Source organism: Actinokineospora spheciospongiae, from assembly GCF_003182415.1.
GTDB classification, from domain to species: Bacteria; Actinomycetota; Actinomycetes; order Mycobacteriales; family Pseudonocardiaceae; genus Actinokineospora; species Actinokineospora spheciospongiae.
Genome location: NZ_QHCP01000009.1, coordinates 1 through 55,110, shown reverse-complemented (window position 1 = coordinate 55,110; position 55,110 = coordinate 1). Strand labels below are relative to the sequence as shown.

At 72.5% G+C, this 55,110-nt stretch carries 60 protein-coding genes, 2 tRNA genes and 2 pseudogenes; 33 read left to right on the top strand and 31 right to left on the bottom strand.

The features are described from left to right. The first annotated feature begins 5 nt into the window (after positions 1-5). On the top strand, positions 6-383 hold the full coding sequence (locus DFQ13_RS22520) for a hypothetical protein (protein WP_110081251.1): 378 nt from the start codon (positions 6-8) through the stop codon (positions 381-383). Here DFQ13_RS22520 and DFQ13_RS22515 read toward each other — a convergent pair. Beyond that, a complete protein-coding gene (locus DFQ13_RS22515; RefSeq protein WP_035288706.1) occupies positions 380-1,468 on the bottom strand; it encodes an NAD(P)/FAD-dependent oxidoreductase in 1,089 nt (362 codons plus the stop codon). The two genes, DFQ13_RS22520 and DFQ13_RS22515, sit on opposite strands and share 4 nt — an antisense overlap. A gap of 10 nt (positions 1,469-1,478) precedes the next feature. Then, positions 1,479-1,751: a DinB family protein gene (locus tag DFQ13_RS35210; protein WP_146241332.1), complete on the bottom strand. Its 273-nt coding sequence runs from the start codon at positions 1,749-1,751 to the stop codon at positions 1,479-1,481. Positions 1,752-1,840: 89 nt separating this feature from the next. Between DFQ13_RS35210 and DFQ13_RS35205 the strand changes: the two genes are divergently transcribed. The 3 genes from DFQ13_RS35205 (at position 1,841) to DFQ13_RS22495 (ending at position 3,044) form a co-directional block, all read left to right on the top strand. Then, entirely contained in the window at positions 1,841-2,146 is a 306-nt protein-coding gene (locus DFQ13_RS35205) for a helix-turn-helix domain-containing protein (RefSeq protein WP_233438531.1), read from the top strand. Further along, a complete protein-coding gene (locus DFQ13_RS35200) occupies positions 2,143-2,571 on the top strand; it encodes a GNAT family N-acetyltransferase (protein WP_110081249.1) in 429 nt (142 codons plus the stop codon). The genes DFQ13_RS35205 and DFQ13_RS35200 overlap by 4 nt, the downstream gene beginning before the upstream one ends. Before the next feature lie 68 nt (positions 2,572-2,639). Continuing rightward, entirely contained in the window at positions 2,640-3,044 is a 405-nt protein-coding gene (locus DFQ13_RS22495) for an OsmC family protein (RefSeq protein ID WP_035288708.1), read from the top strand. A gap of 3 nt (positions 3,045-3,047) precedes the next feature. On the opposite strand, the gene DFQ13_RS22490 is transcribed toward DFQ13_RS22495, so the two are convergent. After that, on the bottom strand, positions 3,048-3,878 hold the full coding sequence (locus DFQ13_RS22490) for a 1-aminocyclopropane-1-carboxylate deaminase/D-cysteine desulfhydrase (protein WP_233438530.1): 831 nt from the start codon (positions 3,876-3,878) through the stop codon (positions 3,048-3,050). Between the two features lie 55 nt (positions 3,879-3,933). Here DFQ13_RS22490 and DFQ13_RS22485 point away from each other — a divergent pair, with 55 nt between their 5' ends. The 5 genes from DFQ13_RS22485 (at position 3,934) to DFQ13_RS22465 (ending at position 8,463) form a co-directional block, all read left to right on the top strand. Next, positions 3,934-4,524, top strand: a complete 591-nt coding sequence (locus tag DFQ13_RS22485; RefSeq protein WP_110081247.1) for a DinB family protein — start codon at positions 3,934-3,936, stop codon at positions 4,522-4,524. Positions 4,525-4,561: 37 nt separating this feature from the next. Next, positions 4,562-5,101: an NUDIX domain-containing protein gene (locus DFQ13_RS22480; RefSeq protein ID WP_110081246.1), complete on the top strand. Its 540-nt coding sequence runs from the start codon at positions 4,562-4,564 to the stop codon at positions 5,099-5,101. Continuing rightward, positions 5,098-6,126: a CobW family GTP-binding protein gene (locus tag DFQ13_RS22475; protein ID WP_110081245.1), complete on the top strand. Its 1,029-nt coding sequence runs from the start codon at positions 5,098-5,100 to the stop codon at positions 6,124-6,126. The genes DFQ13_RS22480 and DFQ13_RS22475 overlap by 4 nt, the downstream gene beginning before the upstream one ends. Positions 6,127-6,625: 499 nt before the next feature. Beyond that, entirely contained in the window at positions 6,626-7,900 is a 1,275-nt protein-coding gene (locus DFQ13_RS22470; protein WP_233438529.1) for an MFS transporter, read from the top strand. Beyond that, on the top strand, positions 7,897-8,463 hold the full coding sequence (locus tag DFQ13_RS22465; RefSeq protein WP_146241331.1) for a hypothetical protein: 567 nt from the start codon (positions 7,897-7,899) through the stop codon (positions 8,461-8,463). Before DFQ13_RS22470 ends, DFQ13_RS22465 begins: the two co-directional genes overlap by 4 nt. 128 nt (positions 8,464-8,591) lie before the next feature. Here DFQ13_RS22465 and DFQ13_RS22460 read toward each other — a convergent pair whose 3' ends face one another. From DFQ13_RS22460 to DFQ13_RS22440, 5 genes are read right to left on the bottom strand one after another with little or no spacing between them, the layout of a single operon-like run. Further along, complete coding sequence (locus DFQ13_RS22460; protein ID WP_110081243.1) at positions 8,592-9,209, bottom strand: UbiX family flavin prenyltransferase; 618 nt, start codon at positions 9,207-9,209, stop codon at positions 8,592-8,594. Next, positions 9,206-9,520, bottom strand: coding sequence for a chorismate mutase (locus DFQ13_RS22455; protein ID WP_110081242.1), 315 nt, complete (start codon positions 9,518-9,520; stop codon positions 9,206-9,208). The genes DFQ13_RS22460 and DFQ13_RS22455 overlap by 4 nt, the downstream gene beginning before the upstream one ends. 1 nt (position 9,521) lies before the next feature. Beyond that, a complete protein-coding gene (locus DFQ13_RS22450; RefSeq protein WP_110081241.1) occupies positions 9,522-10,130 on the bottom strand; it encodes an anthranilate synthase component II in 609 nt (202 codons plus the stop codon). Continuing rightward, positions 10,111-11,619: an anthranilate synthase component I family protein gene (locus DFQ13_RS22445; RefSeq protein WP_110081240.1), complete on the bottom strand. Its 1,509-nt coding sequence runs from the start codon at positions 11,617-11,619 to the stop codon at positions 10,111-10,113. The genes DFQ13_RS22450 and DFQ13_RS22445 overlap by 20 nt, the downstream gene beginning before the upstream one ends. Continuing rightward, positions 11,616-12,335 (bottom strand): flavodoxin family protein, encoded by a 720-nt coding sequence (locus DFQ13_RS22440; protein ID WP_110081239.1) that lies wholly within the window; start codon positions 12,333-12,335, stop codon positions 11,616-11,618. The genes DFQ13_RS22445 and DFQ13_RS22440 overlap by 4 nt, the downstream gene beginning before the upstream one ends. Positions 12,336-12,773: 438 nt before the next feature. Between DFQ13_RS22440 and DFQ13_RS22435 the strand changes: the two genes are divergently transcribed. The 6 genes from DFQ13_RS22435 to DFQ13_RS22410 are packed head-to-tail and all read left to right on the top strand — an operon-like array spanning position 12,774 to position 19,153. Further along, positions 12,774-13,538, top strand: coding sequence for a B3/B4 domain-containing protein (locus DFQ13_RS22435; RefSeq protein ID WP_110081238.1), 765 nt, complete (start codon positions 12,774-12,776; stop codon positions 13,536-13,538). Then, entirely contained in the window at positions 13,535-14,773 is a 1,239-nt protein-coding gene (locus DFQ13_RS22430) for an ATP-grasp domain-containing protein (RefSeq protein WP_110081237.1), read from the top strand. Before DFQ13_RS22435 ends, DFQ13_RS22430 begins: the two co-directional genes overlap by 4 nt. Then, positions 14,773-15,996, top strand: coding sequence for an MFS transporter (locus tag DFQ13_RS22425; protein WP_110081236.1), 1,224 nt, complete (start codon positions 14,773-14,775; stop codon positions 15,994-15,996). Before DFQ13_RS22430 ends, DFQ13_RS22425 begins: the two co-directional genes overlap by 1 nt. A 43-nt stretch (positions 15,997-16,039) precedes the next feature. Next, a complete protein-coding gene (locus DFQ13_RS22420; RefSeq protein WP_110081235.1) occupies positions 16,040-17,356 on the top strand; it encodes a TrpB-like pyridoxal phosphate-dependent enzyme in 1,317 nt (438 codons plus the stop codon). Between the two features lie 16 nt (positions 17,357-17,372). Continuing rightward, on the top strand, positions 17,373-17,726 hold the full coding sequence (locus DFQ13_RS22415; protein WP_181400111.1) for an AraC family ligand binding domain-containing protein: 354 nt from the start codon (positions 17,373-17,375) through the stop codon (positions 17,724-17,726). Next, positions 17,723-19,153 carry a UbiD family decarboxylase gene (locus DFQ13_RS22410; RefSeq protein ID WP_110081234.1) on the top strand — a complete coding sequence of 477 codons (1,431 nt, stop codon included), beginning with the start codon at positions 17,723-17,725 and terminating at the stop codon, positions 19,151-19,153. The genes DFQ13_RS22415 and DFQ13_RS22410 overlap by 4 nt, the downstream gene beginning before the upstream one ends. A 30-nt stretch (positions 19,154-19,183) precedes the next feature. Here DFQ13_RS22410 and pdxR read toward each other — a convergent pair whose 3' ends face one another. The 9 genes from pdxR to DFQ13_RS22365 all read right to left on the bottom strand — a co-directional run bounded on the left by pdxR (position 19,184) and on the right by DFQ13_RS22365 (position 29,005). Next, entirely contained in the window at positions 19,184-20,665 is a 1,482-nt protein-coding gene (gene pdxR, locus DFQ13_RS22405) for a MocR-like pyridoxine biosynthesis transcription factor PdxR (RefSeq protein WP_219994595.1), read from the bottom strand. Between the two features lie 183 nt (positions 20,666-20,848). After that, entirely contained in the window at positions 20,849-21,931 is a 1,083-nt protein-coding gene (locus tag DFQ13_RS22400) for an MSMEG_0565 family glycosyltransferase (RefSeq protein WP_110081232.1), read from the bottom strand. Next, on the bottom strand, positions 21,913-22,761 hold the full coding sequence (locus tag DFQ13_RS22395) for a carbon-nitrogen hydrolase family protein (RefSeq protein ID WP_035288730.1): 849 nt from the start codon (positions 22,759-22,761) through the stop codon (positions 21,913-21,915). Before DFQ13_RS22395 ends, DFQ13_RS22400 begins: the two co-directional genes overlap by 19 nt. Before the next feature lie 9 nt (positions 22,762-22,770). Beyond that, a complete protein-coding gene (locus tag DFQ13_RS22390; RefSeq protein WP_110081231.1) occupies positions 22,771-23,616 on the bottom strand; it encodes a carbon-nitrogen hydrolase family protein in 846 nt (281 codons plus the stop codon). Beyond that, positions 23,613-24,995 carry an MSMEG_0567/sll0787 family protein gene (locus DFQ13_RS22385; protein ID WP_110081230.1) on the bottom strand — a complete coding sequence of 461 codons (1,383 nt, stop codon included), beginning with the start codon at positions 24,993-24,995 and terminating at the stop codon, positions 23,613-23,615. Before DFQ13_RS22385 ends, DFQ13_RS22390 begins: the two co-directional genes overlap by 4 nt. Positions 24,996-25,011: 16 nt before the next feature. Beyond that, complete coding sequence (locus tag DFQ13_RS22380; protein WP_110081229.1) at positions 25,012-26,076, bottom strand: MSMEG_0568 family radical SAM protein; 1,065 nt, start codon at positions 26,074-26,076, stop codon at positions 25,012-25,014. A gap of 68 nt (positions 26,077-26,144) precedes the next feature. Next, positions 26,145-26,657, bottom strand: coding sequence for an MSMEG_0572/Sll0783 family nitrogen starvation response protein (locus DFQ13_RS22375; RefSeq protein ID WP_110081228.1), 513 nt, complete (start codon positions 26,655-26,657; stop codon positions 26,145-26,147). Positions 26,658-26,702: 45 nt separating this feature from the next. After that, positions 26,703-27,530, bottom strand: coding sequence for an amidohydrolase family protein (locus DFQ13_RS22370; protein ID WP_110081227.1), 828 nt, complete (start codon positions 27,528-27,530; stop codon positions 26,703-26,705). A 104-nt stretch (positions 27,531-27,634) separates the two neighbouring features. Then, a complete protein-coding gene (locus DFQ13_RS22365; RefSeq protein WP_181400110.1) occupies positions 27,635-29,005 on the bottom strand; it encodes an MSMEG_0569 family flavin-dependent oxidoreductase in 1,371 nt (456 codons plus the stop codon). Between the two features lie 449 nt (positions 29,006-29,454). Between DFQ13_RS22365 and DFQ13_RS22360 the strand changes: the two genes are divergently transcribed. From DFQ13_RS22360 to DFQ13_RS22310, 11 genes are all read left to right on the top strand, one after another. Beyond that, positions 29,455-30,711 (top strand): CDP-glycerol glycerophosphotransferase family protein, encoded by a 1,257-nt coding sequence (locus tag DFQ13_RS22360; RefSeq protein ID WP_110081226.1) that lies wholly within the window; start codon positions 29,455-29,457, stop codon positions 30,709-30,711. Further along, complete coding sequence (locus DFQ13_RS22355) at positions 30,708-31,433, top strand: phosphocholine cytidylyltransferase family protein (RefSeq protein WP_200873498.1); 726 nt, start codon at positions 30,708-30,710, stop codon at positions 31,431-31,433. The genes DFQ13_RS22360 and DFQ13_RS22355 overlap by 4 nt, the downstream gene beginning before the upstream one ends. A gap of 33 nt (positions 31,434-31,466) precedes the next feature. Beyond that, positions 31,467-32,243 carry a glycerophosphodiester phosphodiesterase gene (locus DFQ13_RS22350; protein WP_035288742.1) on the top strand — a complete coding sequence of 259 codons (777 nt, stop codon included), beginning with the start codon at positions 31,467-31,469 and terminating at the stop codon, positions 32,241-32,243. A 101-nt stretch (positions 32,244-32,344) separates the two neighbouring features. Beyond that, positions 32,345-33,067 (top strand): Crp/Fnr family transcriptional regulator, encoded by a 723-nt coding sequence (locus tag DFQ13_RS22345; protein ID WP_110081225.1) that lies wholly within the window; start codon positions 32,345-32,347, stop codon positions 33,065-33,067. Then, positions 33,051-33,767 (top strand): hypothetical protein, encoded by a 717-nt coding sequence (locus DFQ13_RS22340; protein ID WP_146241330.1) that lies wholly within the window; start codon positions 33,051-33,053, stop codon positions 33,765-33,767. The genes DFQ13_RS22345 and DFQ13_RS22340 overlap by 17 nt, the downstream gene beginning before the upstream one ends. A gap of 48 nt (positions 33,768-33,815) precedes the next feature. After that, positions 33,816-34,700 (top strand): hypothetical protein, encoded by an 885-nt coding sequence (locus tag DFQ13_RS22335; RefSeq protein ID WP_110081378.1) that lies wholly within the window; start codon positions 33,816-33,818, stop codon positions 34,698-34,700. Positions 34,701-34,733: 33 nt separating this feature from the next. Further along, positions 34,734-35,312, top strand: coding sequence for a TetR/AcrR family transcriptional regulator (locus tag DFQ13_RS22330; protein ID WP_110081223.1), 579 nt, complete (start codon positions 34,734-34,736; stop codon positions 35,310-35,312). A gap of 50 nt (positions 35,313-35,362) precedes the next feature. Then, a complete protein-coding gene (locus DFQ13_RS22325) occupies positions 35,363-36,133 on the top strand; it encodes an SDR family oxidoreductase (RefSeq protein ID WP_110081222.1) in 771 nt (256 codons plus the stop codon). Between the two features lie 41 nt (positions 36,134-36,174). Then, positions 36,175-36,735, top strand: a complete 561-nt coding sequence (locus DFQ13_RS22320) for a GrpB family protein (RefSeq protein ID WP_110081221.1) — start codon at positions 36,175-36,177, stop codon at positions 36,733-36,735. A gap of 100 nt (positions 36,736-36,835) precedes the next feature. Further along, complete coding sequence (locus DFQ13_RS22315; protein ID WP_110081220.1) at positions 36,836-38,305, top strand: AlkA N-terminal domain-containing protein; 1,470 nt, start codon at positions 36,836-36,838, stop codon at positions 38,303-38,305. An 11-nt stretch (positions 38,306-38,316) separates the two neighbouring features. Continuing rightward, on the top strand, positions 38,317-38,832 hold the full coding sequence (locus DFQ13_RS22310; protein WP_110081219.1) for a methylated-DNA--[protein]-cysteine S-methyltransferase: 516 nt from the start codon (positions 38,317-38,319) through the stop codon (positions 38,830-38,832). A gap of 67 nt (positions 38,833-38,899) precedes the next feature. Here DFQ13_RS22310 and DFQ13_RS22305 read toward each other — a convergent pair whose 3' ends face one another. The 4 genes from DFQ13_RS22305 to DFQ13_RS22290 all read right to left on the bottom strand — a co-directional run bounded on the left by DFQ13_RS22305 (position 38,900) and on the right by DFQ13_RS22290 (position 41,482). Further along, positions 38,900-39,841 carry an RCC1 domain-containing protein gene (locus DFQ13_RS22305; RefSeq protein ID WP_146241329.1) on the bottom strand — a complete coding sequence of 314 codons (942 nt, stop codon included), beginning with the start codon at positions 39,839-39,841 and terminating at the stop codon, positions 38,900-38,902. 167 nt (positions 39,842-40,008) lie between these two features. Continuing rightward, positions 40,009-40,082: transfer RNA gene (locus DFQ13_RS22300), tRNA-Ile, on the bottom strand. 47 nt (positions 40,083-40,129) lie between these two features. Further along, complete coding sequence (locus tag DFQ13_RS22295; RefSeq protein WP_110081217.1) at positions 40,130-41,110, bottom strand: glycoside hydrolase family 25 protein; 981 nt, start codon at positions 41,108-41,110, stop codon at positions 40,130-40,132. Positions 41,111-41,406: 296 nt separating this feature from the next. Beyond that, positions 41,407-41,482: transfer RNA gene (locus tag DFQ13_RS22290), tRNA-Asn, on the bottom strand. 154 nt (positions 41,483-41,636) lie between these two features. On the opposite strand from DFQ13_RS22290, the gene DFQ13_RS22285 reads away from it, so the two are divergent. Continuing rightward, a complete protein-coding gene (locus DFQ13_RS22285; RefSeq protein WP_035288789.1) occupies positions 41,637-41,822 on the top strand; it encodes a hypothetical protein in 186 nt (61 codons plus the stop codon). 33 nt (positions 41,823-41,855) lie between these two features. Here DFQ13_RS22285 and DFQ13_RS22280 read toward each other — a convergent pair whose 3' ends face one another. Genes DFQ13_RS22280 through dnaG form a run of 3 tightly spaced genes read right to left on the bottom strand, consistent with a single transcriptional unit; the run spans position 41,856 to position 45,093 of the window. After that, positions 41,856-42,620, bottom strand: a complete 765-nt coding sequence (locus tag DFQ13_RS22280; protein ID WP_110081215.1) for a trans-aconitate 2-methyltransferase — start codon at positions 42,618-42,620, stop codon at positions 41,856-41,858. 35 nt (positions 42,621-42,655) lie between these two features. After that, a complete protein-coding gene (locus DFQ13_RS22275) occupies positions 42,656-43,192 on the bottom strand; it encodes a hypothetical protein (RefSeq protein ID WP_110081377.1) in 537 nt (178 codons plus the stop codon). Further along, positions 43,192-45,093, bottom strand: a complete 1,902-nt coding sequence (gene dnaG, locus DFQ13_RS22270) for a DNA primase (protein ID WP_035288792.1) — start codon at positions 45,091-45,093, stop codon at positions 43,192-43,194. Before dnaG ends, DFQ13_RS22275 begins: the two co-directional genes overlap by 1 nt. Positions 45,094-45,310: 217 nt before the next feature. On the opposite strand from dnaG, the pseudogene sigJ reads away from it, so the two are divergent. Beyond that, positions 45,311-46,272: pseudogene (gene sigJ / locus DFQ13_RS22265) on the top strand (RNA polymerase sigma factor SigJ). On the opposite strand, the gene DFQ13_RS22260 reads toward sigJ, so the two are convergent. The 4 genes from DFQ13_RS22260 to DFQ13_RS22245 form a co-directional block, all read right to left on the bottom strand. After that, complete coding sequence (locus tag DFQ13_RS22260) at positions 46,235-46,801, bottom strand: carboxymuconolactone decarboxylase family protein (RefSeq protein ID WP_035288796.1); 567 nt, start codon at positions 46,799-46,801, stop codon at positions 46,235-46,237. The pseudogene sigJ and the gene DFQ13_RS22260 sit on opposite strands and share 38 nt — an antisense overlap. Before the next feature lie 103 nt (positions 46,802-46,904). Then, positions 46,905-47,972: a serpin family protein gene (locus DFQ13_RS22255; protein WP_110081214.1), complete on the bottom strand. Its 1,068-nt coding sequence runs from the start codon at positions 47,970-47,972 to the stop codon at positions 46,905-46,907. 18 nt (positions 47,973-47,990) lie between these two features. Continuing rightward, positions 47,991-49,265, bottom strand: coding sequence for a deoxyguanosinetriphosphate triphosphohydrolase (locus DFQ13_RS22250; protein WP_035288800.1), 1,275 nt, complete (start codon positions 49,263-49,265; stop codon positions 47,991-47,993). A 25-nt stretch (positions 49,266-49,290) separates the two neighbouring features. Further along, positions 49,291-49,875, bottom strand: coding sequence for a YdcF family protein (locus DFQ13_RS22245; protein ID WP_052021918.1), 585 nt, complete (start codon positions 49,873-49,875; stop codon positions 49,291-49,293). Between the two features lie 242 nt (positions 49,876-50,117). Here DFQ13_RS22245 and DFQ13_RS22240 point away from each other — a divergent pair, with 242 nt between their 5' ends. After that, positions 50,118-51,056 carry a hypothetical protein gene (locus tag DFQ13_RS22240; protein ID WP_052021914.1) on the top strand — a complete coding sequence of 313 codons (939 nt, stop codon included), beginning with the start codon at positions 50,118-50,120 and terminating at the stop codon, positions 51,054-51,056. Positions 51,057-51,165: 109 nt separating this feature from the next. On the opposite strand, the gene DFQ13_RS22235 is transcribed toward DFQ13_RS22240, so the two are convergent. Beyond that, positions 51,166-52,551: a glycine--tRNA ligase gene (locus DFQ13_RS22235; RefSeq protein ID WP_035288804.1), complete on the bottom strand. Its 1,386-nt coding sequence runs from the start codon at positions 52,549-52,551 to the stop codon at positions 51,166-51,168. A 90-nt stretch (positions 52,552-52,641) separates the two neighbouring features. Next, the gene (locus DFQ13_RS22230) at positions 52,642-52,896 is read right to left on the bottom strand and encodes a hypothetical protein (RefSeq protein WP_110081213.1); all 255 of its coding nucleotides are present in this window, start codon (positions 52,894-52,896) and stop codon (positions 52,642-52,644) included. A gap of 95 nt (positions 52,897-52,991) precedes the next feature. Between DFQ13_RS22230 and DFQ13_RS22225 the strand changes: the two genes are divergently transcribed. The 3 genes from DFQ13_RS22225 (at position 52,992) to DFQ13_RS22215 (ending at position 54,292) form a co-directional block, all read left to right on the top strand. Next, positions 52,992-53,366, top strand: a complete 375-nt coding sequence (locus tag DFQ13_RS22225) for an antibiotic biosynthesis monooxygenase family protein (RefSeq protein ID WP_110081212.1) — start codon at positions 52,992-52,994, stop codon at positions 53,364-53,366. Positions 53,367-53,489: 123 nt separating this feature from the next. Beyond that, a complete protein-coding gene (locus DFQ13_RS22220) occupies positions 53,490-53,885 on the top strand; it encodes an ArsR/SmtB family transcription factor (protein WP_110081211.1) in 396 nt (131 codons plus the stop codon). Further along, on the top strand, positions 53,882-54,292 hold the full coding sequence (locus DFQ13_RS22215; RefSeq protein WP_035288810.1) for a Fur family transcriptional regulator: 411 nt from the start codon (positions 53,882-53,884) through the stop codon (positions 54,290-54,292). Before DFQ13_RS22220 ends, DFQ13_RS22215 begins: the two co-directional genes overlap by 4 nt. A gap of 98 nt (positions 54,293-54,390) precedes the next feature. On the opposite strand, the pseudogene DFQ13_RS22210 reads toward DFQ13_RS22215, so the two are convergent. Then, positions 54,391-54,882 (bottom strand): annotated as a pseudogene (locus DFQ13_RS22210) (TIGR03943 family putative permease subunit); the annotation flags it as partial. An 18-nt stretch (positions 54,883-54,900) separates the two neighbouring features. Between DFQ13_RS22210 and DFQ13_RS34035 the strand changes: the two are divergent. Then, a partial coding sequence (locus DFQ13_RS34035; RefSeq protein WP_181400128.1) for a hypothetical protein occupies positions 54,901-55,110 on the top strand: 210 nt, incomplete at its 3' end.

Below are 55,110 nucleotides of genomic sequence, written 5' to 3'. Positions count from 1 at the left end.
TCCCCATGCCGGGTCGGTCAAGTCGCACACTGCTCCCCGTCGTCCTGGCGCTCGGCTTCGCGGTGGTGCTGCCGGACGCCGCGCAGGCGACGACCTGCTCCCCCCGCGCGGGCGTCACCCAGGCGGGCGGTGTGCTGACCGCCAAGGCGATCAGCCTGTGCCGGGTGTCGCCGCTGCCGCCCGGCGAGCCCACCCCGGTCGAGGTCGTGGACGATTCCGGTGCGCTGCAACGGATCGACCCGAACACGGGCACCTGGTACACCGTCACCACGGGCACCGGCTACTTCACCCACACCTGCCTGGGCACGGCGACGAACACCTACCGCGTGGTCAACACCTCCGGTGGGCTGACGTCGGGTTCGCTCACCGCCGCCTGCGGCTAAGCCGTGTTGTCCGGGTTGATCGCAGCCCCGGACCGCAACCGGGCCGGGGAGAGCGGCGCCGGGTCCACGGTGACCGGCCCGCCGGTGATGACGGCGACGGCGACCTCGGCCAGCGCGGGCGCCATCTGGATGCCGTAACCGCCCTGCCCGGCGACGAAAGCGAACCCCGGGTGACCGGGCAGCTCCCCCACCACCGGTTCCCGGTCGGCGGCGAAGGTGCGCAACCCCGCCCAACTGTGGCGCACCGAGCGCAACCCGAGCGTCGTGGCGGTGTTGACCCGGTCGAGGGCCAGGGCGACGTCCACGTCGACCGGCCGGGCGTCGACCGGCGCCGACGGGGTCTCGTCCGCCGGGGACAGCAGGATTCCCGTGCCCTCCGGGCGGAAGTAGAAGTCGTCGGTGACCTCGGCGACCAGCGGCCACGCCGGGTCGACCGCGGCCGCGGCGGCGACCGCGACGGTGCGGCGCAGCGGGCGCAGACCCAGCGCGGGCACACCCGCGAGCACCGCCAACTCGTCCGCCCACGCGCCCGCCGCGTTCACCACCACACCCGCCCGCACGGTGTCCCCGCCGAGACCGACCGCCCACCCCGAGCCGTCGCGGCCCAGCGCGGTGACCCGCGCCCCGGTGCGGACCTCGCCGCCGCCCGCGCGCAGTTCGCGGACGTAGGACTGGTGCAGCCCCATGGCGTCGACGTCCATGGTGCCCGAGTCCACCGCCGCGGCCACCACGGCTCCCGGCCGCAGCACCGGGCACAGCGCCAGCGCCTCCGCCGCCGACACCGCGGGCGCGGGGGGCATCGCCGCGGCGCCGTCCTCGGTGGTGGCCAGCCACAGCGTCGGGCGCGGGCGCAGCAGCGGCGCGTCGACCGAGCGGGCGGTGAAACCGGCGCGGCTGGCGGTGGTCAGCGCGCGCACCACCGGGCCGCCGTAGCTGGGCAGGTAGATCGCGGCCGAGCGGCCGGTGGTGTGCCGCGCCAGTTCCGGTTCGGCCTCCACCAGCAGGACCGACCCGTGCCCGGTCAACCCGGCCGCCACCGACACCCCGGCGATCCCGCCGCCCACCACCACGAAGTCCCACGCCACGCGACCGAGCCTAGGCCGACCGCCAGGACGGGTCGCGGCCGGTGAGGGCCAGTGCCCGGCGCAGGGCCGGGGCGTCGGCGGGCACCTCGACCTCGGCGCCGAACGCGCCGTACTGCCGCCCCACCTCCGCCATGCCCTCGACGCGCTCCAGCGCCGCCGCGACCCGGTCGGCGGGCAGCGGCGCCGACATCGTGGTGGTCTCGCCCTCCAGCGCGCCCGGCTCCCGCCAGGCGGCGACGGTCAGGTGCTCGCGGTGGAAGTCCGGCCACCGCCCGGTGCCCACGTGGTCGCGCTCCACCTCGTCGTCGGGGCGGCAGGTCAGCCGCCGGAAATTCGCGGGTATTGGACGAACGCGACAGCTACCGTGGCCGGGTGTCCTACACGCGCGGGGTGCTCGGCAGGCGCACGGCGGCGACCCGGTTCGACCTGCTGGCCGCCGAGTTCGGCACCACCGCGCGCACGGTGCAGCGGCTGTTCCGCGAGTACGTCGGCGTCGGCCCGAAGTGGGTGATCCGCAGGCACCGGGCGCACGAGGCGGCGGTGCGCGCCGAGGACGGCGACTGGTCCGCCCTCGCCGCCGAACTCGGCTACAGCGACCAGGCGCACCTGATCCGCGAGTTCACCACCGCGGTGGGCACCCCGCCCGCCCGCCACGCCCGCCAGGAGGCAACCCCGTGAGCGAGTACGACCTCGACACCGACCCGACCCGCCTCGACCGCGCGGCCGTCTACGGGTTCCTGTCCACCGAGGCCTACTGGGCCCGCTGGCGCACCCGAGCCCACGTCGACGCCCAGATCGACGGCGCCTGGCGGGTCGTCGGCGCCTACGAGCGGGTGACCGGGGCGCAGGTCGGCTTCGCCCGCGCGATCTCCGACGGGGTGTCGCTGGCCTACCTCGCCGACGTGTTCGTGCTGCCCTCCGCCCGCGGCCGCAGCCTGGGCAAGGCGCTGGTCCGCACGATGGTCGAGGAGGGCCCGGGCGCGCACTTCCGCTGGCTGCTGCACACCGCCGACGCGCACTCGCTCTACGCCGGGTTCGGCTTCGCCGCCCCGGACGCCACGGCGGTGGAGCGCCCGCACGCGGCCCGGCCCGAACCCGCGTAAGATCGTCGGAATCTCCAGGCGCAGGGCGCATCCCCGCGGTCGGAGCCCTCGACGAGGAGGAGGCCGGGATGGCGGCGGTGCGGGTCCGGCGGATCGGGACACACGCGTTCACCGCGTCGAACGAGCGCGGCGGGCACGTGCGCCTCGGGCGGGTCGGCGAACCGGGGGCGTTCACCCCGGTGGAACTGCTGCTCGCGGCGGCGGCGGGCTGCGTGGGGATCACCGCCGAGGACCTGGTGGTGCGGCGCACGACGCCGGACGCGGTCGTCGACGTGGTCGCCGAGGACGTGCGGCCGGTGGGGGCGCACGCGCTCGACGGGGTGGACATCGGGCTCGACCTGGACCTGTCCGGGCTCGACGAGCGGGCGCGGGCGCAACTCGTCGCCGTGGTGCGGCGGGCGGTGGAGGCGGTCTGCACGGTCACCCGGACGCTGAAGGAGTCGACCGACGTGGGGCTGACCATCCGGGGGTGACGGCTACCCGGTGATGACGGCGACCACCGTCGTCCCGGGGGCGAACTCACCCGAGGCCGCCCGCGCGTAGACGCCGCAGAGCATCTTCGCCACGTAGAGCCGTTCCACCGCGACGCCGTGCCGCGCGGTGAACCCGTCGGCGAAGGCGTGCAGCCGCGGCGGTGTCCTCGCGTAGCCGCCGAAGTGGAACCGCGTGTCGACCGTCCAGTTGCGACGGTGACCGGTCAGCTCGGCCACGGCGTCGGCGAGGAAGTTCCCGCGCAGCACGGCGAACCCCACGGCCCGCTGGCCCGCGCGCAGCCCCCGGGCCAACCCGGCGAGCGTCGCGCCGGTGCCGCAGGGGCAGCAGACGACGTCGAAGTCGCCCAGTTCCGCCACGACCTCCTGGCAGCCGCGCACCGCCAGTTCGTTGCTGCCGCCCTCGGGCAGCAGGTGGTGCGGGCCGAACCGGTCGCGCAGGGCGGCGAGGACGTCCGGGTCGGTCTTGCGGCGGTAGGTGGCGCGGTCGAGGTAGGTCAGGGTCATCCCCCGCTCGACGGCGAAGGCCAGGGAATCGTTGAGCGGCAGGTGTTCCTCGCCCCGGATCACCCCGACGGTGGCGAACCCGTGCTCGCGGCCCGCCGCCGCGACCGCGCGGATGTGGTTGGAGTAGGCGCCGCCGAAGGTCACCACCCGCCCGGCCGCCCGCGCCGGTGCCAGGTTGTGCGCGAGCTTGCGCCACTTGTTGCCGGGGATCTCCGGGTGGATCAGGTCGTCCCGCTTGAGCAGCAGCCGCACCCCGCGAAGGCGCTCGTCGACCACCTCGGTCAGCGGCGAGGGCAACCGGGGCAGCACCCGGCGATCGTAGGTCAGCCACCCGGCGGGCGGTCGGCTGGTGCAGGCTTACCCCGTGATCGACGACTACGCGAAAGCGCACCTGCACGGCGAACTGCGCGAGGTGCGCGAATCGGTGCTCTCCAAGCTCGACGGGCTCCGCGAGTACGACGTCCGCCGCCCGCTGACCCCCACCGGGACCAACCTGCTCGGCCTGGTCAAGCACCTGTCGACCTGGGAGGCCAGGTACTTCGGCCAGGTCTTCGGGCGCCCGTTCCCCGAGCCCCTGCCCGCCTGGGACGACAAGACCCGGCGCGGCACCGACATGTGGGCGACCGAGCACGAGACCCGCGCCGAGGTCGTCGACCGCTACCGGCGCGTGTGGGAGCACTCCGACGCGACGATCAACGGCCTCCCCGTCGACGCCCCCGGTCACGTGCCGTGGTGGCCGCGCCCCGGGGTGCGGCTGTTCGACGTCCTGGTCCACGTGGTCGTCGAGACCACCCGGCACGCGGGCCACGCCGACATCCTGCGTGAACACCTCGACGGCGCGGTGGAGATGGACGCGGAGAGCATGATCCGGCGAGGGCAGGACGCGGCTTTCTGGGCGAACCGGCACGCGGAGGTCGAGCGGGTCGCCAGGGCAGCCGACCCGACCGGCACCTGACCACCGGGACCGCGACCGGTCGGGCAGGATCTGCGCCATGCCGAAGAACTCCCACTGCTCCACCTGCGGCGCGGCCTACCCGGCGGGCGCGGGCTGGCCCCGGCACTGCCCGGCCTGCGGGGACACCGCGTACCGCAACCCGCTGCCGGTGGCGGTGGTCCTGCTGCCGGTCACCTCGACCGGGGGCGACGGCCTGCTGGTGGTCCGCCGCGACGTCGAACCGCGCCGGGGCGAACTCGCGCTGCCCGGCGGGTACGTCGACTTCGGCGAGGCATGGCGGGACGCGGCGGCCCGCGAGCTGCGCGAGGAGACCGGCGTCGCCATCGACCCCGCCTCGGTCGACCTGTTCGGCGCCGAGAGCGCCCCGGACGGGACGCTGCTGATGTTTGGCCTGGGCCCGACCACCGCCGAGACCGACCTCCCCGCCCCCGCCGCCACCGCCGAGACCACCGGCTGGGAGCTGCTGCGCGGCCCGGCCGAATTGGCGTTCTCGCTGCACACGGCGGCTGTGGCGCGCCACTTCGCCCGGTCGAGCACAGCGGGACCCGGTGGTGGGCCACTAGGGTCGTCGGGGTGACGATTCCGGTACTGGTGGTGGCGGGCTTCCTCGGCTCGGGCAAAACCACCCTGCTCAACCACCTGCTGCGCACCACCGGCCAGGTCCGCGTCGGCGTCATCGTCAACGACTTCGGCAAGGTCAACGTGGACGCGCTCACCGTCGCCGCCCAGGTCGACTCGGTGGTGGGACTGGGCAACGGCTGCCTGTGCTGCGTGACCGACGTGTCCGAGCTGGACGCCATGCTGGACCGCCTGACCACCCCCGGCGAGGACGGCGGCGACCCCCCGGTCGACGTGGTGGTGATCGAGGCCAGCGGCCTGGCCGAACCCCCGGCGATGGTGCGCCTGGTCGTCGCCAGCGAAAACCCGGCCATCACCTACGGCGGCCTGGTCGAGGTCGTCGACGCCGCCGAGTTCGACGACACCCGCACCCGCCACCCGCAGCTCGACAAACACCTGCGCTACGCCGACCTGGTCCTGCTCAACAAGGTCGACCGGGTCACCACCGCCGAGCGCGAACGCCTGCTCACCCTGGTGCGGGACCTGGCGGACGGGGTGCCGGTGGTCCCGACCGAGCACAGCCGAGTCGACCCCGCCCTGCTGTTCGACCCGGTCGACCGCCCGGAACCCCGCTGGAAGCAACTGTCGTTCGAAGACCTCGTCGCCGCCGACACCCCGCACACCGAGCACGTGCACGCCGGCTACGAGAGCATCGAACTGGTCGAGGACCGCCCGGTGAACCCGCTGCGCTTCATGACGTTCCTGACCGACCGCCCGGCAGGCCTGTACCGGGTGAAGGGCCACGTCCACTTCGGCGTCCCCGGCCACACCCAGCGCTTCACCCTCCACACCGTCGGCCCCCACCTCCGCCTGACCCGCGACGAATGGCCGCACGGAACCACACCGGGCACGACACTGGTGCTGATCGGCGCGGGCCTCGACCGGGAGGCGATCCACACGGCCTTCACCGAGACGGTGGAACCGAACCCGGAGACGGTGGACCCGTTGGACATGGCATCGGTGACCAGGTACCTCCGCGATTAGCCGTCGAGGAAGGCTGGCGCAGACGGGCGGTTCGGTGCTGCCCATGCGGTCTGACCACCCGGGCCAGTCCCCGCGATGATCCTGCAAGATCCACAGGACACCGTCGTCGGACTGGCCGTCGGCGCCTGCGCAGATCTGGCACAACAGCGGCTGAGGTGCCGCTTCCTACTCGTCAGCCTGCCAGGGGTTAAAAACTCGTCAGGAGACGGATCGAGCGCGGGCGCCAGCCGATTTCTTCCTCGATTTCGCGGGCTGCGGTGAGGGGCCGTCGGGTAGTTCGACGTGGGCAATTGCCACATGGAGGCGGCGGGTGTCGTCCACCAAGCGCTCGTCGTGGATGGTCCAGCGGGACGGCTCGTCGCTCACGGGGCGAAATTACCTCAGTTCCCGCGCCGGATCAGTTCCACGCCGCCATGACGGGAGGCTCGTCGGCACGGCGTCGGTGACAAGGGGTCTCCGGACCGGCTAACGTCCGGTGGATCGTTCACGGAGGTGCGGTGTGACCCAGACGGCCCGGCACAGGCTCCCGATCCGCCAACTCGTCGCCGCCAGCGCGGGGAACACGCTGGAGTGGTTCGACTGGACCATCTTCGCCACGTTCAGCGTGTACTTCGCCACCGAGGTCTTCCCGGCGGGCAACTCCACGGCGGCGCAGGTGAACACGTTCGCCACCTATGCGCTGGCGTTCTTCTTCCGCCCGCTCGGCGGGGTGCTGCTGGGCCGCTTCGCCGACACCCGGGGTCGCAAGCCCGCGATGTTGTTGACCATCGTGTTGATGGCGGTGGGGTCGGTGCTCATCGCCGTGCTGCCGACGTTCGAGCAGGTCGGGTGGTTCTCCCCGGCGCTGCTGCTGCTCGCCCGGATCGCCCAGGGGATCTCGTTGGGTGGGGAGGTGTCGAACGCGTCGGCGTACCTGGGGGAGATCGCGCCGCCGGAGCGGCGGGGGCGGTATTCCTCGTTCTTCTACATCTCCACCGGGGCGGCGGTCCTCAGCGCGACCGTGCTCGGGTTCGTCCTGGCCCGCACCCTGGACAAGGCCGACATGACCTCCTACGGCTGGCGGCTGCCGTTCCTGCTGGGCGGGGTGTTCGGGTTGATCGCCCTGTGGCTGCGCCGGACGATCCCGGAGACCGAGCTGTTTCGGTCCCGCCGCGACAGCGCCCAGCGGGTGCGCAACCCGCTGTGGCGCACCCTGCGCGACCACCCGAGGGCCGTGGGCCAGTTGATCGGGTTCAGCATGCTCTCGACGCTCTGCTACTACACGTTCTTCAGCGCCCTGACCCCGTTCGCGGTGACCACCCGCGGCGCCGACCCGGCCGACGTGTTCCTGGCGCTGTCCATCGGGACGGCGGTGTTCATCGCGTTGCAGTACCCGATGGGCGCCGCGGCGGACCGCTTCGGCCGCAAGCCGCAGCTATTGGTCTGGGCGGCGCTGATCGCGGTCCTGATCGTCCCGCTGTCCCTCCTGGTCACCCCGAACCTCGGTGGGCTGATCGTGGCTTTCACCGTCGGGCTGGCCATCTACACGGCGATGACCTCGGTGGCGCCCGCCCTGATGAGCGAGCTGTTCCCCACCGAGTTGCGCGCCCTGGGCATCGGCGCCTGGTACAACCTCACCGTCGCGGTCTTCGGTGGCACGGCACCGCTGCTGATCAGCGCCCTGGCGGGTGCGGGGTTGCAGAACGTCTTCTTCTACTACGTGGCGGGCGCGGCGGTCATCGCGTTCTTCGTGATCCGCACCCTCCCGGAGACCAAGGGCAGTGAGCTGGCATGAGGCGGCAATCGTGGCGCACAGCGGGGGTGGCCGTGCTGCTGCTGACCGGCGCGGGAGCGGCCCGGTCGAGCGGCGCCGAGGCGGTGCCCGCGCTCTCGTCCGCCGAGGTGGCCACCCGGGTCTGCGACTACCTGCGGGCCAGGGCCGACGTGGTCACCGGGGTAGCCCCGGACACCGCGGCGGCGCGGCTCACGGGTTCGATGACCGAGGAATTCGCCGCGCGGACCGCGACCGCGCTCACCGCGCTGGACGCGGCCGACGAGCGGTACCGGTCCCACCCCCACACCGGGCACGACGCGGCGGACCTGGACATCACCGTCGAGCGGATCACGGTCAGCGGCATGTCCGCGCACGCCGTGGTGGCTGAGCGGACCACGCTGCACTTCACCGCCGTGGGCGAGCAGAACCCGGGCGCGCCGGAGGCCGAGGGCTACTCCCTCACCCACGACTTCGACCTGACCGTGGTCGACGGCCGCTGGCTCCTGGCCGACTCCCACCCGCGGCTGGCGCCCTCCGGCGGCCCCCCGCCGCTCACGCAGATGGACCACAGAGGCGGGCGCTGAGCAACGGCACCCGGTTCCGGGGGGTGCCCAGGCCGGGACCACCGCGGCGGTCCCGCTTCTCGCACGGCGGAGTCGGGCAGATCGGGAGCCCGGTGCGGGGTCGACTCGGACCGACCCCGCACCGGGTGTCAGAGCGCCTGGTCGTCGACCATCAGGGTCAACGGGCGGGGTTCGCCGCCGCGCCTGCCGTTCCAGCGCGGCGCGTCCTCGGGGCTCAACCCCAGGAGGTCGAGGCAGCGGACCACGGTGTGGTCCACGATCTCCGCCACCGTCGTCGGCCGGTGGTAGAACGCGGGCACGGGGGGCATGATGATGCCGCCCATGCCGGTGACCTCACCCATCAGGCGCAGGTGTCCCCCGTGGAGCGGGGTTTCGCGGACGGCCAGGACCACGGGGCGCCGCTCCTTCAACTGGACGTCGGCGGCGCGGATCACCAGGTTGTCGTCGGTGCTGTTGGCGACCCCGGAGAGGGTGCGGATGCTGCACGGGAGGACGAGCATCCCCCGCGTCCGGAAGGACCCGCTGGCGATCGGGGCACCGACGTCCGCCTCGCTGTGGCAGACCGACGCCAGGCCCTTGACCTCCGCCGCGGTCCGGTCCGTCTCGACGGCGATCGTGGCCCGCGCGTGCTTGGTCACCACCAGGTGGGTTTCGACGTCCATCTCGCGCAGGCGCTCCAGGGCGCGGATTCCGTAGGCGACGCCCGAGGCGCCCGTGATCGCGACGACCAGCGGCAGGGAACTCATCGCGACGCTCCTCCGCCCGTCGACCGGGTGGGCAGAATCCGCAGTTGCAGGTCGGTCAACGCCGTGATGAGCGCCCGGTAGGTCGACTCCACGACGTCCGGGTCCGTGCCGTGCTCCTCCGCGAGTCCCCGAACGCGCCGCACCACCTGCTCGACGCGGTCGGGCGAGCGCACAGCCGCCTCGTCGCGCTTGACCTGGACCACCCGCCGCACGACCGCTGTGCGCCGGGCGAGCAGGGCGACGATCCGGCGGTCGAGTTCGTCGATCTCCCCCCGCAGCGCCTGCAACGCATCGGGGTCGGAAATCTGCATGTCACACCTCACTGGTCATCAACTCTTTGCTGGGCACGTGCGTGGTGATGAAGTTGAGCAGCAGGTCGGCGCCGAAGTCGGTGCCGATGCTCTCGGGGTGGAACTGGACGGACTCGATGGGCCTGCTGCGGTGCCGCAGACCCATCACGTGGCCGTCGTCCGCGGCGCGCGCGGTGACGACCAGGTCGTCGGGGATGCTGTTCTCCTCGACCACCAGCGAGTGGTAGCGGGCGACCCGCACGGGTGTCGGGATGTCGCGGAAGCAACCCGTCCCGTCGTGGAGGACTTCGCTGGTCTTGCCGTGCCGCGGCGTGGCGCGTTCGATCCGGCCGCCGGAGGCCATGCCGATCGCCTGGTGCCCCAGGCAGATGCCGAGGACGGGGACCGCCGGGTCCATGGCTCCCAACAGGTGGACGTAGCCGCTGTCGGCCGGGTGGCCCGGGCCGGGACCCAGGACGACGAAGTCGGGCCGGGCCGGAGCGGACACCGCCAGGGAGGCCGGGTCGACGCGGTCGTTGCGGACGACCCCGACCTCCAGGCCCAGGTCTCGCAGGTACTGGTCGATGATGTACGTGAAACTGTCGTAGGCGTCAACGAGCAATGCGCGCATTGTCGAACTCCTCTCCGCTGATCGCCCAGTTGACGGCCGCGAGCTTGTGGAACGTTTCCTCCCACTCCCGCTGGGGATCGGAGTCCGCGACCACCCCCGCCGACGCGCGGTAGGTGTAGGTCCTGTCGTGGTGCATCGCTCCGCGGATGCACAGGGCCAGCTTGACGTCGCCGGAGAACCCGATGAGGCCGATCGCACCCGCGTAGATGCCGCGCCTGCGGGTCTCCAACTCCTCGATGATCTGCATCGCCCTGATCTTGGGGGCGCCGGTCATGGTGCCCGCGGGGAAAGCGGCACCGAGCGCGTCGAACTCGTCCTCCCCCGGGCGCAGCACCCCCTCCACCGTCGAGACCAAGTGGTTGACGTGCGAGTACTCCTCGACCGACATCAGGTCCACGGTGCGCAGGCTGCGCTCCTCGGCGATCCGGCCGATGTCGTTGCGGCACAGGTCGACCAGCATCAGGTGTTCGGCGACCTCCTTCGCGCTCGACCGCATCCCGTCGATCCGGAGGCGGTTGAGTTCCGGGTCGGCGCTGCGGGCGGACGTCCCCGCGATGGGCTTCATCGTCACCCGGCGGTCCTCGATGGACATCATGAGCTCCGGGCTGGCCCCGATCGCGGTCCGGCTGCCGAACGGGGCGATGTAGGCGTAGGGCGAGGGGTTGCGCTCGCGCAGCCGCTGGTACACCACCCATGGCGGGGTCCGCGTCTCGGCCCTGAGTTCCTGGCCGAGTTGGAGTTGGTAGACCTCGCCCGCCCGGATGTACTCCAGAGCACGCTCGGCGGCGAGCAGGTAATCACGCCTGCCGGTGCTGCCGGTGACGCCGACGACCGGGCTCAGTGGTTCGCCCGCGGTGGCGCGCACGGGTCCGACCAGGGCGTTTTCGACCTGGTCCCAGTCGACCCCGGGTGCGGAACCGGTCTCGTGCCGGGAGATGGTGGCCTCGCCGACGAGCAGGTCGTACTGGATGACCACCTCGTAGATCGACAGGTCGAGGTCGGGGGTGTCGTCGTGGGACGGGATCGTCCGGGACAGGCGCTCGACAGCACCGCCGATGTCGTAGCCGAGGTAGCCGAACAACCCGAGGCGCAGGCCACCGCTGTCGCCCGAGCCGTGGTTCACGCGGTCGCGGATGCTGCGCAGCAGGGCCCACACCTGGGCGGTGGCAACCAGGCGGGTGCGCCTCTCGGCGGTGCGCACCACGCCCCGCGCGGTGCTGTGCTCGGCGAACTTCGCCGCCAGGGACGGGTTGCCGGTCCACTCCACCCGGTCCTGCGTCACCCGGACGCCGACCATCGGGTTGACCCCGATGAACGCGTGCCGCCGGTGGTCGACCGGGCCGCCGGGGGATTCGAGCAGGAAAACCGATCCCCGACCGAACACCTCGACCAAGCCCGCGTAGGCGTCGAACGGCGACTTGCCGGTCCGCAGCCGCTTGGTGGTCGTTCGCGTGATGACCGGGTCGGCGACAACCGCGCCGCCGCTCACCGGGCCCGCCCGGGGGCCGGGTCCACCACGGGCCCGCGGTAGGGCGGGACAGCGGTCTTCAGCAGCGCCGTGGGCCTGCTGCCCCGCTCATTGGTGTCGCTGCTCGACAGCAGGAGTTCCGCCGCGTCCGGGTTGTCCTTCAGCAGGCGCGCCATGCCCACCAGCCGTTCGAGCATGCGGTCGAGCGCCTCGACGCCCTCGACGTCGTCCAGCGCCCGGCCGGTGCTGCCGGAGCGCAGCACGGCCGGGAAACCGCTGCCCACCACCACCATGCGGTTGAGCAGCATGTTCAGCAGGAGCTGCTGGTGCACGGCCAGGTCGGCGTAGCGCCTGCTGATCACGATGGCGCCTGCGACCTTGTTGGCCAGCGGTCGCTGGAAGCGCAGGTAGCCGACCCCTGCGCGCTCAAGGAAGATCTGCATGAGGTGGGCGGGGCCGAAGCCGTGCACCGGTGTGGCGTAGATCAACGCGTCCGCCGCGGCCATCCGGTCGACGATCGCGCTGACGTCGTCCTGCTGCGCGCAGATCACCGACCGGGTGTTGCAGTCCCCGCACGCCGAGCAGGGGGCGATGCGGTGTTCACGCAGGTTCACCTGGTCGAGTTGCGCACCGTACCGCCCGGCGAGTTCGGCGGCGTGTTCGAGCACCTGCTCGGTGTTGCCACCCCGCCGTTCTGATCCCGACAGGGCGAGAATACGAATTTTTTGCGACGCCATAATGGTCCACTCCCCAGTCATACCATTTTTTGGATCCACCCATCGGGGCGTCGTCGAAGATGGCTGAACGCGAGAAACCCCCGTGCTCGCGCGCAAAGTCAGCCCATGTCGACCAAGTGGACGATGTGTGAAAAATCAGTCAAGTGAGCACTGGTTGAATCCCCCCGACCAGCGTCGCCCCGACACCCCCAGCAGATCGTCATTCATCCTTGGCAGCAGCGAGAGGGTTGTCAACGACAATTCGCACGATGGTGATCTGCGTCATGGTTCACCCGAAATCGGTAATTTCCGCGATCCGGTCGTCCCACCCGGATTGGTGTCACGAGATCCTGGACAATTGGTATCACCACTTGGCGGTGCCACGGTTAGAGTGACCACCGATGGCTGGCGCGAAACCAGTTGCGAACTTCCCCGGTACTGTTGCGAAAAGGTGTCTGCATGTCCACAACCGCCACTCCGACCGGCGTCGCCCGGGTAGCGGTCGAACCGCCGGTCTTCGAGCTGGTGCCCGGTTACACCCTGGGCCTGGTCGTCCTGCCCACCGTGGACGTCCTGCGGTCCGCGCAGCCGGTGGACGACCTGTTGACCCGCGCGGAGGACGACATCCACCGCACGGGCTGGGACAGGGGCGCCATCTCGGCGCTGCCTTCGATCAGCGGCTGGCGCAGGGCCTACCAATCGTTCGGCGTCAATCCGAACCGGTTCCCGTGCGCCGCCGAGTCACTGCTGCGGCGGGTGGCCAAGGGTGCTCGGCTGCCGCGCATCAACACCGTCGTCGACCTGTGCAACGCGATCTCGCTCAGCACGCGACTGCCCGTCGCCTCCTGCGCCGTGGACGATGTCCGCGGCGTGCTGGAGGTCAGGCGGGCGACCGGGGACGAGGTGTTCCTGCCGCTCGACGCGCCGGACGCGCCGGAGCACCCCGACCGGGGCGAGGTCGTCTACGCCGACGGGGAGGGGCGGGCCCACTCGCGGCGCTGGAACTGGCGCCAGGGCTTCGTGGTCAAGACCGACGTCGGTCCGCACCGACTGCTGCTCACGGTCGAGGCGGCGCACGACGGTGCGCGCGAGGCGGTGGAGGACGGCCTGGCGGCGCTTCTGCGCGCACTCCCGTCGGTGACCACGGCCGCGCCCGGGTCCGCCGTACTGGACGCGTCCGTTCCCGCGATCGAGTTGACCGACAAGAGTGGAGGAACGCCGTGAACCGCGCCGTTGTGGTGGTGTACCGCCCGGAAGGCGGTCGCTACCGCTCCCAGTTGCGCGCCGTCGTCGCGCAGGCCAAACGCCTCGGTCGGGAACCGATCGCGCTGCTCCCCGAGGGGTGGAGCACCGCGGAGACCCGGGGCCTGATCACCTACCACGCCGACCTGGACGACGAGGCCGACGCCACCGCCGCGTTCGACCTGGTGTGCGCGGAGCACGACGTCGAACGGGTCTTCCCCCTCTTCGAGGGCGATGTGCTGCCCGCGAGCCGTTGGCGCAAGAAGCACGGCATCCCCGGGCTGCTGCCCGACCAGGCGCTCAACTTCCGGGACAAGAACGTCATGCACCTGCGGGCCGAGGAGCTCGGGGTGCGGGTGGCCCGCTCCTGCCAGCCGCACACCCTCGGCACGGTCTTGCAGTTCGCGGACGAGGTCGGCTTCCCCGTCGTGGTCAAGCCCGCCGCGGGGTGGGCCTGCGGCGGCACTCACCGCGTCGACTCCGAGGCCGACCTGCGCCGGGTCTGGGGAGTGGTGGGCGACGACCGCCACCACTACCGGGTGGAGGAGTTCATCCACGGCGCCGAGTACCACGTCGACGTCCTGGTGCAGGACGGTCAGACGCGGTTCGAGCAACTGTCGAAGTACACCTACTCGATCCTCGACTACCGCGACGAGCCGGGCGGCACCATCTCCCGCAAGTACGACCTGAGCCCGGTCGAGCGCGGCATCCTGGAGCTGAACGCCGTCGTGCTGAACGGGTTCGAGCTGCGGACCGGGGTCTCGCACGCGGAGTACTTCGTGCGCGACGACGGCGAGATCGTCTTCGGTGAGGCGGCGGCGCGCGCCGGTGGCGGGTCCATCGTGCCCGCCATCGAAGCCGGGTGCGGCATCAACCTGGCGGGCGAGTGGTGCGCGTTGGAACTGGATCCCACCCACCGGCCGCCGACGCGACTCGGTCCGGAGATCGGCACCGAGTACCTGAGCACCGACCAGGTCGGCCCGATCGTGTCGATGTCCACCAGGGCGGACCTGCTCGCGATCGACTCCGTGCTCGACGCCCAGCTCTGGAAGCAGGTCGGCGACGTGCTGCAACCGCCGACGGCGTCGAACGACGTCCTCGGCTGGTACGTGTGCCGGGGCACCGGCGAAGAGGACATCCGCGGCAGGTTCAAGACCATCCGCGACCGGTTCGTCGTACGCACCGGGGCGGTCGGGCAAGCGGAAGGGCGATCCTGATGCTGCCCGCGAGGTTCAGAGCGCTGCCGCTGCCGCTGCGGGTGCTGTTCATCGCCTCGTTCGTCAACCGCGCGGGCATGTTCGTCTTCCCGCTGCTCGCGGTGTACCTGGTCCAGGGCAAGGGCCTCTCCCAGGCCGCAGCCGGGGTGCTGCTGTCACTGGGCAGCACCGGGCTGCTGGTGGGGAGCCTGCTCAGCGGGCCGCTGTCCGCCGCGCTCGGGTGCCGGGCGGTCCTGCTGTCCGCACTCGTGCTCAACGCGGCGGGCTACCTGGGCCTGGCCGCCGTCGGCGGCCCACCCACCGCGTACGGGGTGCTGCTGTTCGTCGCGCTCGTGGGCATGGGCATGTTCGCCCCGGCGGCCAACACCCTGATCGCCGAGCTCGCACCGGCGGACCAGCGGCCGTTCGCCTACACGGTCAACTACGTGGCGAACAACCTGGGCATGGGCGTCGGTCCGCTGCTCGGCGGACTGGCCGCCGCGTACTCGCACACGCTGATGTTCCTCGGCAACATCGCCGTCGGGCTGGTGTGCGCGGTGATGATCCGCGTCTGGGTGCCCGCCGGGGCGCGCACGGGTCGTGTGCCGCGCGAGGAGCACCCGCGCCGGTCGTGGGCGGTCCCCGCGGGGCAGGGTCACGTGCTGGCGATCGTGCTGATGTCCTTCTGCTACGTCGTTCCGCTGATCGGCATCGAGTACGTGCTGCCGCTGGGGGTGACCACCGTGCTCCACGAGTCCCCCGCGGTGATCGGGTTGGTCTACACGATCAACAGCGTCATCGTGGTCGGGGCGGGCTTCGCCATCGAGCGGCAGTTGAAGAAGTACCCCACGAAGACCCTGCTGCTCGCCTCGGGGGGCCTGTGGGTGTGCGGTATCGCGCTCTTCACCTTCCTCTTCTCCCTCCCGGCCATCCTGCTCTCCACGCTCGTCTGGACCCTGGGGGAGATCATCGTGGCGGTGGTCGTGCCGACCTACATCGCCGACCACGCGCACCCGGACCGCGTCAGCGGCTTCATGGCCGTCAACGGGTTCGTGCTCGGCCTCGCCCGCCTGGTCGTACCCATGGGCCTCGGACTCGCGTGGCAGGCGGGTGGACACCAGGCGGCGCTCTACGCGCTCCTGCTCGTCCCGATCACCGGCATGGTCCTCTTCGGACTTGTGCGGACCCGTCGGGTCGCACCGACGGCCGGGGTCACCGCGCAACCAGACCAACAACCAGCGTGACCACAGCAACACCGAACGACACAACCTGGGGGAAGTTCCACCGATGTCACCCGACAACACCACGACCAGATTCCTGCTGCCGGAATCGCGGATTCCGACGACCTGGTACAACATCGCCGCAGACCTGCCCAAGCCGGTTCCACCGATGCTCCACCCCGTCACCAGGGAGCCGGTGACCCCGGGGGACCTGGAACCGCTGTTCGCCCCGCAGGTGATCGAGCAGGAGTTCAGCACCGACGCCGAGATCGACATCCCCGGCGCCGTCATCGACGTCTACCGGCAGTGGCGGCCGAGCCCGCTGGTCCGGGCCCGGCGGCTCGAGCGCGCGCTGGACACGCCCGCGCGGGTGTACTTCAAGTACGAAGGTGTCAGTGCGGCGGGCAGCCACAAGCCCAACACCGCGATCCCGCAGGCCTACTACAACAAGGTCGCCGGGACGAAGACGCTGATGACCGAGACCGGCGCCGGGCAGTGGGGCAGCTCGCTGGCCATGGCCTGCGCCTACTTCGACCTCGCGTGCGAGATCTACATGGTCAAGGTCAGCTACGACCAGAAGCCCTACCGGCGCGGCCTGATGGAGACCTTCGGAGCCAAGGTCACCGCCAGCCCGAGCGGGTCGACCGAGGCGGGCCGCGCCGCGCTCGCCGCCGATCCGGACGCGACCGGCAGCCTGGGCCTGGCGATCTCCGAGGCGGTCGAGGCGGCGGTGGGCAGCGGTGGTTCGGCGAAGTACGCGCTGGGCTCGGTGCTCAACCACGTGCTGCTGCACCAGACCGTCGTGGGGCAGGAAGCCATCGCCCAGCTGGAGTTGGCCGACGACTACCCGGACATCCTGATCGGGGCGGCGGGGGGCGGGTCCAACTTCGCCGGTCTCGTCCTGCCCTTCCTGCGCGACCGACTGCGGGGTGGGCGCGCGGTGCGGACGATCGCCGTCGAGCCGTCGTCCTGCCCGTCGCTGACCCGGGGCACCTACGAGTACGACTTCGGCGACACCGCCGGGCTGACCCCGCTGGCCAAGATGCACACGCTCGGGCACGACTTCGTGCCGCCGAGCATCCACGCCGGTGGCCTGCGCTACCACGGGATGGCGCCGATCGTCAGCGCTCTGGTCGACCTGGAGTACACCGAGCCCCGGGCCGTCCCGCAGACGGCGTGCTTCGAGGCCGGTGTCACCTTCGCGCGCAACGAGGGCATCGTGCCCGCGCCGGAGTCGACGCACGCGGTGCGCGTGGCCATCGACGAGGCCCTGCACTGCAAGGAGACCGGGGAGGAGAAGACGATCCTGTTCTCCCTCTCCGGGCACGGCAACTTCGACATGCAGGCCTACCTCGACTACTTCGCCGGGGTGCTGCGTGACTAGTCGACCGGAGGAATCGGTGACGGACCCGCTCACGCCCACAGCCATCCCGGTGGGCATCGACTTCGAGAACACGCCGTGGGAGAAGTGGGAGAAGCCGGGCGCGGTGGGTCGCGTCAAGACGGCCTACATCGGCGGGAAGCGGATCCGCCTGCTCGAACTGCCGCCGGGGTTCGACGAGGAGCACTGGTGCGAGCACGGCCACTTCGGCTACGTGCTGGGCGGCGAATTCACCATCCACTTCCGCGACCGCTCCGTCGCCTGCTCGCCGGGCATGGGCTTCGTGATCCCCGATGACGACGAGCACCACTCCCAGGGTTCGCCCGGCGAGCCCACCGTGGTGTTCGTCGTGGACGAGGTCGTGCCCGCGTGACCCCGCCGGACGACGGCGGGAGCGCCGCCCCCGGGCGCGACCTGAGGTCGGCGCTCTCGTCGTTGTCCGGCTCACCCGAGGACTTGGTGCTGGTTGACGAAGAGGTCGACACCCGCTCCGTGGCGGCGCGGTACGCGCGCTGGGCGGGCACGCCCGCCCCACCGCCGACCGGGCCGGGACCGGCGGTGGTGTTCCAGCGGGTCCGCACGGAATCCGGTGGGGTGCGACCGGTGCTCATGGGCCTGTACGGCACCAGGGAGCGGGCAGCGGGGCTGGTGGGCGCGAACCCGGCGCAGGTGCCGGAGCGGATCCGCGCGGCGTTGGCCGACCCGATCGCACCGGTCACCACCGGGGAGCGGGAGGCGGATCGGCTCGAGCCCGACCTGCGGTCGTTGCCGATCCCGGTCCTGACAGACGAGGACGCCGGGCCGTACCTCACCCTCGGGTCCGTGCTCGCCACGGACCCCGGGACCGGCGTGCGCAACCTGTCCATCCACCGGATGTGCGTGCGGGGCCCGGACACCATGACGTTGTGGATGGTCCCGGGCAGGCACCTGGAAGTGGCCCACCGGTCGGCGCTGCGCCGCGGGGAGAGCCTGCCGATCGCGATCCACATCGGACTCCCGCCCGCGGTCGTGCTGGCGTCGTGCGCACCGGCCTCGCTGGTCCCGGCCGAGGTCGACGAGCTGGGCATCGCGGGCGGACTCGCGGGGGCACCGGTCGAGCTGGCGCGGTGCCTGACGGTCGATGCCGAGTGCGTGGCCGACGCCGAGTACGTGATCGAGGGTGAGCTGCTCGCGGAGCGGATGCCGGAGAATCCAGGCGGTCCGTGGGCGACGCCGGAGTTCCTGGGGTACCAGGGCGCGGCGCACCCGGCGCTGCCGGTCGTGCGGGTCACCGGGATCACGGCCCGGCCCGGGGCGGTGTTCCAGGCCGTGAGCGGGCCGGGGCACGAGCAGTCGGTCCTGCTCGCCTTCGGGATGGAAGCCGCCGTGCTCGACTTCCTCTCGGCGTGGCCCACCCGCGTGCGGGCAGTGCACAGCCACACCGCGGGCGGCGGTCAGCTCATGGTGGTGGTGCAGTGGGAGCCGAAGCGCGCGGAGGGCGACGACAAGGCGGTGCGCACGGCCACCGAGGCGCTGCTCACCGCGTTCCGCATGATCAAGCTGGCCATCTCGGTGGACAGCGACGTGGACGTCGAGTCCGACGCCGACCTGTGGTGGGCCGTGACCACGCGGATGCAGGCGGATCGGGACGTGTCGATCCTGCTCGACGTCGAGGGCTTCCCGCTCGACCCCACGCAGACGCCGGAGTACTCCGGCGGCCTGTCCGGGGTCGGGCGGACGGCGAAGACGGCCCTCGACTGCACCGTCCCGTTCGCGCAGCGCCACCGCTTCCGCAGGCCCACGTGGCTGGACCACCCCTGACGAGGGCGTGTCCGCGCTGGAACCGGAGCACTACCGGGGTTCGCCGAGGGCGGCGGCCCGGAGCAGTCGCACACCCTCGTGGATCGCGGACTCCGGGAGGGTCGCGTACCCCATCAGGAAGGTCGGCTCGTCGGGTGGGGATTCGATGAAGTAGCCGGACGCCGGGTAGACCTTGACTCCCCTGGCGGTGGCGCGCAGCCGGATGTCCTGCTCGCCCGCGCCGCGCGCCGCGGCCAGGCGGACCAGGACGTGCAGGCCCGCGCCCGCCCCGGAGACACGGGCACCGTCGCCGAAGAACTCGTCGAGGGCGGCGACGAGCCGCTGCCTGCGGACGCGGTAGAGCCTGCTCATCCGGCTGATGTGGCGGTCGAACGCGCCTATGGCGATGAAGTCGGCCAGTGCTTCCTGCATGACGGTCGGCGTCAGGCGGTCGGTGATCCACTTGACGCCGAGGAAGGGCCGGATCAGGCGCGGGGGCAGGATGGCGTAGCCGATGCGCAGGGCCGGGTAGAGGGTCTTGCTGAAGCTGCCGACGTAGACGACCGAGCCGTGGGTGTCGTCGGCCGCCAGTGCTTGCAGTCTGCCTTCGGTGCCGGAGAACTCGTTGTGGTAGTCGTCCTCGAGGACGACCGCCCGGCGGTCCCGCGCCCAGTCGAGCATCGCGGCTCGTCGCTCGCGGGACATCACGACACCGGTGGGGAACTGGTGGGACGGGGTGAGGTAGACGAGTCGGACGCGGGCGGGGTCGTGGCCCGCGGCTCGCACGTACCCGTCGATGTCCTCGACGCGCAGGCCCTCCTCGTCCACGGGGACGGGGACGACGCTGCCCGCCGAGATGCCGAAGATCTGGCGCAGGACCGTGTGGCTGGGGTCTTCGATGACCACGACGTCACCGGGGCCGACGAGCACGCGGGCGAGGATGTCCATCGCCTGGGTCGCCCCGCTGGTGATCAACACCCGATCGGGTGAAGCGTCCAGTCCTCGGCTGCGTCGCACCAGCCGGGAGACCTCGTCGCGCAGGGCGGGAGAACCCTCGGCGGGGCCGTAGCCGAGGGAGAGGGCGTCGGCTCGGGTGTGGACGTTGTCGAGGGAGCGGCGCCAACGGGCGAGCGGGAAGTGGTTCAGCGCGGGTGAGTCGTGGCGGAAATCGATGTCCGGGCGCCTGCCCTTGACGTCGAGGTCCCACGGGCGCCAGAGGGCGCCGCCGCGGGTGGGGACGGGTGGCTGGGGGACGAGGGCCACCTTGGCCGAACGGCCCGGGGAGAGCCGCTCGGCCGCCGAGTCGGCGATCCTGGTGCTCGACCCCTGCTGGCCGGTGAGGACGCCGTTGGCACCGAGGAGCTGGTACGCCCGCAGGACGACCGTGCGGGACACCCCCAGTTGCCGGGCCAGTTCCCGCGAAGCGGGCAGGACCTCGCCGGGGCGCAGCCTGCCGGTGCCGACCGCCGCGGCGACCTGGTCGCAGATCTGCTGCTGCAGCGGGACCTGACTGCCGCGATCGATTGTGATCAACAGCTCTGACGTACCCATAGTCCCCCCAGACTCCGGTTCCCCCGAAGGCCGATCTTACTCCTCGTGGCGGTACGCGCAGGGGCGATGGCGCTCCGCCGGAGCCGCACGGCGCCCACCGGGTCGCGCATGGATACCCGGCCGGCCGACACGGGTTCCCCCGGATCGCGGTACGCGGACGGGTCGCTATCGAGCGACTCGGGGCAGGGACCGGTACAGCTCGCGGTGCCGCAGCGCCGAAGCCTCCCACGTGTACCGCGCCGCCAGCGCCTTCCCCGCCTCCCGTCGGGCGGGGTCCGGCGCGGCCAGGGCGGTCCGCAACCCGGCGGCCAACTCCGCGGGCGTGGCGCCGAAGGTGGCGACCTCAGCGAAGACCTCGCGCAGCACCGGCAGGTCACTGGCCACCAGCGGCACCTCGGCGGCCAGCGCCTCCATCGCGGCCAGCCCGAAGCCCTCCTTCGTCGACGGGAAGGCGAAAGCGCTTGCGCCCGCCACCAGCCCGGGCAGTTCCGCGTCGTCGACCAGGCCGAGGACTTCCGGGACGACCCCCAGTTCCACCGCCCGCGCCTCCCACGCGCGCCGGTAGTCCCGGTAGTCGAACAGCGTTTCCCCGCCCGCCACCACGAGCCGCACGTCCGGCAACCCCAACCCGGCGAACGCCTCCAGCAGTTCCACCGAGCCCTTGCGCGGCTCGATCCCGCCGACCGACAGCACGTAGCGGCCCAGTTTCGCCCGCCACTCCCCCGCCGACGCAGATCCCACCGCGGCCGAGAACCGTTCGGCAGCAACACCGTTGGGGATCACCCGCGCCGACAGGCCCCAGCCGTCGGCCAGTTCTGCCGCCACCGCCGCCGACACGCAGACGTGCGCGTACGGTTCCACGATCGCCCGCTCGTGGCAGGCGGCCAGTTCCGGGGTGGTGAACCGGTCGAGGTGGTGGACCGTGCGCACGCACGGTCCGGCGGCGTTGGCGGTAATGCAGTCCTGGGCGTGCACGACGTCGAAGTCCGCGGGGTCGAAAGCCGCGCGCAGCACGGCGATCGAGCGGAGGATGCGCGGGCCGACACCCTCGTCCGGTCGGTCGGGGAACGGGACGACCCGCAGGGTGACCGCCGGGTCGACCGGGCGGTGGAAACCCGTGTCGCCGCCGCGGCCCAGGGTCCAGACCGTGACGTCCTCCCCCAGCGCGGCCAGCGCCTCGGCCAGCGCGAGGGTGTGCACGACGCCGCCGCGCGGTTTCGTGGAGTAGGTCAGCAGCGCGATCCGCACCCGTACGCCTCCGGTTTGCGCTCGGTCAGGTGGTTGAGGACGCGGCGCGCGGTGGCGATCTCGGCGGCCACGTCCAGTTCGGCGATGGCGATCCCGGCCTTGGACCAGGTGCGGGCCAGGATGTCGCCGCCGGGGCCGACGACCTTGGCCTGCCCGAGGAAGCGCATCCCGCCCAGCGCCCCGGTCTGGTTGGACGAGGCGAGCACGACCTGGTTCTCCGCCGCGCGGGCCTGGTCGTAGAGGTCGAAGAGCCGGGACTGGCGGTCCTGGGCCATCCGGGGCGCCCGGTTGGTGATGCTGGTGGGCCACGCCGACAGCGCGGCGATGATCTCCGCGCCGTCCACCGCCAGCGCCCGCGCCGACTCGGGGAAGGTCTTGTCGTAGTCGATCAGCATCCCGATCCGGCCGACCGGAGTGTCGAACGCGTGGAAACCGGTGCCCGGCGCGTACGCGATCGACTCCCCCGCGGGCTGGTGGACCTTGCGGTGGCTGCCGAGGACCCCGTCACCGGTGACGCACAGCGCGCTGTTGTACCGCTTGTCGCCGTCGGCCTCGCGGAAACCGAAGCACACCACCATCTCCGCCGCGAGCGAGGCCACCTTGCGCACGTGCGCGTCGTCGAGCGGCAGGGCCGGTGGCAGCGACTCCGGGTCCGGGTGGCGCAGGTCGGCGAGGTAGCCGCCGAGGGCCGCGTCCGGCAGGACCAGCAGCGCGGCGCCGTCGCGGCGGGCGTGTTCGATCAGCGTGGCGACGCGCTGGAGGTCGAAGTCGAGGTCGCGGCCGAAGTGGGCGGCCACGGCCCCGATCCGGACGGTGCCGGTTGCGCTCATGGGCGCCGACTATGCCCGGACCAGTTGCGCGCCCAGCGCCGGGTAGGCCTCCGGGCGGCGGTCGCGCAGGTGGCCCATGGCCCGGCGGGCGTTCTCCAGGGCCAGTGCGACGTCGACCTCGGCCACCGCCACGCCCTCGGTGACCCCGGTGTCGGCCAGCACTTCCCCGCCCGGGTCGACGACCTTGGCGCTGGCCACGAAGCGCAGCGAACCGAACGTGCCGGACTGGTTGGCCGAGAGCCACACGACCTGGTTCTCCAGGGCGCGCGCCCGGTCGAACAGGTCGAACCGGCGCTTCCACCGGTCCCGGTTGAGGTCCGGGTCCGGGTTGGTGGCGCTGCCCGGCCACGCGGAGACGCACACGATGATCTCCGCGCCGTCCAGGGCGAGGGCGCGGGCGGATTCGGGGAACGCCTTGTCGTAGCAGATCATCATGCCCAGCCTGCCGACCGGCGTGTCGAAGGCGGCGAACCCCGAGCCCGCGCCGTAGTTGGCGTCCTCGTTCAGCGGCTGGTGCACCTTGCGGTGGTTGCCCAGCACGCCGTCGCCGTTGACGCAGACCACGCTGTTGTAGCGCGTGTCGCCCGCGGCCTCGCAGTACCCGGCGGTGACGACCATGTCGCCCGCCAGCGCCGAGAGCTTCCGGATCTCCGGGCCGTCGACGGCCAGCGCGGGCGGGGAGCCGGCTGTGCCGTCCAGCGACAGCAGGTAGCCGCCGAGCGCCGCCTCGGGCAGGGCGAGCAGCTTCACCCCGTCCGCCCGAGCGCAATCGATGAGCCCCGCGATACGGGCGAAGTCGCCGTCCAGGTCGCGGTCGAAGTTCGCCGCGACCGCCGCCATCCGCAAGCCGCTCATGCCGTCCCCATCCCGGTCACCGCTGAGGTGATCGCCTCGGTGGTCTCCCCGTCCGGCCAGCGCAGCCCGACGCCGCGTCCCGCGACCAGCTCGCCGCACTCGGCGCCGACCGCGGGCCCGGCGGGCAGCGGGGCCGCGCCGGGTCGGTCGGCGGTGAGCATGGCGAAGCCGGGGAAGCAGGTCAGCCAATCGCCCACGCCCGCGCCGTCGGGGCGCGGGACAGCGGCCACGTCGAGCACGGCGCCGCAGCCGCTCGCCTCGGCCAGCATGCCCAGCGTGCCGACGACCCCGGCCATCGACACGTCCTTCGCCGCGGCCGGGCGGGCCGCGCCGACCGCCGCGAGCATGGCCCGCAGCTCCTGCGGTGACCGCGAGGTCGTGGAGTCCCACTGCCTGCCCGCGTACCCGGGCCGCCACCGGCCGCCGAGGTCAGCGGTCAGCGTGATCCGGTGCCCAGGCTTGCCGCCGCCACCGGGGACCGGGTGTTCGGTGCGCCCCAGCGCGGTGACCGACAGCGAGGCCGGGACGCCGAACTGGGTGTGCCCGCCGAGCACCGGCACGCCGTAGGCCTCGGCGGCCCCGCGCAGGCCGCTGAGCACGCGGTGGGCGAAGGACGCGTCCCGGGCGCCGACGGCGTCGAGGACGCCGACCGGGGTGGCGCCCATGGCGGCGAGGTCGTTGAGGTTGACCAGCACCGAGCACCAGCCCGCCCACTCCGGGTCGCGCTCGACCATGGCGGGCACGATCGCGTCGCAGGCGGCGACGAGGTCGCTGCCGGGCACCGGGGCGCCGTCGTCGCCGACGAACCCGGGGCCGCCCGGGGACAACCCGGCCAGCAGCGCGCCGAGCCTGCGCTTGGTGGCGTCGGCCAGGGCGGCGATCCGCCCGATCGGCCACCGCATCAACACGTGGTCGTGGCCCGCCACGGTCACCGGCCGCACCGACCGCCAGCCCAGCCCCCGGAACAACCGCTCGTTGGCGGCCTGCACGGTGGCGTCGAAGCGCAGCGCGCCCGCGCCCTCGGCGTGCGCGCAGGCGGCCCGCACCAGGGCGGAGCCGACGCCCGCGGCACCGGCGCCCGGCCGCACGACCAGCCTGCCGCCGACCCACCAGCCGACGTCGGCGCCCGGTTCGGCCGGGCCGAGCCGGACCCCGCCGACGACCTCGCCGCCGGTGTCCCTGGCGACGAGCACCACCGTGCGCGGGTCGTCGTCGCGCCAGTCGAGGTCGTCGGCGAACAGGCCCTGCCGCTCGACGAAGGTCTCCCGGCGCAGCACCCGGTAGCGGGTGGTCGCGGCGGCGTCGGCGACCTCGACGTGGTGGAACGGTCCGGTGGCCGGGGTCCGCGCCCCGATCAACACCTCGCCCAGCACAGTCATCTCCGTTGGGCTCACCTCAACCCCCGGCCGCTTGCAGCACGCTGCACGCCCCGCAGGCCGCGCACCCGGCGCCCTGGTCGGCGCCGGACATCCCGGCGGCGCGCAGCAGCGCCGCGACCCGCCGGGTCACGTCGCCGACCAGCTCCGGGGAGGGCGCGGTCGCACCGTCGCGGCGGGCCAGGGTGCCCAGCATCGGCCGGAACGGCACGACGAACGGGTAGACGCCGCGGTCGATGAGCCGACCGGCGCCCGCGACCAGCTCGTCCGGGTCGTCGCCCAGGCCGATCAGCAGGTACGTGGAGACCTTGTTGCGGCCGAACACGCGCACCGCCTCGTCCCAGGCGGCCTCGTACTCGGCCATCGGGATCAGCCCCTTGGACGGCATCCACTCCGCGCGCACCGCGTCGTCGAGCGATTCGACGTGGATGCCGATGGAGGTGGCGCCCGCGTCCTTGAGTTCGGCGATCACCGACAGGTCGGCGGGCGGCTCGATCTGCACCTGGATCAGCAGCCCGGGCACGGCGTCCAGCACGGCCTTGACGCAGCGCACCAGCGGGCGGGCGCCGCGGTCGGCCCCGGCGGTGGTGCCGGTGGTCATCACCATCTGCCGGACGCCGTCGAGCCGCACGGCCGCCTCGGCGACCTCGGCGAGCTGGGCCGGGGTCTTCGCGGCGATGGTGTCGCCCTGGTTGAGCGATTCCTCGATGGCGCAGAACTTGCAGCGCTTCTCTTCGGCGTAGCGGACGCAGGTCTGCACGACGGTGGTGGCCAGCACGTCGCGGCCGTGCAGGAGGGCGATCTTGTCGTAGCGGACGCCGTCGGTGGTCTGCAGGTCGTAGAAACGCGGGCGCCGCACGGGTTCGACGCTGAGGCCGAGGTCGAGGGTGCCGCGGAAGACCCGGCCGCCGCGCACCGCGTACGGCGAGTCCGGGTTGGTCGGCAGGGTGGCGTTGGCGCCGTCGAGCACCACGTGCCCGTCGTCGCTGGGCCCGGCGCCCTTGCTGCGCCGGACCGGCGCGTCCATCCGCGCGCCGAGCAGGGCCAGGTCGACGCGGGTGCTCAGGTCGGTTTCGATGCTCACGTGCGGCTCCTCCCCCGGGACGGGAGTCCCGGTCCCGGCGGGGGGCGCGGCGGCCCCCCGCCACCCGGTCACCACATGTAGGTGGAGTTGATGATCGCGCCCTTGCGGGCGTAGTGGATCAGGGCGTCCTGCACGTCGAGCGGGTGCGTCGGGATGACGCCCTCGATCAGGTCTTCCTCGCGCAGGCCGTGCAGCGACAGGCCGAAGCGGCAGCAGTAGACCTTGCCGCCCTCCTTGATGAAGGTCTTGAGCGAGTCGTTGATGTTGTGCTCACCGGGGAACGCGGAGTTGCCGGTGGTGGGGAACCCGCGGGTGGCCATGGCGTTCATCGAGCCGGGGCCGTAGAAGTAGATGGCGGACTCGAAGCCCTTGCGCAGCGCGCGGGTGGCCTGCAGGATCGCCACGAAGCTCACCGAGGACTCGTGCGCGATGCCGTGCACCAGGGTGAAGTAGCTCTGGCCCGCCTCGGCCTGGTAGTCCGGGAAGACCTTCGTCCCGCCGTAGATGTTCGACCCCTCGGGCAGCGAGGGGTGCGGGATCTCGTTGAGGCTGGTCTCTTCGAGTTCGGTCAGGTCAGCCATTGCCGCTATCTCCTTGACTCGGATTTCCGAAACGGTCTGCCGAATTCACGCGTAGAGCCGCGCGAACGTGTCGCGGAAGACGAGATCCGCGAGTTCGCCGTCTCCGGTGACGGCGTTGAGCTTGTGGAATTCACCGGCGAAATCACCCCAGGGTTGGTCGCTGGCGAACAGGACCCGGTCGTGCCCGATCCCCCGTCTGCTGATTTCCTCGGCGAGGAAGCGCGGGGCGAAACCGATCGCCCAGGACAGGTCGGTGTAGACCCGCTTGCCCGCCGCCACCCAGTCGAAGAAGCGCGAACCGGCGAGCTTCATGTGCCCGCTCATCCCGCCGCCGAAGTGCACCAGGTGGATGTCCACGTCGTCGCCGTAGGTGTCGACCAGGGTGCCCACCTGGTCGACGTCCGAGGCGGCGCCCGGGGAGGTGTGGACGTGCACGACCAGGCCGTTCTCCCTGGCAGCGGTGAAGATCCGGTCGATCTCCGGCTCGCACTCCGGGTCGGTGGGGTGCCCGCCGAGCAGGAAGCTGGTCTTGAGCGCGCGCACCCCGGGCTCGCCCGCCAGGGCCAGCGCCCGGGTGTTGCGCTCGGCGTCGCCGGGCTTGGGCGAGGTCCACAGCGCGGCGCTTATCCGCTCGTCGCGCTGCGCGGCCTCGACCACGAGTTCGTTGAAGCCGAAAGCGACGTCCGGGTCCGGCACGCCGTAGTTCGGGATGACGAGCGCGCGTTCGACGCCCTCGGCGTCCAGGTCGGCGATCAATTCGTCGATCGTGGCCCGCGCACCGATGTCGGCGTTGATCGCGGGGCCACCGTAGAAAGGATAGGACGGGAGCACGCCGAGGTGCCGGTGTGCGTCGTTCACCCGTCGTCCGGTCATGTCCACAATTCCACCTTCACGGAATGTCGGAATGATTCCCCGCGGAACAACACGGCGTTTCGTTTGTTGCCGGGACATGACCCGACGGGGAAACGCTTTCGGCTTCAAGCGACAGTGCGCGGGGCGGTCCACTCGTCGGCGCTGGGCCAGGTGTTGTCCGGGGTGCCCGACAGCCACGGCACCTCGAAGTCCACCGCGGTGCCGTGGCGGGCGGCGATCCGCTCGGCGAGGTGCTCGGCGTCGCCCGCCACCCCGCAGAACCGGCCGGAGCCCCAGGTCCACTGCCAGGGCAGGCCCAGGAAGTACAACCCGGGGAAGCTGGTCTCGCCGCGGTGGTGGACGGGGTGGCCGCGGCCGTCGAACACCGGCAGGTCGATCCACCGGTCGTCGCGGCCGAACCCGGTGCACCACACCACGGACGTGATGCCCTCGGCGGCCAGGTCGACCGACGTCGGCCCGTCGTCGGCGGGCACCCACACCGGCACGTACCGCGCCTCGGTCGGCGCGTCGAGCCCCCGGGCGGCGATGTGGGTGTCGATCGAGTCCTTGATGGACTCCGACACCCGGTCCGCGGCGTCGAGGTTGGCCCGCAGGTCGCCAGCGAAGGCGGCGGTGCCCGCGCCGATGCCCGCGAGCCTGCCGTGCAGCCGCATCCCCTGCGCGGCGAAGGCGCGCAGGTCGATGTCGCGCCCGCCGTCGCGGCCGGTCACGTAGTGGTTGGCGCGCAGCCGGACCGCGTCGGCGTCGTCGAACTCGTCGATGGACCGGCGGTAGTGGCCCATGTCGTCGAGCCAGTCGACGACGTCGCGGCCCCGGTAGCGGCGGGCCACCCTCGGCGCGCTGCCGGTGGCCAGGTGCACGGTGCGCCCGGCCAGGTGCAGGTCCTCGGCGATCTGGCAGCCGGACTGCCCGGTGCCGACCACGAGCACCGCCCCCGCGGGCAGTTGCCCGGGGTTGCGGTACCCGGACGAGTGGACCTGGGTGATGCCGTCCGGCAGCCGCTCGGCGACCCGGGGCGTCAGCGGCACCTGGTAGGGACCGGTCGCCACCACGACCTGGTCGGCGGTGAGCGTGCCCGCGCCCGTGGCCACGGCGAACCGGCCCGTCCCGTCGGCGCGCAGCCGGGTCACCTCGACGCCCTCCACCAGCGGCGGACGGAACGACTCGGCGTAGCGGCGCAGGTGGTCCACGATCTCGTCGCGCGGCATGAACCCGTCGGGGTCGGTCCCATCGTAGCCGAAACCGGGCAGCGCGCACTGCCAGTTCGGCGTCACCAGGCAGAACGAGTCCCACCGCCGGTCGCGCCACTCGTTGGCCAGGGTGCCGCGTTCGAGCACGAGGTGGTCCACCCCGCCGCGGGTCAGGCAGTGGCTCATCGACAGCCCGGCCTGGCCGCCGCCGATCACCACCACCGACCGGTGCACCCCGTCCAGGTCGTGCGTGCCGCCGCCCGGCACCGGAACAAGCCTGCTCATCGCTGGAACCCCTCGACTGGTACCTCTCCGGGTGTGCTGTCGCCGAGCGCCGCTGCCCGGGCCCGGATGTCCGCGCCGTCGGGTCACCGCACGGTGGAGGACATCTCCGGCATGGCACCAGTACAGGCGCCGCGCATGACCGGGGCGTTCCGCCCGGAACAGCGCGGGGTTACCAAGCCCGGCGCCGTGTTTCGACCCCGTGTACATCACCGCACCGGGCGAGCGGGGCGGGCACCCGGGGTGTAGCGGGCGGGCGGTTCCGGTCCGAAGTGGTAAACACTTGGTTTCTCTCCGGCATCCGGTACTTGGCGAAACAGTGGCCGTCGGGGACAATGGGGGCGCACGGCGTCGCGCCCGCAAGCCGACTGCCCGTTCACCCCAACCTTTCGCCAGGCCGCTTTTCCCGTGCGGTCTGCCGACCCCGCTCGACCTCGTGAGGGAGTTGCCGCATGGGCTTTTTCGGTCGTCGCAGGAGCACCGGGAGCGGGATCGACCCGCACCGGCTGCTGGATTCGCCGAGGGGACCCCAGCCCGCGGGCTACGTCCCCGGCGAACCGGTGCTCGGCGAGGTCGCCGTGTACTTCGCCGACGACCCGAGGAAGCTCTACCAGCTCAAACAGTGGCTGCCGGTGTTCGAACTGCTCGACGAGCGGCACCCGGTGGTGATCGTCCTGCGCGACCTGGCGAGCCTGGCCGAGCTGTCCACGCTGACCCCGCTGCGCTGCGTGCTGGCCCCGACCTTCCCCGACCTGGTCGGCCTGTACGAGGTCAGCGACTTCAAGGTCGCGGTGTACGTGAACAACTCCGTGCACAACTTCCACTCCCTGACCCAGCGCACGATGCTGCACGTGCACGTGAACCACGGGGAGAGCGACAAGGTCTGCATGGTCAGCAACCAGGTGAAGGCCTACGACCGGGTCTTCGTCGCGGGCCCCAACGCGGTCGCCCGCCACCACGCCGCGCTGATCGGCTTCGACGACGCCAAGCTGGTCCCGGTCGGCCGCCCGCAGCTCGACCTGCGGCCCGCGCCGCTGCTGCCGCCCACCGACCGCCGCACGGTCCTCTACGCCCCCACCTGGGAGGGCGAGAACGCGTCGAACAACTACACCTCGGTGGACGTGTTCGGCCCGCGGATCGTCGAGGCGGCGCTGGCCGTGCCGGGCACCCGGGTCGTCTACAAGCCGCACCCGAGGGTGGTGGCGAGCCCGCTGCCGTCGGTGGCCGCCGACCACCGCGAGATCATCCGGCTGATCACCGAGGCCGACCGGCTGGACCCGGCGGCGGGGCACCGGGTGCACCTCACCGGCGACATCCTGGCCGTGTTCCCCGGTTGCGACCTGATCGTCACCGACGTGTCCTCGGTCGGCCTGGACTTCCTGTACCTGCGGGTCGACCAGCCGATGTTCATCGCCGACCGGTACGACGACCGGGAGCGGCTGCTGGCCGCGGCCCCGGTCGCCGCCGCCGCCGACATCGTCGACAGCAGCACCGTCGCCGACCTGGCGGCCACCATCGCCGACCGGCTCGCGGCCGACCCGCGCCGCGCCGACCGGCACGCCGCCCGACGCGGCTACTTCGGCGACCTGGGACCGGGCGAGAGCACCGCGCGGTTCCTGGCCGCCATCGACGAGACCGCGGCCACCCGCGACAGCGGGCTCGCCCTGCTGGCCGAGGGCCGCACGAGCACACCGGGGAGGTCGGCGTGAGCGACCGACAGCGAGTTGTCATCCTGGCCGCGGGCATGGGCACACGGCTGGGGATGCCCCGGCCCAAGCCGCTGACCCCGCTGGTCGACGGGCGTTCGATCCTGCACCGGCAGTTGGACAACCTGCGGGCCGTCTTCGGCGACGACGGGTTCGAGCTGACCGTGGTGGTCGGCTTCCAGGCCGAGCAGATCATGGCCGCGGTGCCCGAGGCGAACTTCGTCTACAACCACCGCTACCAGCACACCAACACCTCCAAGAGCCTGCTCAGGGCGCTGCGCGCACCCGGCACCGGCGGGGTGCTCTGGCTCAACGGCGACGTCGTGTTCGACGCCGGGCTGCTGCGGGCGGCCCTGCCGATGATCGGCCGGGACGAGACGTTCGTCTGCGTGAACACCGCCGCCGTCGGTGAAGAAGAGGTGAAGTACACCGCTTCCGTCGACGGATACGTCCGCGAGCTGTCAAAATCGGTGGTCGGCGGTCTCGGTGAGGCGGTCGGCATCAACTACATCGCGTCCCCGGACCTGGGGGCGCTCGTCGAGCACCTCGAGTCGTGCACCGACGCCGACTACTTCGAGCGCGGGATCGAGTCCGCGATCGAGGGGGGCGGGCTTCGGGTACAGGCGCTGGACATCTCCGAGTTCTTCGTGGTGGAGGTGGACTTCGCGGGCGACCTCGAGCGTGCGAACGTGGAGGTGGGCAAGACCGTCACCTCCGCCGCGTAGCCGCACGGCGCGTCGGCGGGGTGTCGGCGCGTTATGGACGGCAACAGAGTGTTCGGGCCCAGGCCGGTACTCCTGGGGCACCGGGGCTGCGGCCGCGGCACCGTCGACGGCCACGTGGAGAACACGCTCGGCTCCTTCCTCGCCGCCGCCGACGCGGGCGTCGACTGGGTGGAGGTCGACGTCCGCCGCACGGCCGACGACCACCTGGTCGTGGCGCACAACCCGGCCGACGACGACGGCGTGTTCTACGCCGACCTCACCGGCACCGAGGCGGTCGCCCGCGGCGCCCTGCGGCTCGACACCCTGCTCGCGGCGCTGCCCGCGCACGTGGGGGTCGACTTCGACGTCAAGACGTCCATGGAGGACGCGACCCGCAGCCGGGCCCGCTCCACCATGGGCAGGCTCGGCGCCGTCGCCCGCCGCGCGGCCCGCGCCCGGCCCACCCTGATCAGCTCGTTCGACGCCGGGGCGCTCGACATCGCCCGCGAGGTGGCCCCCGGCGTCCCGCGCGGCCTGCTCACCTGGTTGGAGTTCCCGATCGACCAGGCGGTGGCCGCCGCTGCCCACCTGGACGTGCAGGTGCTCGCCCCGCACTGGGGTTCGCTGCACGCCACCGAGCAGGACCAGGCGGCGCTGCTGCGCCCGCTGGACTACGTGGTCGACACCGTCCACGCCAGCGGCCGCGAGTTCCTCGCCTGGTGCCCCACCCTGAAGTTCGCCCGCAGGCTCCTCGACGCCGGGGTCGACGCCCTGTGCGTCAACAACGTCCCCAAGGCAGTCGCGGCCCTCGCCCTGGAACCCGCCGCCTGACCCGGAACGCGTGACGGAGGCCCCCGGACCACACCGGGGGCCTCCGCCGTCTCCGACACCGTTCCGCGACCCCCGCGCCCGGTTTGCGGCACGATATCGACATGACCTCACCCACCGCCGAGTCCGGCCGGGCCCGGTTGCGCTCGGTCGGGCGGGAGGTGGCGTTCCGGCGGGGTGACCTGCTGCTCAGCGCGGGGGCGCCGAGCACGGACGTGCTGCTCGTGGAGTCCGGGCTGACCAAGGTCGTGCTGCACGCGCACGACGACGACGCCACCACGGTCGTCGGCCTGGTGGGCCCCGGGGAACTGCTCGGCGAGTCCGGGGTCATCACCCGCGCGGCCCGCAGCGCCACGATCGTCGCGCTGACCCAGGTGCGGGCGGTCCGGGTGGCCGCCACCGCGTTCCTGCGGCTGCGCGCCGACGACGCCGGGGTGCGCGAACTGCTCGACGAGACCTGGCGGCTGCGGCACGAGCGCAGCGACCTGCGGCAGGTGCTCGTCACCAGGCCGGTGCGGGCCCGGGTGGAACTGGCGCTGCTGGCGTGGGCGCGGCGCTTCGGCACGGCCACCGACCGGGGGCTGGTGCTGCGCGGGCTGAGCCAGCAGGATCTGGCGATGGCCGTGGCCGCCTCCGAGCAGCACGTGGCCGCGGCGCTGGCCGGGCTGCGCGCGGACCGGCTGGTGGAGACCGGCAGGCTCCGCTTCCGGCTGCCGGACCCGGGGCGGCTCGGGGCCGCGAGTCCCGGAAATCAGGGGGAGTCCCACCGCCCGGCGGTGCAGGATCTCCGCAACCGAGGGAGGCAGCCACGTGGACCTGGTACCTGAGCACAGAAGTGTCCTGGGGGTGGACATCGCGGGGTCGGCAGGCGTCCCCGAGGACGCCATGACCCAGTCCCGGCAGTTCATGGAGCGGGCCCTGCGCGAGTCCCTGACCCGCGCGGGCATCCCCGACGACGAACTCCTCGCATGGGCCGACCGCGGCGACGGCGCCCTGGTCACGGTCCCGGCCACCCGCGTCGGCGCCCTCCTCGACGCCGCCCACCACGTCAACGGGCTGACCATCGCCCACAACCGCCTGCACCGCCCGGTCCGGGTCCGGCTGTCGGTGGAACTGGGCCCGGTCACCGCGGGCGACAGCCTGTCGCGCACCCGCGTCGACGCCAGCAGACTCCTCGACGCCGACGCCTTCAAAGCCCTGTTCACCCGCTGCGCCGCCGAGGCCACCGACGACCGCGCCACCACCGCCCTGATCATCCCCGACCGCGTCCTGAACCTCGTCTTCGAAGGCCACCACACCACCCACGTCCACCGCGGCGACTTCGCACCCCTGCCGATCACGGTCAAGGAGTACTCGGGCAACGCGTGGGTGCGCATCCCCGGCTTCGACGCCACCACCCTCACCAACCTGCGGTCACCGCAGCCGCAGGAACACGGCAGGGTCATCAACACGATCAACGGCAACGTCACCAACGCCGTCCAGGCCCACACCATCAACGGCGGCATCACCTTCGGCGGCCGCTGGTAGCCACCCGCCTGTCAGCTCTCTCAGGCGGCGGCGGGCACCATGGCGCGCATGGTCCTGCTGCCCGACCTGGCCCGTTCCTGGACCGGGGGTCGACGCGTCGAGCGGGTGGCCTACGCGGTCGGAGCGGCGCTGCTCTTGGCCGGGGTCGTCCACTTCGGAGTGTTCCTGGTCGACGGCGGCCCGTGGGAGGGTCCGGTGCCCTGGCGCAAGCCCACGACGTTCGGCCTGTCGTTCGGGCTGACCCTGATCACCGTCACCTGGGTGAGTGCCCGCGTCCGCATGGGTGACCGGGCCAGGCGCACCGCGGTGGGACTGCTCACCGCCGCGAGCGTGGTCGAGGTGGCGCTGATCTCGGCGCAGGCGTGGCGGCGGGTGCCGTCGCACTTCAACTCCACCAGCGGCGCGGACAGGGCCATTTCCCTGACCCTGGCCGCGGGCGGGGCGGCGATCCTGGTGTCGGCGGCGGTGCTGCTGGTGGCGGCTTTCCGCAAGGACGCGGTCGACGCGCCGGACATGCGGTTGGCCGTGCGGGCGGGACTGGTGTTGTTCGTCGTGGCCCTGGCGGTGGGGGCGGCGATGATCGCGCGCGGGTCCATCGCGGTCCGCTCCGGCGACCCCGGCCACACCACCGCGGGGGTCCTGAAACCAGCGCACGCCGTGGCCATGCACGCGATCCTCGTCCTGCCTGCCCTCTCCTGGCTGCTCGCCTTCACCCGGTGGACGCCCCTGGCCCGGCTGCGCGTGGTCCAGCTCGCCCTCGTCGGCCATCTCGTGCTCACGGTCGTCGTCGGCGTCGAATCCGCGGTCGGCGTGAACCCACTGGAGGCACCCGCGGTGGCCGATGTGGGCGCCGGTCTCGGGCTGTTCCTGCTGGGGGCGGCCGTGCTGCTCGCCTGCTACGGCGTCCGCCGGTTCCCCCGACGCGATATTTGACCTCCGGTTCCAGTATCGCCTAGGGTCGACCGCGTGGCACGCACCAAGGGGTTCGACCCGGACGCCGCCGTCGACGCGGCGATGGAGCTGTTCTGGGCGAATGGGTACGCGGGCACGACCCCCCAGCAGCTCGTCGACGCCATGGGCATCGGCCGCGGCAGCCTGTACAACGCCTTCGAGAGCAAGCACGCGCTGTTCGAACGCGCCCTGCGCCGCTACCACGAGGCCAACACCGCCCGCCTGTTCGACATCCTGGACGGCCCCGGCACCGCCCGCGCCCGCCTGCGCGCCGCCCTCGACATGGTCATCGCCGCCGCCCGCACCGACGAGCGCCGCCGCGGCTGCCTGATGACCAACACCGCCGTCGAGTTCGCCGACCGCGACGAACCGGTCAGCGGCTTCGTCCGCGCCACCTTCGACCGCCAAGAGGCGGCGTTCCGCGCGGTGGTCGAGGAGGGTCAGCGCTCGGGCGAGATCCCCGCCGACCGGGACGCGTCCGCGCTGGCCGCCTTTTTCCTGACCACCACCAACGGCATCCAGGTACTGGCGAGGGTCGACCCGGACCCGACCAGGCTCGCCGCCCTCGCCGAAACGGCGATGCGCGCGCTCTAGTTTCTTTTTTTGCCCCAATACTGGAACTCAAGTTACAGAAAGAGGTTCCCATGGACCTGCGCCTGGCAGGCAAGACCGCCGTCGTGACCGGCGCCAGCAAGGGCATCGGGCTGGCGACGGCCACCGCCCTCGCCGCCGAGGGCGTCCGGGTGTTCGCCGCCGCCCGCACCCCGGACCCCGACCTGGGCCCGCTCGTCACCCCCGTCCCGGTGGACCTGGTCGACAGCTCGGGCGCGGCCGCGCTGGCGGAGGTCGCGGGCGAGGTCGACATCCTGGTCAACAACCTCGGCGGCGTGGTCCCCGCAGGCATGGCCGCCACGGGCTTCCTCGACCTCAGCGACGAGGCATGGCGGGAGACCTACGAGCTGAACCTGTTCGCCACCGTCCGGGTCACCCGCGCCCTGCTGCCCGGCCTGCTGCGCAAGCGGGGCGTGGTGGTCAACGTGTCCTCGATCGGCGCCCGAGCCGCCTTCCAGCCGATCGACTACGGCACCGCGAAAGCCGCGCTGAACAACCTGACCAAGGCCCTGGCCGAGGAGTTCGGCGCCAGCGGCCTGCGCGCGCTCACGGTCAGCCCCGGCCCCACCCGCACCCGGAACTGGTCGGACCCCGACGGCTACGCGGGCCGACTGGCGGCGCGGGCGGGCGTGCCGCTGGAGGAGTTCCTGGCCTCGGTGCCCGCCGCCATGTCCATCACCACCGGCAGGCTCACCGAACCGGAGGAGACCGCCGCCCTGATCACCTTCCTGGCCTCTCCCCTGTCGGGCAACCTCACCGGCGCCGACTACCTGGCCGACGGCGGCGTCATCAAGACGGTCTGATTGCTACCCTGACCGGCTGCCTTCGAGAAGGAGCCGACGAAGTGTCGAACGAGATCACCGACGAAGACCTCCAGAAGGTCACCGTCACCCCGATCACCCCGCACAACGCCACCATCGACCTGGCCGACTACAGCGAGGACTGGCCGCGCCTCTACGAGCGCGAGGCCGCCCGGGTCACCGCCATCCTCGGCGACACCATGCGGCGCCTGGAGCACGCGGGGTCGACGTCGGTCCCCGGCCTCCCCGCCAAGCCCATCATCGACATGGTCCTGGCCGTCGCCGACTCCGCCGCCGAGGAAACCTACGTGCCGCAACTGCGGGCGCACGGCTACGTCCTGCGCATCCGGGAACCCGACTGGTTCGAACACCGCCTGCTGAAGGGCCCCGACACCGACATCAACCTGCACGTCTTCACCGAAGGCGCCTCGGAGATCACCCGGATGCTCACCTTCCGGGACCGGCTGCGCACCCACCCCGAGGACCGCGACCGCTACGCGGCCGCCAAGCGCGAACTGGCCCGGCGCACCTGGCGCCACGTCCAGCACTACGCCGACGCGAAGACCGCCGTGGTCCAGGAGATCCTGGACCGAGCCCAGCGGTAGGCGGTCACCACCTGGCAGGAAACCGACGCCACCCCCGCCCGGAAGAGTGGCGTCGGTTTCCTGCCAGCCGGGGCCGCCGGGAGGGGTGAGACTGGGTTCCGTGCACACCGAAACCGAACGCTGCGTGCGGGCCGTCCAGTCCAAGGACGCCCGCTTCGACGGCTGGTTCTACACCGCGGTGCTCACCACCGGCATCTACTGCAGGCCGAGCTGTCCGGTGGTGCCGCCCAAAGTGGAGAACATGCGCTTCCACCCCAGCGCCGCCTCCGCGCAGCAGGCCGGTTTCCGCGCCTGCAAGCGGTGCAGGCCCGGCGCCAGCCCCGGGTCGCCGCAGTGGAACGAGCGGGCCGACCTGGTGGCCAGGACCATGCGCCTGATCGCCGACGGCGTGGTCGACACCGACGGCGTGCCCGGTCTGGCCGCCCGCCTGGGCTACAGCGTCCGGCAGGTCGAGCGGCAGTTGCGCGCCGAGCTCGGGGCGGGTCCGCTGGCCATCGCCAGGGCGCAGCGCGCGCAGACCGCCCGGCTGCTGGTCGAGACCACCACGCTCCCGATGGGCGAGGTGGCCCTGGCCGCCGGTTTCGCCAGCATCCGCTCGTTCAACGACACCGTCCGGTCCGTCTTCGCCCTGACCCCCACCGAGATGCGGGCGAAGGCGAAACCGGTCAACACCCCGGCGACCACCCTCTCGGTCCGGCTGCCGTTCCGCGCGCCGCTCACCCCCGACAACCTGTTCGGCCACCTCGTCGCCACCGGCGTCCCCGGTGTCGAGGAGTGGCGCGACGGCGCCTACCGGCGCACCCTGCGGCTGCCGCACGGCCCGGCGGTGGTGGCGCTGAGCCCGCACCCGGACCACATCGCCGCCCGGCTCGCGCTGAGCGACCTGCGCGACCTGTCGACGGCCATCAGCCGCTGCCGCCGCCTCCTCGACCTCGACGCCGACCCGGTCGCCGTCGACGACCAGCTCGCCACCGACCCGGTGCTGGCGCCCCTGGTCGCCAAGAGCCCCGGCAGGCGCGTCCCGCGCACCGCCGACCCCGAGGAGCTGGCGGTCCGCGCGGTCCTCGGCCAGCAGGTCTCCACCGCCGCCGCCCGCACCCACGCCGCCCGCCTCGTGCTGGAGCACGGCGAACCGATCACCGACCCCGAGGGCGGCCTGACCCACCTGTTCCCCGACCCGGCCGCCCTGGTCGACCTGGACCCGGACCGGCTGGCGATGCCCGCCACCCGCAAGCGCACCCTCACCACCGTGGTCCGCGCCCTGGCCGACGGCGAGGTCGACCTGGGCGCGGGCGCCGACTGGGCGTCCACCCGCGAACGGCTGCTGGCCCTGCCCGGCGTCGGCCCGTGGACGGTCGAGACCATCGCCATGCGCGCCCTGGGCGACCCGGACGCGTTCCTCCCCACCGACCTCGGCATCAAGGCGGCGGCAGCGGCCCTGGGCCTGCCCACCGGCGCGTCCGCGCTCACCGCCCACGCGCAACAGTGGCGCCCCTGGCGCGCCTACGCCGTGCAGTACCTGTGGGCGGCCATGGACCACGCGGTCAACCGGATGCCCGTATCCCCTTGAGAGGCAAGCACATGCGCACCCACACCCACGTGGAAAGCCCGGTGGGCACCCTGACCCTGGTCGCCACCGACGGCGTCCTCTCCGGCCTCTACATGACCAACCAACGCCACCTCCCCGACACCACCACCTTCGGCGAGAACGACCCCACCGCGTTCCCCGCCACGATCACCCAACTCACCGAGTACTTCGAGGGAACCCGCACGGAGTTCGACGTCCCGACGCACCTGCACGGCACCGACTTCCAACGCCGGGTGTGGGCGGAACTGACCACCATCCCCCACGGCGAGACCACCAGCTACGGCGAACTCGCCCTCCGGATCACCGGCACCCTCACCGCCTCCCGCGCGGTCGGCCTGGCGAACGGCAAGAACCCGATCAGCATCATCGTCCCCTGCCACCGGGTCGTCGGAGCCACCGGAAACCTCACCGGCTACGGCGGCGGCCTCGCCCGCAAACAACACCTGCTCGACCACGAACGCCGCGTCGCGGGCACCACCACCCCGGACCTGTTCACCACGATGGGGTGAGCCGATCCGCGGGAACCGCCCGGGCCCGAACAGCGGGAGTTCGGGCCCGGGCGGTCGGTGGCCGCGACTACTTCAACGCCATCGCCCACACGTCACCGTGGTCGTGACCGCCGGAGATGGCCACTACCCCACTGGTCGCCGCCGCGGGCACCGGCAACGGGTTGTTGTTGGTGTCGATGGCGACAACGCTGTTCGAACGCAGGAACAGCCGCTGCCTGTCCCCGGAGTCCACCGCGGTGTTCCCCGCCACCAACGCGGAGGGCAGCGCGGTGGTGGCACCGGTCAGGTCCCAACTGAAGGCGTGACCGTCGTTGGTCAGACCCACGCCCCGACCCTCGCTGTGCACGGCCTGCTTGATCGGCAGCCCGGTGGTCGGCGGCAAGGTCACCGGCGAACTGCTGCTGGTCCAGGACAGGATGGTCCCGTCGTTCTTCACGGCGGTGACGTAGACGTAGTTCACCTCGATCGACTTGACCCCGGTCAGCGTGAACGACGACCCCATGGTCACCCCCCAGGCGATCATCGTCCCGTCACTCTTCAACGCGGCGCTCGTATCGAATCCCGCCGCCACCGACACGACCCCCGACGTCGCCGCGGCGGGGACGGCCACCGGCGAACCGCCCCCGGTGGAGAACTGCCCACCCCACGCGATCACGCCGCCGTTCTTCAGGGCGAGGCTGTGCGCCAACCCGGCCGCGATCCCCGTCACCCCGGACGTCGCCGCCGCGGGCACCGTCGTCTGCCCGTGCGCGCCCAGTCCCCAGGCGAGCACACCCCCGTTCTTCAGCGCCAGGCCGTGGAAGTACCCGGCGGAGATGGCGCTGACCCCGGAGGAGGCCGCCGCCGGAACAGTGGTCTGCCCGTAGTCGCTGTCCCCCCACGCGATCACCTGCCCCACCGCCTGGTTCCCGGCGGGCCCGGCTTGCGCCACCCCGGGAACCAGCGCGGTGGCCACCGCCGCCACCAGCACCGCAGCACCCGCACCTGTGCGCAGGCGCGGCAAAACCACAGAGCGAATCATCAGAACCCCAGTTCTCAGACGGTGCCCTGTCCCCAGTTCGCAGGACACCGCCTTCAACCCTAGGTGCGCCCCACCAGGACGGTAAGCGCCCGAACGAGCGAACTGACGATCTTTCGCGACACCGGTGCCATCTCGTCCGCACGGGTCGATCCGAGTGGGGCGGGTCGGGCTCGAACCGACGGCCAAAGGATTATGAGTCCTCTGCTCTGACCAACTGAGCTACCGCCCCGAGAGGGTGATCTTACTCGGTACGGCGCACGCGTCCGGCCGGAAGGGTCACTCCGCTCCGCCCCCGGATTCCGGGGGCGGAGCGAGGCGGGTGCGCAGCGCCGTGGCGAAGTCGTCCGGGTCCGTGCCCCCGGGCAGGACAGGGGCGATGGCGGCGGCGAGGTCGGCCACGGTGCCCCGGCCGGATGACAGCAACCGCAGGGCGTCGACCACGGCCGCCTCCTCCTCACCGAGGAGGCCGACGAGGTGGTTGCCGTCGAGGGTGTCCAGGGCTGCCGCCGGGACGGCGCCGGGGGTGCCCTCGGGGACCATGGCGATGCTGCCGTCTTCGCCGCGCAGGTACCAGCGCTGGCGCAGGAAGCCCATCACGCGGTTGTAGAGGGTGCGCTGCTCGATGTCGGACAGTGCGGACAAGAAGCCCTCCTCGGTGGGATCGATCAGAGCGTTGTTCAGGTCGACCGACCCGGAGATCCCTGGAATCCGGCCGACGGAGGTGTACTGGTGGACGTCGACGCGGCCGCCGTAGCCGCCCAGGCCCTGGTTGCTGCCGTCGTTGCTGCCGTATCGGGCAGCCCAGACCACCAGCTCCGGCACGCCCCACCCCTCCGGCCGCCACAGGCCCAGTTGGCTGACGCTGGAGTAGATTGCGGTCCGGTCGTACCCGAGTTCCCGCAGCCGGTGCAGGAACCGGGTGCCGTGCTCCCGCGCCTCCGCGACCGACCACCGCAACCCCGCCCCGGCGTTGTCCTCCATGTCGAGCGCGGGCACCACCCCACGCGCCTCGAGCCGGGAAACCTCCCCCGCCAACACCTCGGCCTGCGCTTCGGGTCCGGGCGACTTCTGCGCGAAGTGGTACAACCCCACCGCGATCCCCACCGACCGCGCCCCCGCCACCAGCGCGTCGGCGCGCACCCTCGCGGGTCCACCCCCGTCGGACGCCTTGACCCAGGCGAACCGCACCCCGGCACCACGCACCGCCCACCAGTCCGTCACGGTCTGGTAGCGGCCGTAGATGTCGATCCCGAACATGCTCACACCTCAGGGGGACGGGGTGGGTGACCGACTGCTGTCACCGTCGAGCACGACGATTGTCGCCCGCCGGTCGTTCCTCCGAGAAGCACCCAGACCGGTTCAGCCAATCCCTCGGATGGCTGAACGACCGTTGCGCATTGGTGAATAGCCGACCGGGTATTGCGCTTGACGATCGTCGTCGCCACCACATGCCGCTGTCCGCGCTCTGCCAGAAGCAGCAGTGTCACCAACTACCCGCTCGGCCTCCACGTACAAGACCCCCGGTCACCTTTGCGCAGGTGACCGGGGGTCTGTGGCTCCTCCAACTGGACTCGAACCAGTAACCCTTCGATTAACAGTCGAATGCTCTGCCAATTGAGCTATGGAGGAAGGGCGTTCTGCCGGGCCTCAACCCGACGAGCAGTAACTCTAGCGCATCCCCGCGACCGGTTTTACCGGGGGGTGCCCACCCCGGCCCGGAGCGGCAGACCGGCAGGTAGGGGAGGATGTCCGACAAGTCGACACATTCAGGAGGCAGCACGTGATGGGGTTCCTGGTAGGAGCAGGCGTCGGGTACGTGCTCGGCGCCAAGGCCGGGCGGGGGCGGTACGACCAGATCGTGCGCACGTACCGCAAGGTCGCCGACCACCCTGCGGTGCAGGGTGCGGCGGGGATCGCGCGGGCCAAGGTCGGGGAGATGCTCGGGACCAAGGCGGACTCCAAGGGCTGACGGTCGGTCGCCGGGGCGCCCGGGGGTGCGGCCTCAGGGCGTCCTGGCGACGAAGAAGACCCGGCGGAACGGGAACCAGGTGGTGCCGTCGGGCCGCGGCGGGTAGGCCGTGGCGAGGCGTGGGGCCAGGGCCGCGCGGAAGGCGGTCCAGTCGGGGTCGGGCAGGGCGGCGCGGATGGGGCGCAGGGCCGTGCCGGTGATCCACTCCAGGACCGCGTCCCGGCCGGTCAGCCGTTGCACGTAGGTGGTCTCCCAGGCGTCGACGGCGCAGCCCGCGGTGCTCATCAGGTCGGCGTAGCCCTCGGGGTCGAGGACGGCGTCCTCTTCGCGGAGGCGGACCGGTTCCAGGCGGTCGTGCCACTCGGGTTCGGCGACCAGTTCGCGGACCAGGGCGTGGGAGGGGGCGCCGAAGTTGCCCGGGACCTGCACGGCGATCCACGCGCCCGGGGGCAGTTCGGCCGCCCAGCGGCGCAGCAGGTCCTGGTACCCGGGGACCCACTGGAGCACGGCGTTGCTCACCACGACGTCGGTGTCGGCGGCGGGTTCCCAGTCCTGGACGGCGCGTTCCTCGGCTTCGACGCCGCGTTCGCGGGCCGCGGCGACCATCTCCGCGGACGAGTCGATCGCGGTCAGCCGGGCGTCGGGCCAGCGCCGGGCCAGGGTCGTGGTGAGGGTGCCGGGGCCGCAACCGAGGTCGGCCACGGCTCGCGGGCTGTCGGCGTCGATGCGGGCGAGCAGTTCGTGGAACGGCCTGCTCCGGTGGTCACCGAAGGTCAGGTACTCGGTCGGATTCCACATGACGCCCCCTGTAACAGTACGTTCGTACTGTTACCTTACTGCGAGTTCTCCTCATCCGGAAGCCCGCCGGACATCTTGGCCGCGACCTCGGCGGCGATCTCGCGCACCAGCTCCGCGTCGGTGCCCGGGTCGGGGCGGACCTGCAAGACCGTTCCGTCCCGGCCGGGCAGCTTGCGCTGGACGAACCACGCCCCGCCACCGGGCAGCTCGCGGTGGTGCCGCGAGCGGATCGAACCGGTGACCCTGCGGTGCACGGCCTGCGGCAGCTTCCCCGGCGCTTCGACGACGTAGCGGCGGGGCCGCAGGTCGGCCAGGAGCACCGCGGTGCCCGCTTCGCCGACCTCCTCCGCCTCGACGATCTCCAGCGCGCCACCACCCCAGATGGCCTTGGAGACCAGGTGCCACCCGATGCGGCGCGGGCCCTCCGGCTCGGGCACCCACAGCCCGAGCGAGGTGGCCAGCAGGTGCCCACCGCCGCGCACGGTCGCCGCCGCGCCGACTGTCTCGTCGCGCTCCAGCTCGCCGGTGAAGCCCTTCGGCACGCCGCTGAGCAGCCGTTGCAGGAAGCCGATCACGCCGCACCGCCCGCGGCCTGGTTGCCGAGCGCCTTATACCACTCCTCCATCGCCACCAGGTCCCCCCACAGCGCGCGCGCCTCGTCCGGGTGCTCCATCGGCGAGACCCGCTGCAACCGCGACTTGATGTCGGCGATCTGCTTGGCCACCAGTTCCCGCTGCAACGCGGCGAGGATGGCGGAGGCGTAGCGCTCGGCGGCGGCGTTCTTGTTCGGCAGCGGCATCGGCTCGACGCTCAGCTCGCTGACCAGCTTGCGCACCGCCTCCCCCTGGCACTGCTTGGAGACGGCCTCCAGCAGCTCACCGCCGCCGAGGCCGGAGGCGGTGCCGCCCGCGTCGATCACGGCCTGGTGCAGGGCGGCGTAGGCCGGGTCGGTGAAGACCTCGACCGGGAGCGAGTCGTACATCGGGCCCGCCAGGGCGGGCTCCTGCAGCGCCAGCTTGAGCACCTCGCGCTGGGCGTGCAGGCGCGGGTTGCGCGGGTCGGGCCGGGCCGGGCCGGTGGTCTCGACGGCGAGCGCGCCCTGGTTCTGGTCCACCTGGGTGCGCGACGACCGCCGGGCGGTGCCGCCCGCGCTCTCGCGGACCCGGCGGACGACCGCGGCGGTGTCGTCCCAGCCGACCCACCCGGCCAACTGGCGGGCGTACTCGTCGCGCAGCGAGTGGTCCTTGATCCGGGCCACCATGGGCACGGTGCGGCGCAGCGCGTCGACGCGCCCCTCGGCGGTGTCGAGGTCGATCTTGGCCAGCTCGGAGCGGATGGCGAAGCTCAGCAGCGGGGTGCGCCGGGCGACCAGGTCCTTGACCGCGACGTCGCCCTTCGCTTGGCGCAGCTCGCAGGGGTCCATGCCGTCGGGGGCGATGGCGATGAAGGTCTGGGCGGCGAACTCCTGCTCGTCGTCGAAGGCCTTGCGGGCGGCCTTCTGCCCGGCCTCGTCCCCGTCGAAGGTGAAGATCACCTCGCCGCGGAAGGCGTCGTCGTCCATCAGCAGCCTGCGCAGCACCCGGATGTGGTCGGCGCCGAACGCGGTGCCGCAGGAGGCCACCGCCGTGGGCACGCCCGCCTGGTGCATGGCCATCACGTCGGTGTAGCCCTCGACGACGACGACCTGGTGGCGCTTGGCGATCTCCCGCTTGGCCAGGTCGAGCCCGAACAGCACGTTGGACTTCTTGTAGATCGGGCTCTCGCTGGTGTTGAGGTACTTCGCCTGGATCTGGTCGTCGTCGAAGAGCCTGCGCGCGCCGAAGCCGACCACGTCGCCGCCGATGTCCTTGATCGGCCACAGCAGCCGCCGGTGGAACCGGTCGATCGGCCCCTGCCGCCCCTCCTTGACCAGGCCGCCCTTGATCAGCTCGGCCACCTCGAAGCCGCGGCCGAGCAGGTGCTTGGTCAGCCGGTCCCAGCCCGCCGGGGCGAACCCGCAGCCGTACACCGCCGCGGCCGCCTCGTCGAAGCCGCGTTCGGCCAGGAACTCCCGCGCGGTCACGGCCTCCGGGCTGCGCAGTTGCTCGGCGTAGAACTCCGCCGCCGCCTTGTGCGCGTCGACCAGCCGCGACCGGGTGCCCCGGTCGCGCTGCACGCTGGCGCCGCCGCCCTCGTAGGTCAACTGCAACCCGACCCGTTCGGCGAGGCGCTCCACCGACTCGACGAACGACAGGTGGTCGATCTTCATCACGAACGCGATGACGTCGCCGCCCTCGCCGCAGCCGAAGCAGTGGAACGTCCCGTGCGTCGACCGCACGTTGAACGACGGGGTCTTCTCGTCGTGGAACGGGCACAGCCCCTTGAGCGCGCCGCCGCCCGCGCGCCGCAACTGGACGTACTCGCCGACGATCTCGTCGATCCGGCTGCGCTCGCGGACGAGTGCTATGTCGCTTTCCCGGATGCGTCCTGCCACGGTCGTCAAGTCTATGCGCGTGCGCCGACTCCCGGCTTTCAGGTCACTCGGCCCCGCCGCCCCCTCCCCTCCGCTGCCACCGACTTCCTCCCACCGGCCACGCCCGCGCACCGGCACGTCCTGGTTTCGCCGATCTCCTCCCAGCTCGCTCGTCCTGTTCGTCGACCACTCCCCCACCGCCGCCGCCGGTGCCCACACCCGCCCCTACCATGGGCGCGTGCCAGCCGACGCCGACCTCGCCGCGCGGTTCGCCGAGCACCGCACGCACCTGGTGGGCGTGGCCTACCGCCTCACCGGCACCCTGGCCGACGCCGAGGACGCGGTGCAGGACGCCTGGCTGCGCCTGTCCGGTGTGGACGAACAGACCCTGCAGGGCATCCGCGACCTGCGCGCTTGGCTGACCACCGCCGTGGCAGGCTGTGCCTGGACCGGCTGCGGTCGGCCACCGCCCGCCGCGAGCGCCACGTCGGCCCGTGGCTGCCCGAGCCGATCGTCACCCCGCTGCCCGGCGCCCCCGGCCCGGCCGCCGCCGAGGACCCGCTGGACGTGGTCGTCCGCGACGACGGCGTGCGGCTGGCCGCCCTGGTCGTGCTCGACCGGCTCACCCCGGAGCAGCGGGTCGCGCTGGTGCTGCACGACGCGTTCGGCGTCCCGTTCGGCGAGATCGCCGCCACCCTGGGCTGCTCACCCGCGGCGGCCCGCCAGCACGCCACCCGGGCCCGCAGGGCCGCGGCAGCGGCGGACCCGCCACCGCGGGTGCCGCTGCCGCAGCAGCGCGAGCTCGTCGAGGACTTCCTCGCCGCCCTGGCCTCCGGTGACCTGGCCAGGGTGGTGGCCCTGCTGCACCCGGACGCCGTGCTCACCGGGGACGGTGGCGGCAAGGCCCGCACGGCGCGGCAGCGGGTGGTCGGCGCCGACCGGATCGGCCGGTTCCTGCTGGGGCTGCTCGCGATGTACGGTCCCGCCGCCCTGGCGGGCGGGCGCCTGGTGCTGGTGAACGGCGACCTGGGCATGGTGCTGCCCGCGACCCCCGGTGGTGACGGGCACCGGCCGCTCGGTGCCCGGGTCACCACCTTCGCGGTCCGGGACGGCCGGATCGCGGAGGTCTACGACGTGGTCAACCCGGACAAGCTGGTCAGGGTCACCGGGTCGGCACCCGGCACGCCTCCCCCGAGCTGAAGCCCTGGTCGACGATGCCGAGCGTGCCGTTCATCCTGGCGCGCATGTTCTCCAGCGCGATCTGGTAGGTCAGTTCGAGCACTCCTTTCTCACCGAACCGCTCCCGGAGTTCGGCGAACTGCGCGTCGGTGACGCCGACCGGGGTGTCGGTCATGGCGTCGGCGTAGGCGATGGCCAGCCGCTCGTCGTCGGTGTAGGCGGACGAGGTGGCGTGGTCATCGATGTGGGCGAGCCGCTCGACGTCCAGCCCGTCGAGGCGCTGGAGCATGGCGCCGAAGTCGACGCACCACGAGCAGCCCAGCCGCTGGGCGACCCGGTACACCGCCAGCTCGCGGACGGCGGCGGGCAGCACCGTGGACGCCCGTTGGGCGGCGAGCTCGTGGACGACGTTCGCGCCCATGAGCCCGCGGTGGTGGGCCAGCACGGTCAACGGCTCGGGCACGGCCCCGAACCGTTTGGCCGCGAACCGGTAGAGCATCCGCAGCACCGGACCACCCGACTTGCCGTCCACACCGTCGATACGGGCCATCTCGGGCTCCTCCGTCGCAGGGCCCCGTCGGGGGCCGTGTACTCGGGAGACGAGGTACCGGGTCGATGTGTGACAGCCGGTCGGAACGGGATCAAGAACGGGATCAGGACGGGTCCGTCACCCTCGCCACGAAGTAGAGCACGCCGGTACGACGATTCCGGACCAGGAACAGGAACGGCCGGTCCACCGCGACCTCCAGCGGCTCGCCGACGGACAGGCTGACCGCTCGCATCATGACCGCCGTGGCCGCCGCGCCCTCGAAGCCCTGCTCGTCGACCTTGAGCACCGCCTCGTGGACGACCTCGTCCACCGCCAGCCGGTCCGGGCTGATCCCGCTGAGGTCCGCCTCGTCGGTGAAGACCGCCCGGACGCCCAGTCCGGACAGCGCGGACCGCAGCTTCGCCTCCGACCGCACCGCCAGCCTCGGCAGCAGCAACGTGATCATGGCCCGGCCCTTCGCCTCCACCAGCGCCGCCAGCGACTCGCCGGTCAGCGCGGCCTCGGCCTCGGCGAGGTCGCCGTCCGGCAGCAGGACGAGCGCCTCCACCTGCCCGGCCCCCGGGAGCCGCACGACCTGCCACCCGTCGACCGCGGCGTACCCCAGCGTCTCGGTCAGCGCCATGGTGGGCACGTCGACCGGTCCGGATGGGGTGCGGAACGGCCGCGGCTCGGTCCCGCCCTCGGCGAACCTGTTGCGCCACGCCACTTTCAGGTACAGCGCGTTCACCAGCGCGGAGACCGTCGTCGCGCGGACGTCGCCCGGTTTCAGCAGCTCGTCGATCAACTGCCGGGTCGTCTCGGCGACGTCGGCGTTGATCGTGCGGCGGGCGCCCTCGGTGTCGTCGCGGAACGACACCGCGCGCACCCCGCCGGACATCCGGGACGCGAACCCCTCCTCGACCCGGATCGCGGGGTCGACCCACAGCGTGTTGGCCACGGCGAGGGTCATCCGGTCCTCGCCGTCGTCCGGTTCGGTCGCCCCCGCCAACGCCCCGTGCAGCTCGTCGAGGTCGCCGAGCAGCGCGGTCAGCTCGGCGCGGGTGTCCCCGCGGGCCCCTTCCGCGAGCAGGCCGAGCGCGCTGGCCACCGAGAACGGCGACCAGCACACCTGCTCCGCGGGGTCGGGCGCGACGGCGCGGAGCAGGGCCAGGGTGAAGTCCAGGTGCGACACGCGTCCGAGTGTGCCGGCTCAGCGGCCGGGGGCTCGGTGGTTGTCCACAAGCGCGGCGTGCCAGACCAGCGCCTGCGAGTCCGTCAGCGACGCGACCTGGTCGATGACCACCCGCAACCGCGCCGCGTCGTCCGCCGCCTCCGCCCAGGCCGGGCGGAACGCGGGCTCCAGCACCTCCGCCGCCCGCCGCACCAGCACCGCGACCAGGCTGCTGAGCAGTTCGCGCTGCCCGGCCTGCAGGGCCAGCCGGTCGGGGTCGCTCATCACGTAGCGCACCGCCATCGCCTTGAGCAGCGCGACCTCGGCGGCGACCCGCCCGGGTACGACCAGGTCGGCGGCGTAGCGGGTCAGCGGCCCGTCGCCGTGCGCGCGGCGGGTGCCCGCGACGACCGCCGTGGCGAACCGACCGACGAGTTCGCTGGTCAGCCGCTTGAGCGCGACCTGGGCGGCCAGCGAACCGTCGTACTCCCGCGCGACGAGGTCGGCGACCGGGGACAGCCCCAGCAGCTGCGCCGCGGCCTCCTCCAGGCAGGAGACCGGCTCGGCGGAGAAGTGCTTGGCGGCCAGTCCGGCGATCACCGCGCGCTCCGCCGGGTCGGCCAGCGAGGCCAGCGAGATCCGCCCGGCGCGCACCCCGTCCTCGACGTCGTGCACCGAGTAGGCCACGTCGTCGGCCCAGTCCATGACCTGCGCCTCCAGGCAGCGGCGGTCGTCGGGGACGCCGTCGCGCAGCCACCGGAACACCGGCAGGTCGTCGTCGTAGACGCCGAACTTGACCACCCCGGCGCGGCGCGGCCATGGGTACTTCGCGGCCGCGTCGAGCGAGGCCCGGGTGAGGTTGAGGCCGTGGCCGAGCACCTTCGGCTCCAGCCGGGTCAGGATGCGCAGGGTCTGCGCGTTGCCCTCGAACCCGCCGCAGGGCTGGGCGGCGAGGTCGAGCGCCCGCTCGCCGTTGTGGCCGAAGGGCGGGTGGCCGATGTCGTGGGCGAGGCCCGCGGTGTCGACGACGTCCGGGTCGCAGCCCAGTTCCTCGGCGATGCCGCGCCCGATCTGGGCGACCTCCAGGGAGTGGGTCAGCCTGGTCCGCGGGATGCCGTGCGCCTCGGAGCCCTCGTTGGGCCCCACGACCTGGGTCTTGCCCGCGAGCCTGCGCAGCGCCGCCGAGTGCAGGACCCGGGCGCGGTCCCGGCTGAACGGCGTGCGCACGGGGGCCCGCGCACCGGGCAGGCCCGCGCCCTTGTCCGGCTCGGCGACCAGCCGTTCGCGGTCGTGCGCGCTGTAGCCGTTGTTCACCCGGAGAGGGTACGTCCCGGGGGCGTCAGCCGACTTCCTGATCGAGGGCGATGCGGTCGGCGGAGGCGTGGGTGCCGCGGTAGTACAACAGGGCGGCGGTCTCGCGGAGGATGTAGCGGGCCTGGGTCTCGCGCGTCTGCACGATCGGTCCGGAGTGCGTGGGCGAGGTCCAGGCGTCCAGCCCGGCGTCCTCGGCCATGGTGCGGGCGCGCAGCGAGTGCCAGGGGTCGCTGACGATCACGGCGGACTCCCAGCCGCGGTTCATCACCTCGCCCGCCACGGCGTGCAGGGTGCCCAGGGTGTCGTTGCCCTCGCTGACCTGGATGACCCGGTCGTCGGGCACGCCGTGGTCGACCAGCCAGCGCTTGCCCGCCTCGGCCTCGCTGTAGCGGTCGCCCTCCCGCCTGCCACCGCCGGTGACGATGTGCTCGGCGACGCCCTCCTCGAACAGCGCCTTGGCCTGCCGCAGCCGGGCTTCGAGGACCTTCGACGGCCTGCCGGCGTACTGGGCCGCGCCGAGCACGACCACCACGTCGGCGCGGTCGCGGTCGTCGATGCGGGCGACCTGCCAGACCCGGAACGCGGTGCCGCCGACGACGAGGAAGCCCATCAGCACGAAACCGACGAGCAGCCTGCGCAGGAACCGGCGCACCGGGTGGGGGTGGGGGGGCACTCCGACATCCTTCCAGGACCGGGGACGAGCCGTGGTGCGGCGAACACGCTACGCGCAGGGTATGACGTCCGTGGCGGCCGGGGGTTGCCCGACCCCCGAGTTGTCCACATCCCCCGAATCCATCCACAGGTTCGCGACTCGCCTTCCCGCCCGCCCGCCGAGCCGGTTTCCTCGAAGCCATGACAGCGAACCGAGCAGTCCTCGACCTCGACCACCTGCCCGCCCTGTTCCCGCACGGCGTGGCCCGCTCGTCCGAACTGGTCGCACTCGGCCTCTCCGGTCCCCGGATCGCCGCCCGCTGCGCGCCCCGGGGCCCGTGGCAGCGCCTCGACGAAGGCGTCGTCCTGCTCAGCGACGCGCCGCCCGCGCGCACCCAGCGGTTGCAGGCGGCGCTGCGGGTGGCCGGGCCGCACGCCGTCGTCACCGGCCGGGAGGCCCTGTGGCTGCACGGGATGGCGGTGCCGCCGCTGGGCGCGATCCACCTGCTCGTGCCGTCGTCGGCGCGCGGGCGGTCGGACGGGTCGGTGGCGGCCGAGCGCACCGACCGGATGCCGGACACGCTGTGGCGGCGGGGGTTCCCCACCGCTCCGGCCGCCAGGGCGCTCGTCGACGCGTGCAGGCGGACACCGTCGGTGGAGGAGGTGCGCGCCCTGGCACTCGGCGGCCCGGTGCCGCTCGCGGCGATCCACCGGGAACTGGCGTCCACCTCCGCGACCGGCGTGGGCGCGCTCCGCCGCGTGCTGTCCGAAGTGGACCGGGGAGTCCGGTCGGCGGGAACGCGGATCGCGGCGTCGCTGGTGGACCGCGCGGGGCTGCCGCCACCGCGGTGGTCGGTGCGGCTGAGCACGCCGAACGACGTCCACCTGGGCATCGTCGACGCGTGGTGGGACGAGGTGGGGCTGGCCTGGGACGCCGACCTGCACCGGCCGTGGGCGCCGAGCAGCCACCGGGCCACCCTCACCCGGGCGGCCAGGCTGACCGCGGCCGGGGTGATCCCGGTGCACACCGCGCCCGCCCGCATCCGGGACGACACCGCGGCGGTGGTCGCCGAACTGCGGGGCGCGTACCGGCTCGCGGCGGACCTGCCGCGCCCGGAGGTGGTGGCGCACAAGGGGTGAACCGGGCCACCGGCAGCGCGCGGGACCGACGCGGACGGAGCCCGCCTGCTGCCGGTGGGGGTCGATACCAGTCGGAACAGACGTCGGTGGTCGGGAGACGGGGGGTGGATCAGCAGCCGATGAGGTGGGCGGCGAGGTAGGACTCGAGGCGGTCGAGGGAGACCCGCTCCTGCGACATGGTGTCCCGCTCGCGGACGGTGACGGCGTGGTCGTTGAGGGTGTCGAAGTCGACCGTCACGCAGAACGGCGTGCCGATCTCGTCCTGCCTGCGGTAGCGGCGGCCGATGGCGCCCGCGTCGTCGAAGTCGGTGTTCCAGTGCTTGCGCAGCGCGGCGGCCACGTCCCGGGCCTTGGGCGAGAGGTCCGCGTTGCGCGAGAGCGGGAGCACGGCGGCCTTCACCGGGGCCAGCCTGCGGTCGAGGCGCAGCACGATCCGCTGGTCGACACCGCCCTTGGCGTTGGGCGCCACGTCCTCGGTGTAGGCGTCGAGCAGGAACGCCATCATCGGGCGGCCGACACCGGCGGCGGGCTCGATCACGAACGGCCGGTAGCGGGAGTTGGTGGCCTGGTCGAAGTAGGACAGGTCGACGCCGGAGTTGTTGGAGTGCGTGGTCAGGTCGAAGTCGCTGCGGTTGGCCACGCCCTCCAGCTCGCCCCACTCCTGCCCGTCGAACCGGAAGCGGTACTCGATGTCCACCGTCCGCTTGGAGTAGTGCGAGAGCTTCTCCTGCGGGTGCTCGTAGATGCGGAGGTTGTCCTTGGCGATGCCCAGGTCGGTGTACCAGCGCAGGCGCTCGTCGATCCAGTACTGGTGCCACTCCTCGTCGGTGCCGGGTTCGACGAAGAACTCCATCTCCATCTGCTCGAACTCGCGGGTGCGGAAGATGAAGTTGCCCGGGGAGATCTCGTTGCGGAACGACTTGCCGATCTGGCCGATGCCGAACGGCGGCTTGCGGCGGGAGGTGGTCAGCACGTTCAGGAAGTTCACGAAGATGCCCTGGGCGGTCTCCGGGCGCAGGTAGTGCATGCCCTCCTCGGTCTCCACTGGCCCGAGGTGCGTCTTGAGCATCATGTTGAACTCGCGCGGCTCGGTGTACTCGCCGCGGGTGCCGCAGTTGGGGCAGGGGACGTCGGAGACGTCGTTCTCGGCCACGTCCTTGCCGGTGCGGGCGGCGTACTGCTCGGCGAGCTGGTCCGCGCGGAAGCGCTTGTGGCAGGAGGTGCACTCGACCAGGGGGTCGTGGAAGGCGTTCACGTGGCCGGACGCCGTCCAGACCTGCTTGGGCAGGATGACCGAGGAGTCCAGGCCGACGACGTCGTCGCGGCCCTGCACCACGGACTTCCACCAGGCGCGCTTGATGTTGTCCTTGAGCTCGACGCCGAGGGGGCCGTAGTCCCAGGCGGACCGGGTGCCGCCGTAGATCTCACCGCTCGGGTAGACGAAGCCCCTGCGCTTGCAGAGGTTGACGACGGAGTCGAGCCGTTCGGCGGGCACTGACCCTCCATGCGGGGGAAATCAAAGGTCGGCGAGGGTGCCCAGGGTAGTCCGCGGCGGCGGTGGGCCGTACGGCGCCCGCCCGGTCGGTCACAGCACCGAGAAGGCGATTCCCACGAGCAGCGCCAGCACCAGGGCGCGGCCCGCCCGCTGCCCGGCCGAGAGCACCCGCCAGGTGCCCGCGAGCAGGGTGGCGACCCCGGCGGCCAGCAGGAACAGCAGTCCGGCGCCGACCGCGCCGCGCACCAGGACCCCGGTCGCGAACACGGCGACCACGACCAGGAAGGCCAGTGACGGTGACACCCTCGACAGCGGGCCGCGGCCCGCCGGCAGTGGTGCTCGCATCGGGCGCTGCGGTGGCACGGTGCCTCCCGGTCGGTGACGGCTGCGTGGGCTACCGTTCTGCATCCTCGCACCGAACACCACCGGAAGGCGCGCGCGTGCTGCTGATCGCCCGGTTCACCGTGACCGACCCCGAGCCGTTCACCGCCCGGGCCGAGCGGGCGCTGGGGTTGCTGCTGGCGCAGCCCGGGTGCGTGCGCGGGCTGCTCGTGCGCTCGACCGAGGACGCGGGCTCGTGGGTGTTGACCGTGGAGTTCGAGTCGGTGGCGGCCTACCGGCGGTCGCTGTCGCCGTTCGACGTGCGCACCGAGGTGATCCCGTTCCTGACCGAGGCCGACACGACCGAACCCGCCGCCTTCGAGGTGGTGGTGGAGGCCGCGCCCGGGTCGGTCCGCAGGCACACCAGCCTGCTGGCCGCCGACGCGGGGACGGTGCGGTTGGGCGAGGCGGCGGGGCCCACCACGGCGCGGTGACCCCACCCGGTCGACCGGCGGTCCACTCGGCTGTGAGCAGGTGCAATCCCGGCTCCGGCGGAAACGGCCTAGGATGTTGACAACGGTAACCATCACCCCGGGCCAGGCCAGCAGGAGAGGACGATGTCGATCGTGACCTCGGACGCCGCGTCGCGGGAACTGCCCATCGCTCCCGAGCGGCACGACCACTCGCCCGACCGGCCCGCGCCGCAGCAGTTGCCGCGCAGGCCGGTGAGCACGCTGAGCGCGGCGGGCGACCTGCTGCGGGCGCTGGCCGCTCCGGTGCGGATCGCCATCGTGCTGGAGCTGCGCGCCGCCGACCTGTGCGTGCACGAGCTGGTCGAGGCGCTGGGGGTGGCGCAGCCGCTGATCAGCCAGCACCTGCGGGTGCTCAAGTCGGCCGGGGTCGTGCACGGGGAGCGGCACGGCCGGGAGGTGGTCTACCGGCTGGTCGACGAGCACCTGTCGCACATCGTGGTGGACGCGGTGGCCCACGTGGAGGAAGGCGAACGCCGGTGACGACGGACCGATCCTCGGCAACGGTGCCGGGCAGGCGTTCGACCCGCCAGCGCACCGCCGTGGCCCAACTGCTCGACCAGCTCGACGACTTCCGCTCCGCCCAGGAACTGCACGAGGAACTGCGCAAGCGCGGTGAGGGCATCGGCCTCACCACGGTCTACCGCACCCTCCAGTCCCTGGCCGACGCGGGCGAGATCGACGTGCTGCGCACCGACAGCGGCGAGGCGATCTACCGGCGCTGCTCCAGCCATCACCACCACCACCTGGTGTGCCGCTCCTGCGGGCACACCGTGGAGGTCGAGGGCCCCGCCGTCGAGCGCTGGGCCGACCGCATCGCGGCGGAGAACGGCTTCTCCCAGGTGAGCCACACCGTGGAGATCTTCGGCACCTGCGAGCGCTGCGCCTGAGCACCACCCGCCCCAGCCGCTGAGACCACAGGACGGGCGCCACAGCCAGGCCGTGTGTCCGAGAGCAGGATCGTCTCGGTGGTGCCAGTGGTGGGCGGCTACTGCTCGTACGGGTTTTCCGGCTGCGGTACGGGGGTGACACCGAGGAGCGACAGGGTGGGGATGTAGTCGTTCTCCTTGGTCGCGCTGCCGGGGACGAGTTTGCCGACAGCGTCGATCCAGGTGTCGTTGGGCAGGGTGTCGACCGAGCGGCCGTCGAGGCGGACTCGGACCGGGAAGGCGTCGGCGGCGCAGCAGGCGATGCTCAGGCGGGCGAGGTAGACGTCGTCGCCGTCGTGGACGATGAAGCCGGTCAGGCGGACGGTGCGGCTCTCCAGGGCGCGGGAGCGGTCGAACGCGGCTCGGGAGGCGAAGTCGGCCATGCCGAGCGGGAGGACGTCGCCCGGGGGCAGGTCGGGGTAGAGGGCCGAGTCGGTGGTGGCCGAGCGGGCCACGGCCGCGCCGCTGTCGGCCCGCTTCACCGAGTCGGCGCCCAGGGCGGGTGGGGCGATCAGGAAGATCGCCAGCACGGGGAGCAGGAGCAGCCACGCGCTCCGCGCCGAGTGCTGGTGCTCCCCCGCGTGGTCGTCGCCCGCGAGGCCGTGCCCGGCGTGGTCATGCCCAGCCTGACCGTGCCCCGGTTGGCCGTGGTGGGCGGCATGGTCGTGCCCCGGTTGGCCGTGCTCGGCGTGGGCGTGGTCGGCGTGGGCGTGGTCGGCGTGGGCGTGGTCGGCGTGGGCGTGGTCGGCGTGGGCGTGGTCGGCGTGGGCGTGGTCGGC

Bases quoted from the DNA above. Each gene is read 5' to 3' on its own strand.
- DFQ13_RS22520 (WP_110081251.1), top strand. From the start codon at position 6: ATGCCGGGTCGGTCAAGTCGCACACTGCTCCCCGTCGTCCTGGCGCTC.
- DFQ13_RS22495 (WP_035288708.1), top strand. From the start codon at position 2,640: ATGGCGGCGGTGCGGGTCCGGCGGATCGGGACACACGCGTTCACCGCG.
- DFQ13_RS22480 (WP_110081246.1), top strand. From the start codon at position 4,562: ATGCCGAAGAACTCCCACTGCTCCACCTGCGGCGCGGCCTACCCGGCG.
- DFQ13_RS22465 (WP_146241331.1), top strand. From the start codon at position 7,897: ATGAGGCGGCAATCGTGGCGCACAGCGGGGGTGGCCGTGCTGCTGCTG.
- DFQ13_RS22460 (WP_110081243.1), bottom strand. From the start codon at position 9,209: ATGAGTTCCCTGCCGCTGGTCGTCGCGATCACGGGCGCCTCGGGCGTC.
- DFQ13_RS22455 (WP_110081242.1), bottom strand. From the start codon at position 9,520: ATGCAGATTTCCGACCCCGATGCGTTGCAGGCGCTGCGGGGGGAGATC.
- DFQ13_RS22450 (WP_110081241.1), bottom strand. From the start codon at position 10,130: ATGCGCGCATTGCTCGTTGACGCCTACGACAGTTTCACGTACATCATC.
- DFQ13_RS22440 (WP_110081239.1), bottom strand. From the start codon at position 12,335: ATGGCGTCGCAAAAAATTCGTATTCTCGCCCTGTCGGGATCAGAACGG.
- DFQ13_RS22435 (WP_110081238.1), top strand. From the start codon at position 12,774: ATGTCCACAACCGCCACTCCGACCGGCGTCGCCCGGGTAGCGGTCGAA.
- DFQ13_RS22425 (WP_110081236.1), top strand. From the start codon at position 14,773: ATGCTGCCCGCGAGGTTCAGAGCGCTGCCGCTGCCGCTGCGGGTGCTG.
- DFQ13_RS22420 (WP_110081235.1), top strand. From the start codon at position 16,040: ATGTCACCCGACAACACCACGACCAGATTCCTGCTGCCGGAATCGCGG.
- DFQ13_RS22395 (WP_035288730.1), bottom strand. From the start codon at position 22,761: ATGAGCGCAACCGGCACCGTCCGGATCGGGGCCGTGGCCGCCCACTTC.
- DFQ13_RS22390 (WP_110081231.1), bottom strand. From the start codon at position 23,616: ATGAGCGGCTTGCGGATGGCGGCGGTCGCGGCGAACTTCGACCGCGAC.
- DFQ13_RS22385 (WP_110081230.1), bottom strand. From the start codon at position 24,995: ATGACTGTGCTGGGCGAGGTGTTGATCGGGGCGCGGACCCCGGCCACC.
- DFQ13_RS22375 (WP_110081228.1), bottom strand. From the start codon at position 26,657: ATGGCTGACCTGACCGAACTCGAAGAGACCAGCCTCAACGAGATCCCG.
- DFQ13_RS22370 (WP_110081227.1), bottom strand. From the start codon at position 27,530: ATGACCGGACGACGGGTGAACGACGCACACCGGCACCTCGGCGTGCTC.
- DFQ13_RS22365 (WP_181400110.1), bottom strand. From the start codon at position 29,005: ATGAGCAGGCTTGTTCCGGTGCCGGGCGGCGGCACGCACGACCTGGAC.
- DFQ13_RS22360 (WP_110081226.1), top strand. From the start codon at position 29,455: ATGGGCTTTTTCGGTCGTCGCAGGAGCACCGGGAGCGGGATCGACCCG.
- DFQ13_RS22350 (WP_035288742.1), top strand. From the start codon at position 31,467: ATGGACGGCAACAGAGTGTTCGGGCCCAGGCCGGTACTCCTGGGGCAC.
- DFQ13_RS22345 (WP_110081225.1), top strand. From the start codon at position 32,345: ATGACCTCACCCACCGCCGAGTCCGGCCGGGCCCGGTTGCGCTCGGTC.
- DFQ13_RS22335 (WP_110081378.1), top strand. From the start codon at position 33,816: ATGGTCCTGCTGCCCGACCTGGCCCGTTCCTGGACCGGGGGTCGACGC.
- DFQ13_RS22325 (WP_110081222.1), top strand. From the start codon at position 35,363: ATGGACCTGCGCCTGGCAGGCAAGACCGCCGTCGTGACCGGCGCCAGC.
- DFQ13_RS22310 (WP_110081219.1), top strand. From the start codon at position 38,317: ATGCGCACCCACACCCACGTGGAAAGCCCGGTGGGCACCCTGACCCTG.
- DFQ13_RS22295 (WP_110081217.1), bottom strand. From the start codon at position 41,110: ATGTTCGGGATCGACATCTACGGCCGCTACCAGACCGTGACGGACTGG.
- DFQ13_RS22285 (WP_035288789.1), top strand. From the start codon at position 41,637: ATGGGGTTCCTGGTAGGAGCAGGCGTCGGGTACGTGCTCGGCGCCAAG.
- DFQ13_RS22280 (WP_110081215.1), bottom strand. From the start codon at position 42,620: ATGTGGAATCCGACCGAGTACCTGACCTTCGGTGACCACCGGAGCAGG.
- DFQ13_RS22260 (WP_035288796.1), bottom strand. From the start codon at position 46,801: ATGGCCCGTATCGACGGTGTGGACGGCAAGTCGGGTGGTCCGGTGCTG.
- DFQ13_RS22245 (WP_052021918.1), bottom strand. From the start codon at position 49,875: ATGGGCTTCCTCGTCGTCGGCGGCACCGCGTTCCGGGTCTGGCAGGTC.
- DFQ13_RS22240 (WP_052021914.1), top strand. From the start codon at position 50,118: ATGACAGCGAACCGAGCAGTCCTCGACCTCGACCACCTGCCCGCCCTG.
- DFQ13_RS22230 (WP_110081213.1), bottom strand. From the start codon at position 52,896: ATGCGAGCACCACTGCCGGCGGGCCGCGGCCCGCTGTCGAGGGTGTCA.
- DFQ13_RS22220 (WP_110081211.1), top strand. From the start codon at position 53,490: ATGTCGATCGTGACCTCGGACGCCGCGTCGCGGGAACTGCCCATCGCT.